This is a genomic window from Aeromonas sp. s1(2024), assembly GCF_040908005.1.
Lineage (GTDB): Bacteria > Pseudomonadota > Gammaproteobacteria > Enterobacterales > Aeromonadaceae > Aeromonas > Aeromonas caviae.
The window spans coordinates 1-56,268 of the sequence record NZ_JBFOCW010000007.1; the positions used below are offsets into that span (position 1 = coordinate 1).

Genomic DNA, 56,268 nt, shown 5'->3' on the forward strand with positions numbered 1-56,268 from the left:
GGAGAGCAGGAAGGGCTCAATCCCCATGTCCCGCATCCGGGTGATGGCGCCGATGGCGGTGTTGGTGTGCAGGGTCGACATCACCAGGTGACCGGCCGCGGGCGGCCCTCTTGAAGGAAACAAAGATGTATACCGAAACCATCAACAAGTGCGCCGCCAACGCGGCCCGCATCAACCGCTTCGAGCGCAGCGACAAGCTCGGCTTCTGGCTCAGCTCCGCCATGGCGGGGGCCTATGTGGGCCTTGGCATCATCCTCATCTTCACCCTCGGCAATCTGGTGGATCCCGCCATCCGGCCGCTGGTGATGGGGGCCACCTTCGGCATCGCCCTGACCTTAGTTGTCATCGCCGGCTCCGAGCTGTTTACCGGCCACACCATGTTCCTCACCTTCGGGGTGAAGACCGGCAAAATCACCATGGCCGACCTGCTGCGTATCCTGCCGCAGACCTGGGCGGGCAACCTGATTGGCTCCATCCTGGTGGCGCTGATCTACTCCTACGGCGGCAGCCTGCTGCCGGACGCGGGCAGTCTGGCCCACAAGGTGGCGCTGGCCAAGACCCAGGCACCGGCGCTGACCCTGTTTATGAAGGGGATCCTCTGCAACTGGCTGGTCTGCCTCGCCATCTGGATGGCGCTGCGCACCGAGGGTGCCGCCAAGTTCATCGCCATCTGGTGGTGCCTGCTCGCCTTCATCGCCTCCGGCTACGAGCACTCGGTCGCCAACATGACCCTGTTCGCCCTCTCCTGGTTTGGCGCCCACTCGGAGGCCTACACCCTGAGCGGCATCGGCCACAACCTGCTGTGGGTGACCCTGGGCAACACCGTCTCCGGTGCCCTCTTCATGGGCCTCGGCTACTGGTATGCCACCCCCAAGGCTGAGCGCCCGGTCGCGGTGAGCGACGCCACCACCACTGCCAGCCAGACCCAAACCGCCTGATCAGGAGGCCCCATGGACTACTTGCCCATCTTTTGCCGACTCGACAACAAACCCGTGCTGCTGGTCGGCGGCGGCGAGGTAGCACAGCGCAAGGCGCGCCTGCTGCTGGATGCCGGTGCCCACCTCACCGTGGTCGCGCCCGAGCTCGACCCCGAGCTGACGGAGCTGGCTGCCAACGGCAGCATCGAGTGGCTCGCCGGTGAATTTGCATCGGAACAACTGGCGGGCAAGTGGCTGGTGGTAGCCGCCACCGATCGGCGCGAGGTGAATGCCCTGGTCTACCAGAGCGCCAATATGGCGCGGATCTTTGCCAACGTGGTGGATGACCCGAAACGCTCCAGCTTCATCATGCCGTCGATCATCGATCGCTCGCCCCTGATGGTGGCCATCTCCTCCGGTGGCAAGGCGCCGGTGCTGGCCCGCTTGCTGCGGGAAAAACTCGAGGCCCTGCTGCCGCAACATCTGGGGGCCGTGGCGACCTTCGCCGGCAGCTTGCGGGATCGGGTCAAGGCCCGCTTCGCCTCCATGGGCGAGCGGCGTCGCTTCTGGGAGCGGCTGCTCGGAGCCGACCGGCTCGGTCAGGCGCTGGCCCGCGGTGATAGTGCCTCTGCCAATCAGCTGGCCGACAGCCTGTTTGCCGACGAGAGCCAGAGCGCTGGCGAAGTGGTGCTGGTGGGAGCCGGCCCCGGCGATCCGGGCCTGCTCACCCTGCACGCCCTGCGCCAGATGCAGCAGGCGGACGTGGTGGTCTATGACCGACTGGTCTCCGACGAGGTGATGGCGCTGGTGCGCCGCGATGCCAAGCGCATCTTCGTCGGCAAGCAGGCGGGAAACCACTGCGTGCCGCAGGAGGGGATCAACCAGCTCTTGCTGGAGGAGGCAAAGAAGGGGCAACGGATAGTGCGGCTGAAGGGGGGCGACCCCTTCATCTTCGGCCGTGGCGGCGAGGAGCTGGAGACGCTGGTCGGCACTGGCATCGGTTTTCAGGTGGTACCCGGCATCACCGCGGCCAGCGGCTGCGCGGCCTACGCCGGTATTCCGCTGACCCACCGCGATCACGCCCAGAGCGTCCGTTTCGTCACCGCCCACGGCAAGGGGGGCGCCCGGGATCTCGACTGGCCGCTGCTGGCCAAGGACAAACAGACGCTGGTGTTCTATATGGGACTCTCCTCCTGCGCCACCATCCGCGAACAGTTGCTGACCCACGGCAAGGGGGGCGACACCCCGGTGGCGCTGATCGAGCGTGGCACCCAGCCAAGCCAGCGGGTCATTCGCGGTACCCTCGATCAGTTGCCCGCGCTGGCGGTGGGCGTCGAGAGCCCGGCCCTCATCATGGTGGGATCTGTTGTGACCCTGGCGGACCAGCTTGCCTGGTTCGGGCAAGGAGGCGCCGCCGACGCGGCCCTGGCCTCGGCCTGATCGCTGCATCTATTCCAACGCCACCCTCGGGTGGCGTTTCTTTTTCTGCATTTACTGTCATAACCTCTTGTTTTGAGTCTGGTATCCTATGGGGACTGTCCGCCGGATCACCGAATTCAGGAATTCTGCTTCATGTCCCTCCCCCCCAAGAACAGCGCCAAACAGCGTGAACACGACAGAGCCCGCATCCTCACGCTGCTGCTGGCCGATGACGCCCTCACCGAGAGCCTGCTCGACCCGCAAGGGGAGCAGGACGCAGAGCTGCGGGACCAGACCAGCGAGCTGACCCGGCTGGTCAACAGCCTGCCCGCCGCCGATATCGCCGATGCGCTGGAGTCCCTGCCGCCGGACGAGCGCCACGTGCTGTGGCAGCAAGTGGATGCAGACAAGCACGGCCAGATCCTGGTGGAAGCGTCGGAGACGGTGTGGGACAGCCTCATCAGCGGCATGAGCGACAAAGAACTCCTGCACGCCCTGAGCACCCTCGACATCGACGACCAGATCTACCTGGGCCAGCACCTGCCCCGCAACCTGATGGGGCGGCTGCTCACCTCCATGGCGCCGGTGGACAGGGACAAGGTGCGGGAGGTGATCCGCTACGGCAAGCACACGGTCGGCGCCATGATGGACTTCGAGCTCATCACGGTGCGGCCCGACGTGACCCTGGCCACCGTCCAGCGCTATCTGCGCCTGCGCGGCCAGATCCCCGAGAACACCGACAAGCTGTTTGTCACCGATCGGCGCAACCGGCTGCAGGGGGAGCTACCCCTCACCGCCGTGCTGCTGCACAAGCCCGAGACCCTGGTGAGCGACGCGATGGAGAAGGATCCGGTCACCTTCGATCCGGAAGACAACGACGAGGCCGCCGCCCGCACCTTCGAGCGGGACGACCTGGTCTCCGCCGCCGTGGTGGATGCCAGGGGCAAGCTGATGGGCCGGCTCACCGTCGCCGAGGTGGTGGATCTGGTCTATGAAGAGAGCGACACCGATCTGCGCCGGATGGGGGGGATCAGCGAGGAAGAAGACGTGTTCGCCCCCGTCTCCAAGGCGGTCAAGACCCGCTGGGCCTGGCTCGCCATCAACCTCTGCACCGCCTTCGTGGCATCGCGGGTGATCGGCCTGTTCGAGCACACCATCTCCCAGCTGGTGGCACTGGCGGCCCTGATGCCCATCGTCGCCGGGATCGGCGGCAACACCGGCAACCAGACCATCACCATGATAGTGCGGGCGCTGGCGCTGCAGCACATCCAGACAGGCAACGTCTCCTTCCTGCTGTGGCGCGAGCTGGGGGTGGCCCTGATCAACGGCCTGGTGTGGGGCGGCATCATGGGCATCGCCACCTTCCTGCTCTATCAGGATGCGGCGCTGGGGGGCGTGATGACGCTCGCCATGATCCTCAACCTGCTGGTGGCGGCCCTGATGGGGGTCATCATCCCCATGACCATGAGCCGGCTGGGGCGCGACCCGGCGGTGGGGGCCAGCGTGATGATCACCGCCATCACCGACACCGGCGGCTTCTTCATCTTCCTGGGGCTGGCGACCCTGTTCCTGCTCTAGGGCCCGAGGCTGACCGTCTGCGGCTCCTGCCATGACGCGGGGCCGCTTTCGCGCAAAAACGGCATTTCCCGCCACTGGGCAAGGAATAGTCGTTGAAATGCCAACCCCACTCCTTATACTGGATCCACCTGTTTCCAGCGGTGGATCTGACACAATGGAATACAACACTTCAGAACTGTGCGACATCTATCAGGACATGGTGGATGTACTCGAACCCATGCTCTGCTCCTTCGGCGGCCGCGCCTCTTTCGGCGGCGTCATCACCACAGTCAAATGCTTCGAATCGAACGGTCTTATCCGTGAACTGGTCAAGGAGAACGGCGTTGGTCGCGTGCTGTTGATCGACGGTGGCGGCTCCATGCGTCGTGCCCTGATCGACAGCGAGATCGCCACCACGGCAGCGGAAAATGAGTGGGAAGGGATCGTCTGCTACGGTTGCGTCCGTGAGGTCGATATCCTGGAAGATCTCGACATCGGCATTCAGGCCCTGGCGGCCATTCCGGTGGGCGCCGACAGCAAGGATATCGGGGAAACCGATCTGCCGGTCAACTTCGGCGGCGTCACCTTCCTGCCGGATGACCACCTCTATGCCGATACCACAGGGGTGATCCTCTCCCCCGATGCCCTCGACATCGAGTAAATAACGCTGAGTGAAAATGGGAGCCCTGGCTCCCATTTTTTATGCCCGCTGATGGCGGAAAAGACGCAAAAAAAAGAGGGCCAGTAAACTACTGGCCCCTTAACTGGAAGCAATGTGAGCAATGTCGTGCCTTCACAAGAAGTCCATCACGTTGGAACAAATGAAGTCTTTCCCGGAAAACAAGGTAACAATAATCATTCTCATTTAACTGTGCAAGCCTTATTTGCGAAGATCGCAAAAAAATTGACCACCCATGGGGGTGGTCAATCTCATCAGGCTTGTCGCGTAGCAGCTTGCAGGTCAGCCAATCCGGCCTCCCCCACCAGCTTGCGGCTGAGATAGCGCAGCAGCACACCGTAAAGCGGCACAAACAACCCCAGACTTATCAGCAACTTGAATACGTAATCCACGGTCGCGATCTCGACCCAGTGCTCGGCCATGAAGGGATCCGTGCTGCGCCAGAAGGCGATGCTGAAGAAGGCGATGGTATCCACCAGATTGCCGAACAGGGTGGAGGCCGCCGGTGCCACCCACCAGGCTTTCAGCAGGCGCAGGCGGTTGAACACCACCACATCCATGAACTGGCCCACCAGATAGGCCATAAAGCTGGCTAACGCGATCCGGGCAACAAAGAGATTGAACTCTGCCAGATTGCCCACCCCCTGGAAGCTCCCTTCGAAGAAGAGCACCGAGAGCACGTAGGACACGGTCAATGCCGGCAGCATCACGGTCTGGATGATCTTGCGCGCCAGGCCGGCGCCGAAGATCCGCACCGTCAGATCGGTGGCCAGGAAAATGAACGGGAAGCTGAAGGCACCCCAGGTGGTGTGGAAGCCAAAGATGGTGATCGGCAGCTGCACCAGGTAGTTGCTGCTGGCAATGATCAGGATGTGGAACAACGAGAGACGCATCAGTGCCGTCTGGTACTGAGCCGGAGTCAGGTTCATATTGTGACCTTTTTGGTTAATGGGGTTAGGGAACCCATATCGCCACCATGGCGATAATCAAGGGGCGAGATTATACGCCCCAAAATTGATAGTTCAATCTTTATGCGGTTATCTCAAGGGATTGACTCGCATCGCACGCCAAGCTCACTCCCGGGACTGCCGAGCCAGCCAGAGCAGCGCCTCCGCGTCGTCCGGCTGCACCGCCGCCAGCCAGCAGCCGCTGTAATGCTCGTACTCGAGCCGAAAGCGGCTGCCTTCAAACTCCAGCAGCCAGCTGTGGCGATCCGCCCCCCACTCCCGCTCGAGGGCCGCCAGCTCCCACTCCTGCAACAGGGCCTCGGCCAAGGTCGGGAAGCTGTCCCAGTCAAGGCCCGGGCAGGTCAGCATCACCACCCCGGCTTCCCTGTCTGTCTGCGTGATACGCCAGTTCATCTGTGGTTCCTCAACTGCTGCACGAGAGCTCGCCCCCGCAATACCAGCCCGGATGCGGAGTGGCGAGATCCTCGTATGCCGGTTGCTCATCATAGGGATGCTGCAGGGCCGCAAACAGCCGCTCGAACGGCGCCATGTCGCCCTGCTCTGCCGCCTCGATCACCTGCTGGGCCAGGGCGTTGCGCAGCACATACTTGGGATTGACTGCATCCATCTGCCCCTTGCGCACGCCATCCTCGCTCCCTTCCCGGGCGAGGCGTGCCCGATAGACCTCAAGCCACCCCTGCCAGACGGCAGGATCCGGCAACAGGGCCAGCAGGCTGGCGGGCCACGCTCCCTCTCGCGTCACCTCACCGAGACGTCGCAGGAAGAGGTGGTAATCCACCTTGTGCGCCGCCAGCAGCCGGAACAACTCGCGGAACAGCGCCGGATCCTCCTCTTCCCACACCGCCAGCCCCAGCTTGGCGCGCATCAGCTCGGAGTAGTGCAACATCAGCTGGTGCTCGTACTGGGCCAGGGCCGACGCGAGCGCGTCGCCATCCACATGGCCGGCCAGCGCCTGTGCCAGCTTCTGCAGGTTCCAGTATCCGACCGCAGGCTGCTGATCCAGCGCATAGCGACCATCCGGATCCGAGTGGTTGCAGACGAAGTCCGGCACATAGGCCTCGATGAAACCGTAGGGGCCGTAATCCAGGGTCAGCCCGAGCAGGGACATGTTGTCGGTGTTCATCACCCCGTGACAGAACCCCGCCGCCTGCCACTTGGCGATGAGCCGCGCGGTGCGGCGCACTACTTCGGCAAACAGCTCGGCGCCATCGGCCAGCTCGGGGAAGTGGTAACGCCGCACATAGTCGATGAGGGCGGGGATCTTCTCCCCCTGCCCGCTCCAGGCGAAATACTCGAAATGACCGAAGCGCAGATGGCTCGGCGCGGTGCGCAGCACGGTCGCCCCGCTCTCCACCTGCTCCCGGTAGACAGGCTCGTCACTGCCCAGCAGCACCAGAGCCCGGGTGGTGGGAATGCCGAGGGCATGCAGCGCCTCGGAAGCCAGGTACTCGCGAATGCTGGATCGCAGCACGGCACGGCCGTCGCCGAAGCGGGAGAATGGCGTCTTGCCCGCCCCTTTGAGGTGCAGGTCCCAGCGGCTGGCATCAGGCGCCAGCTGCTCCCCCAGCAGCAGAGCGCGGCCATCCCCGAGGCGCGGGCTGTAACCACCGAACTGGTGGCCCGCATAGACCTGGGCCACCGGCTGCATGCCCGGCAGGGGCTGCCCCTGGCCGCAACAAGCGAGCCACTGCGCCTCGCTCACCTCCCCGAGCCCCAGCTCACCAAGCAGCGCACGGTTCAGATGCAGCAATCTGGGGCCATGCAGCGGCTGCGGGGCAACGGGCTCGCAAGCCCAAGGGAGTTCGGTGGCAAAAGTGTTGATCAACTTCATGGTGATGGAGGTTGTCCCTGCGTATGCTCGTGTCACTCTTTATACCGCCGTCGGCTCGTCGAGGCTAACAGGCGATCACGATTATTCATTTCAAGGAGAAGACGATGCCAAAGTGGGTCTATACCCTGCCCCTGCTGGCGCTTGCCTGGGGCCATCAGGCCAAGGCGGCCGACATAGACGCAGGCAAGGCCAAATCCGTGGTCTGTGCCGCCTGTCATGGCGCGGATGGCAAGGCGAGCGTCCCGACCTACCCCCACCTCGCGGGCCAGAACCAGGCCTATTTGCTCAAGCAGATGAAAGCGTTCAAGGAGGGTTCCCGTACCGAGCCGCTGATGGTTCCCTTCATGGCGATGCTGACCGAGGCGGACATGGAGAATCTGGCAGCCTATTACGCCAGCCTGAAATAATGCATGGCGCCGACCAACGGGCGCCTTTCCACTGTTTGTTGTGCCAGCCTACTTGTTGTGCCAGCCTACCGGCCTGGGCCTGCAGCGGTCGATGACAAGGTCTACCTGGGCCGACCCTACCGGCGGCAGTAGTCGATGATCAGGTCCATAAAGGCCTCACCGAAGCGCTCCAGCTTGCGGTGACCGACACCGTTGACCGCCAGCATTTCCTCCTCGGTCATCGGCATGAGCTGTGCCATCTCAACCAGGGTGGCGTCGTTGAACACCACATAGGGCGGCACCTCTTCATCCTCGGCGATCTGCTTGCGCAGGGCGCGCAGCTCCTTGAACAGCCGCTTGTCATAGTTGGCGTTGTCGAGCAGGCCGTTGCGCTTCTCCTTGCGACTGGAGATGGGCTGCAGGCGGGGGACTGCCAGTTCAAGCTTCATCTCGCCACGCAGCACGGGTCGAGCCGCTTCGGTCAGCTGCAACACCAGATTGCGGGTGATGTTCTGGGTCAGCAACCCCTTGTGGATCAGCTGGCGGATGACGCTCATCCAGTATTCGTGGCTCTGATCCTTGCCGATGCCGTAGGTCGACAGCTTGTCGTGACCGTGATCCTTGATGCGCTGGTTCAGCGATCCGCGCAGCACCTCCACCACATAACCCACCCCGAAATTCTGTCCCACCCGCCAGACGCAGGAGAGCGCTTTCTGGGCATCTTCGGTGCCGTCATAACTCTGGGGCGGATCGAGGCAGATGTCGCAGTTGCCGCACGGCTTGTCGTTGTACTCGCCGAAGTAGTTGAGCAGCACCTGACGGCGGCAGGTCTGCGCCTCGGCGAAGGCCGCCATCACGTTGAGCTTGTACTGCTCCACCTGCAACTGCTGGGGGTTTTCGATGTTGTCGAGCAGCCGGCGCACCCGGCCGATATCGGCAGGATCGTAGAGCAGCAGCGCCTCGGCCGGGGTGCCGTCACGCCCGGCGCGGCCGGTTTCCTGATAGTAGGATTCGATGTTCTTCGGGATGTCGTAGTGCACCACGAAGCGCACGTTGGGCTTGTCGATGCCCATGCCGAACGCCACCGTCGCCACCACGATCTCGATGTCATCCTTGAGGAAGGCCTCCTGGGTCTGCTGACGCAGCTCCAGCGGCAGACCGGCATGATAGGGTGCCGCCTTGCAGCCGTGACGGGATAGCCGCTCGGCCACCTCCTCCACCCGATTGCGGCTGGAGCAGTAGACGATGCCGCAGTTGCCCTTCTGGCTCTGCACGTAGCGCAGCAGCTGCTCCGCTGCCTTGAACTTCTCCACCAGGCTGTAGCGGATATTGGGCCGATCGAAGCTGGCGGTGTGGATGAAGGGATCGTTCAGTTCCAGCCGGTGCAGCATGTCGCTGCGGGTCGCCTCGTCGGCGGTGGCGGTGAGCGCCACCACGGGCACCTGGGGGAACCACTGCTTGAGCCGTCCCAGCGCCGCGTATTCCGGCCGAAAATCGTGCCCCCACTGGGAGACGCAGTGGGCCTCGTCGATGGCGAACAGGCCGAGGGGCAGCTCCGCCAACCGGTCCATGAACTCGTGCTGCAGCAAACGCTCGGGGGAAACATAAACCAGCTTGATCTCGCCCCGGCGCATGGCGGCAAAGTTCTGGATCATCTCCTCCCGGCTCAGGGCCGAGTTGATGTAGACCGCCGCCACGCCGTTGGCGCGCAGGGTGTCGACCTGATCCTTCATCAGCGAGATGAGGGGGGAGACCACTACCCCGAGCCCGGGGCGCAGCAACGCCGGGATCTGGTAGCAGAGCGACTTGCCGCCACCGGTGGGCTTGAGCACCAGCGCATCGCGCCCCGCCACGATCTGCTCGATGATTTCGAGCTGGCCCGGCCGAAATTGCTGATAGCCGAACACCGCCTGCAGCAGGGCAAGGGGATTCTCTGGCTGGGGGTCAGGCAGGGTTTCGGCAATGGCGGTCATGGGCTCTCCTTTGGGGTCGCCATTCTAAAGCAGCCGCCGCCCACAATAAACCTGCCATTGCGACTGTTAAGGAAGTGTTGCAGACTGGCTGGAGTTTTTACTCGGCTTTGATGACAGGGCGGACTCAAGGAATGAAACAGATGCTCAAGAAGATGGCGCTCAGTGGCATAGCCAACCTGTTCGCCGAAAAAATGCCCTTCAACAAGCTGATCGGCATGCAAGTCACCCACTACGACTTCGACAAGGTGGAGCTGCGCATCAAGATGGAACAGAAGCTCATCGGCAACCCTTTCCACAACATACTGCACGGCGGCGTCACCGCCAGCCTGCTCGATGTGGCGGGCGGCATGATAGTCGCCGCCTCCTGCATCGACGAGTTGGAGGACTTCTCCCCCAGCTATCTCAAGGAGCGCTTCTCGCGACTTGGCACCATCGATCTGCGGGTGGACTATCTTCGTCCCGGTCGCGGCAACGAGTTCATCGCCACCGCCCACATCATCCGGGCAGGCAGCAAGGTCGCAGTCGCCCGCATGGAGCTGCACAACGAAGAGGGCACTCACATCGCCTTCGGCACGGGGACCTACCTCGTCGGCTAATGGTTTTTATTGCATAAAAAGTGCGCTTCTAAGCTGATTTTAATCATTAGAATTCTTACCCCCTCCTCCGCTCAGGGTCCATACTGAAAGTCGGGATTCTGTGCAGAGGGAGGATTGCAGACGATGAGCGCGATACTGGCTACCCAACCATCCAGAGCCTTGCTGACACGACTTGAGGCCATGCGCGAAGAAGTGCAGACCCCAGAGTGCCGTCACTGGTTGGAACAGGAGCTGGAGGGGTATTCTCTCTGTTCACCCCTGCCCTGGTATCGCATCATTGCCTGTCGGCAACGCGGTCACTTCCTGAATCTGAAGACGGGAAAATATCTGACTTGCCATATCGGCAGCCAAACGCTAAGCCAACGCGACCTGGCCCAAGTTCAGTTCATCTATGCCCGTGAACCCGCCGCCCACTATTTACTGCGTCACGATTCCCATATCGAGCCCTGGCCGGAATCGCTGCTGGAAGCGTATCGAGAGCAGCTGATCCCTGGTCATCTCTGCCTGCAAGCCTGGCATGAGCCCGTGTCTTCGCTGCGTTCACAACTGATGGAGGGAATAGCACATTTCATTAGTGAGTACCCCAAGCATGCGGCCCTGCAAACCCAACACGGTTTCAAGGCATTGCGGCATCAACACTGGCATATCTGAATGAGCGCCTGGGGCGCAAGGAGGGCACCATCGACAAGACCCACAACGAGATTGTCACAATCTAGAGTGCCGGAGTCAGGATCAGACTCCACCAGTGGGGCCACCGAGCGGTGGCCCTTTTAGTTGGGCAAATGAGGAAGATCGGAGCAGCAGCTGCAGCAATCGACAATGGAAATGTCAGCTTTGCTTCAACAGACCAAATGCGAAAAGGCCGCTCATTGAGCGGCCTTTTCAAATGTGGTCGGTGTGAGAGGATTCGAACCTCCGACCCCTTCGTCCCGAACGAAGTGCGCTACCAAGCTGCGCTACACACCGATGTCTGCGGGGCGAGAATTTACCGAAAGCCCCGACCCGACACAAGCCTTTTTTTGCATTCACTCTAAAAAAATGGCTTTACGCTCAATAATTCAGCGAGTAGCAGGAAAAATCGCCCACAAGGTATCTTTCCGCCTGCCTTCAGTCCTGTCGAGGCAACCTGAACTCGGTCGGCCCCAGCAAACGCCGGCTCCAATCCGCCACCACTCCATGTTCCAGCCAATGAGCCGCATGCTGGCGCCAGTTGGGAGAGAGCGCCGGGTTCTCCAGCAGCAGTTGCAGCTCTTCCTCGTTGCGGGCCTGGTTGAACAGGATGTCGGCGGTGCGCTTCACCGTCAGCTCAGGGTAGGGTCTGTCCACCAGTGTCAGCTCCCCCTGCGGATCCACCCTTCCCTCTTCCAGCACCCGCAGCAGCCAGCCACAGCGACCACTCAGCTGCATCACCTGGGAGAGCTGGCCATAGCCAAAGCGCTGGTTGAGCTTGAAACAGGGGGATCTGGGCTGGCTTATCTGGATCAGCGCCTCTCCAAGTCGATAGACATCGCCGATGCAAGCCTGCACCTCCGTCAGCCCCGAACCAGAGAGATTCTCGCCAAAGGCGGCAGGCTGCCAGGGTGTGCGCGGTACAGGCAGTCCCAGCGCGGTTTGCCAGGTTTTCCACCAGGCGTAGTGCTCCGCAGGGTAATGGTGCAGGGCCCGATCCGGGCCGCCATGATGGCGTCCGTCGCTCTGCTCATCCCCGCGAAGGCCGAGGAAATCGCACCACAGAGGGGCGTCGGCAGGCTGCTTGTGGATGGCACTGATGAGGCCGGGGGCCTGCTCTGGGTTCAGTTCGGCACTCTGGCCGATGAAGAGGGAGATCCGCATTCCATTCTCCTGACGGATGGGGGAATGCGGATCTTATCACGGGGCAGGTCAGGCAACTGCCTGCATCTGGGTGGTCATGGCGATTTCGGCACGGCGGCGTTTCTCCGCCCGGGCCATCAGATACCAGCTACCGAAGGTGAACAGGGATACCGACAGCAGGATCAGGCTCGCGATGGCGTTGATCTCGGGCTTCACGCCGAGGCGCACCGCCGAGAACACTTCCATCGGCAAGGTGGTCGAACCCGGGCCGGAGACGAAGCTCGCCAGCACCAGATCATCCAGCGACAGGGCGAACGACATCATGCCACCCGCCGCCAGCGACGGGGCGATCATCGGGATGGTGATCAGGAAGAACACCTTCCAGGGCTTGGCACCCAGGTCCATGGCCGCCTCCTCGATGGAGAGATCCAGCTCCCGCAGCCGCGCCGACACCACGATCGCCACATAGGCGGTACAGAAGGTGGTATGTGCTATCCAGATGGTCAGCATGCCCCGCTCCGCGGGCCAACCCACCAGCTGGGCCATGGCCACGAACAACAGCAGCAGGGAGAGACCGGTGATCACCTCGGGCATCACCAGCGGCGCCGTCACCATGCCGCCGAACAGGGTCCGGCCACGGAAGTGAGGGATCCGGGTCAGCACGAAGGCCGCCACCGTCCCCAGCGCCACCGCCGCGATGGCGGTGTAGAAGGCGATCTCCAGGGAGCGGAACACGGACCCGATCAACTGTTTGTTGTCGAGCAGGCCGAAGTACCACTTGAGCGACCAGCCTCCCCACACCGTCACCAGCTTGGAGGCGTTGAAGGAGTAGATGACCATGATGATCATGGGCAGGTAGATGAACAGCAGCCCCAGCCACAGCATCAGCTTGGCAAAACCGAAACGTCTCATGCCTTGCCCTCCAGCTCTTTGGCCTGGTTGCGGTTGAACAGGATGATGGGAATGATCAGCACCGCCAGCATCACCACCGCCAGGGCGGAGGCCACCGGCCAGTCACGGTTGTTGAAGAACTCCTGCCACAACACCTTGCCGATCATCAGGGTCTCCGGGCCACCCAGCATCTCGGGGATGACGAACTCGCCCACCACCGGGATGAAGACCAGCATGCAACCGGCGATGATGCCGTTCTTGGAGAGTGGCACCGTGATCTGCCAGAACCGGGTCAGGTTGCGGGCACCCAGATCGGAGGCCGCCTCCAGCAGGCTCTGGTCGTGCTTGACCAGGTTGGCATAAAGCGGCAGCACCATGAACGGCAGGTAGGAGTAAACGATGCCGATATAGACCGCCAGGTTGGTATTGAGGATCTGCAGCGGTTCGTCGATCACCCCGATGCCCAGCAGGACACTGTTGAGCAGGCCGTTGTTGCTGAGGATCCCCATCCAGGCGTATACCCGGATCAGGATCGCCGTCCAGGTCGGCATCATGATGAGCAGCAGCAGAACGGTCTGGGTCTCCTTGTTGGCCCGCGAAATGGCGTAAGCCATGGGATAACCGATCAACAGGCAGAGCAGGGTGCTGACCAGGGCTATCTTGAGGGACCCCAGATAAGCCGCGATATAGAGCTCATCCTCCTGCAGCAGCAGGTAGTTGCCCAGGTTGAGCAGTATGGTGAGCTGATTGTCTGCCCAGCTCACCACGTCCGTGTAGGGCGGGATGGCCACGTCCGCTTCGGCGAAGCTGATCTTCACGACGATGATGAAGGGCAGCAGGAAGAAGAGGAACAGCCAGAAGAAGGGGATACCGATGACCAGCTGCCGCCCTCCCACCTGTTTGAGTCGTCTCAATGCCTTCATGATTGCAGCACCACGCCGCTGTCATCTTCCCAGTAGAGGAACACCTGGTCATCCCAGGTCGGCCGTTTGCCGTGGCGTTCGGCATTGGCGATGAAAGCCTGAACGATTTTGCCCGAGGGCAACTGGATGTGATACACGGAATGGCCGCCCAGATAGGCGATGTCATAAACCTCGCCCTTGGTCCAGTTGAAGTCCGGATGCTCGATCTCTTCCGGCTTTTGCAGGCTCATCAGCAGTTTTTCCGGACGCAGGGCATAGGTGACCTTCTTGTTCTCCGCCCGGGAGCTGATGCCGTGACCCACATAGATGGGCTGCTCCAGATCCGCACAGGCGATGATGGCGTGGTCCTGCTCATCCTCCACCAGCAGGCCGTCAAACAGGTTGACGTTGCCGATGAACTCGCACACCAGCCGACTGGCCGGGGTCTCGTAGATGTCCATCGGGCTGCCGATCTGCTCGATGCAACCGAGGTGCATGATGGCGATCCGCTCGGCCATGGTCATGGCTTCTTCCTGATCGTGGGTCACCATGACGCAGGTCACGCCCACCCGCTCGATGATCTCGACCAGCTCGAGCTGCATGGTGGAGCGCAGCTTCTTGTCGAGCGCCCCCATGGGCTCATCCAGCAGCAGCAGCTTGGGACGCTTGGCCAGGGAACGAGCCAGCGCCACCCGCTGACGCTGACCACCGGAGAGCTGGTGCGGCTTGCGGCGGGCGTACTGGGTCATCTGCACCAGCTTGAGCATCTCTTCCACCCGGGCATCGATCTCCGCCTTGGGCAGGCCATCCTGCTTGAGGCCGAAGGCGATGTTCTGGGCCACCGTCATGTGGGGGAACAGGGCATAGGACTGGAACATCATGTTGATGGGGCGTTCATAGGGCGGCATGTCGGTAATGTCGACGCCGTCGAGGAACAGCCGTCCTTCCGTGGGTCGCTCGAACCCGGCCAGCATCCGCAGCAAGGTGGACTTGCCGGAGCCGGACCCACCCAGCAGGGCGAAGATCTCGCCCTTGTGGATGTTGAGAGACACGTTGTCGACCGCCAGCGTTTCGTCGAACTGCTTGCTTACCCTGTCTATTTTGACCAGCACTTCTTTACGCTGCTGGCTGCCCTCGAGGGCTTTCTTGTAGGCACTGGAGGCTATCGCCATTACCAAACTCCCAAAGGTGATTCCGGCCTGGGCCGATCCATCAATACAATCTGGCGCCCCGGGATGGGCGCCAAGGTTAGGTTCCGGATTTGATCTTGGTCCAACTCCGGGTGATCAGGCGCTGCACCGAGCGGGGATGTGCTTCCTGCACATACAGACGCTCAAGCACCGCCTGGGGGGGATAGACAGACTCGTCCTCGCGCACGGCCTTGTCCATGAACTCTCCCGCCTTGATGTTCGGGTTCGCGTAACCCACATAGTCGCTCACCTTGGCGATGACCTGCGGTTCGAGAATGTAGTTGATCAAGGCGTGAGCCTCTTTCACGTTGGTGGCATCGGCCGGGATCGCCATCATGTCGAACCAGAGATTGCCACCCTCCTTGGGGATGCTGTAGGCAATATTGATCCCCTTGCCCGCCTCCTCGGCCCGGGACGCCGCCTGCAGGATGTCGCCGGAGAAACCCGCCGCCACGCAGATGTTGCCGTTGGCGAGGTCACCGATGTACTTGGAGGAGTGGAAGTAGGCCACGTAGGGGCGCACCTTGAGCAGCTGCTCTTCGGCCCGCTTGATATCCGCCGGCTCATGGCTGTTGGGGTTGAGCCCCAAGTAGTTGAGGGCAGCCGGGATCATCTCGTCCGCCGAATCGAGGAAGGCCACGCCGCACTGGGAGAGCTTCTTCATGTTTTCCGGCTCGAAGATGGTCGCCCAGGAGTCAATCTTGTCGACACCCAGCACTTCCTTGATCTTGTCGACGTTGTAGCCGATGCCGTTGGTGCCCCAGAGGTAGGGCACGGCGTACTGATGGCCCGGATCCACCTTCTCGAGCTGCTTGAGCAGCATGGGGTCCAGGTTGCTCAGGTTTGGCAGCAGGGTGAGGTCCAGCTTCTGGAAGGCCCCCGCCTTGATCTGCTTGGCCAGGAAATTGTTGGAGGGCACGACCAGATCGTAGCCGGTGCGTCCGGTCAGCAGCTTGCCTTCCAGCGTCTCGTTGGAGTCAAACACGTCGTAGACGGTCTTGATCCCGGTCTTCTGCTGAAAGTCACTGAGGGTGGTCTCGCCGATATAATCGGACCAGTTGTAAAAATGAACCACAGGGGCTGCCTGGGTCAGATTTGCAAACCCCAGGGTCAGGGCCAGCGTTGCCATCTTGGTCATGTGCACTTATCAGTCCTCATTTGTGTGATTTTGCCAGTCGCGCATCCATACGCGCCGTCCAACCTGTCGGGTGGTCACCACCCTCCCGGCCGAACTGCGGACCGGGAGGGGTACTCGTCACTCTTACTTGCCTGACTTGATCTTGGTCCAGCTGCGGGTCATCAGACGCTGCACCTTGGCCGGCAGATCCGGGAAGGTGTAGATCTTCTTGAGGGTATCCGGCGTCGGGTAGATACCCGGGTCGGTACGGATCGCCTCGTCCACCAGCGGCGTGGCCGCCTTGTTGCCGTTCGGGAACTGCACCACGTTGGTGATGTTCGCGATCACGTCCGGCTTCATCAGGTAATTGATGAAGGTGTGGGCCGCCTCGACGTTCTTGGCATCCGCCGGGATGGCGATCATGTCGAAGAAGCTGCCTGCCCCCTCTTTCGGAATGGTGTAAGTCAGGCTGACACCGTTCTTGGCCTCGGCGGCACGCGCCTTGGACTGCTGCAGGTCACCGGAGTAACCCACTGCCACGCACAGGTTGCCGTTGGCCAGATCCGAAATGTACTTGGAGGAGTGGAAGTAAGCGGTATAGGGACGGATGGAGAGGAACAACGCCTCTGCCTTCTTCAGCTCGTCCGGCTTCTGGCTGTCCGGCTTGAAGCCCAGGTATTGCAGGGCGGCCGGCAGCATTTCGGTCGGCGAGTCGAGGAAGGAGACACCGCACTCCTTCAGCTTGGCCATGTTCTCCGGCTTGAACACCAGATCCCAGGAGTCCACCGGGGCATCGGCCCCCAGCACGGCCTTCACCTTCTCGGCGTTGTAGGCATAGCCGATGGTGCCCCACAGGTAAGGGATGGAGTATTGGTTGCCCGGATCGCTCGGTTCGAGCGCCTTGAGCAGGTCGACGTCCAGGTTCTGCCAGTTGGAGAGTTTGGACTTGTCCAGCTTCTGGAAGACACCTGCCTTGATCTGCTTGGCCAGGAAGGGGTTGGACGGTACGACGATGTCATAGCCCGACTTGCCTGCCAGCAACTTGGCTTCCAGCACTTCGTTGCTGTCGAACACGTCGTAGACCACCTTAATGCCCGTCTCCTTCTGGAAGTTTTCCAGCGTATCCGGCGCGATGTAGTCGCTCCAGTTGTAGACGTGCAGCACCTTCTCGTCGGCCATCGCCCCGGTACTCATCATGACCAGCGCCACGGAAGCAGCCATCATTCCCTTTTTAAAAGACATAGTCCTTGTCTCCTAAGCAAATTGTATGCGTAAGCCAACCTGCCCGGTTCCCGCCTATTCCCGCAGCTTTGCAGCCGTCAGGTCCAGACTGAGCCTGGCCAGTTTGACCAATTCATCCACCTGTTCCTCGGTGATCACCAAGGGGGGCGATATGATCATGGTATCGCCGACAGCCCTCATCACCAAGCCATTGTTAAAACAGAACTCCCGACAGGTCATCCCGGCATGGAGCTCGGCCGGGAAGCGACGTTTCGTCTGCTTGTCCTGCACTATTTCCAGCGCGGCGACCAGGCCTTTTCCACGGGTTTCCCCCACCAGCGGATGGTCCGCCAGCTCAGCCCAGCGGCGCTGCAAATAGGGGCCGATACTATCATGAACTCGCTTAACTATGCTCTCCCTTTGCATAAGCTGGATGTTGGCAATGGCCACGGCGCAGGCGACCGGATGGCCGGAATAGGTGAAGCCATGGTTGAACTCCCCCCCCTCTTCCACCAGCACCCTGGCAACCCTGTCCCCCACCATCACGGCGCCCATCGGCAGATAGCCGGAGGTAATGCCCTTGGCCAGGCACATGAGGTCGGGTTTGATGCCAAAACCTTCACTGGCAAACCAGTGACCGGTGCGGCCAAAGCCGCAGATCACCTCGTCGGCGATAAGCAGGATGCCGTACTGGTCGCAGATGCGCTGGATCTCGGGCCAGTAGCTCTCGGGGGGAATGATGACCCCCCCCGCACCCTGGATAGGCTCGCCGATGAAGGCGGCCACCTTGTCCACCCCCAGTGCCAGGATCTTCTCTTCCAGCTGGCGGGCACGGGCCAGACCGAACTCGTGGGCGCTCATGCCCTCTCCCTCACCGAAGTGATAGGGCTGGTCGATGTGGACTATGCCCGGAATGGGCAAGCCGCCCTGGGCGTGCATCCCCTTCATGCCCCCCAGACTGGCCCCCGCCACGGTGGAGCCGTGATAGGCATTGTGGCGGCTGATGATCACCTGCTTGTCAGGTTGTCCCTTGCTGGCCCAGTAGTGGCGCACCATGCGCAGCACGGTGTCGTTGCACTCGGAACCCGAGCCGGTGAAGAAGACGTGGTTGAGGTGGGAAGGCGTGATCTCGGCGAGCAGGGTGGCCAGCTCGGCAGCAGGGGGGTGGCTGGTCTGGAAGAAGAGGTTGTAGTAGGGCAGTTGCTGCATCTGGCGGGTGGCGGCATCCACCAGCTCCTGACGGCCGTAGCCCATGTTGACGCACCACAGACCCGCCATCCCGTCCAGAATGCGCTTGCCTTCGGAGTCTTCCAGATAGACGCCTTCGGCCTTGGTGATGATGCGACTGCCCTTCTTGTTCAGGGCCTGAAAATCGGTAAACGGATGCAGATGATGGCTGGCTTCCAGTTGCTGCCACTCACGGGTGGTGTGCTGCATTGCTTGCTCCTCGGTTCCTTCGATTCGGCGAATCTTGTCGCCATTCATGAGGGCACGGGTGGCCTGCCCGGTCACTGCCATTCACGGGGCTGGCACTCTCTTGCCTGCTCGATGCCTTTCCATGGGGCGAACATCGTCGCCAGTTGATTGCAGGTGACGCCCCTCTCCATTGCGAGAGCGGGCCTCACCTATACTCGGTGCCTTCCGGGTCGCGGGCGCCGCCGCGAGACGGGCCTTCGGCACCTTGCTTGCGATATGACGGGGAGAGGCCTCGCCTCCCCCGGGGACAGATCAGACGTTCAGCAACAGGAATTCCCGTTCCCAGCGGCTGATCACGCCGAAGTAGGTCTCGTACTCCTTGCGCTTGACGGCCACGAAGGCGCGGATGAAGCGCTCCCCCAGCATGTCCTTGATGGGTTCACACTGCTCCAGGTGGCTCAGCGATTCCTCCAGCGAGCGGGGCAGGCTGTAGGGCAGGTCATAAGCACTCGCCTTCATCTCCTGCATGGGTTCGAGCTTCTCCAGCATGCCGAGGTAGCCGCAGGCCAGGGTGGCGGCCAGGGCCAGATACGGGTTGGCATCGGCCCCGGCGAAGCGGTTCTCGACCCGACGTGCGCTCGGTTCGGAGAAGGGGACCCGCAGGCCGCAGGTGCGGTTTTCCACACCCCACTGCACGTTGCGCGGCGCACTCTCGCCAAAGGTGAGGCGGCGGTAGGAGTTGACGTTCGGCGCCAGCAGGGCGGTCACTGCCGGGGTGTATTTCTGCAGGCCGGCGATGAAATGCATGAACAGATCGGAGTTGCCCCCTTCGCTGGTACCAAACAGGTTGTTGCCATCCATGTCTTCCAGGCTCTGGTGGATGTGCATGGCGGAACCCGGTTCGTTGCTCATGGGCTTGGCCATGAAGGTGGCATAGATGCCGTGGCGATGAGCGGCCTCGCGCATGGTGCGCTTGAACAGAAACACCTGGTCGGCGAGATCGATGGCATCCCCGTGCAGGAAGTTGATCTCCATCTGGGCGGCGCCGGATTCATGGATCAGGGTGTCCACCTCAAGCTCCTGGGCCTCGCAGTAGTCGTACATGTCCTCGAAGATGGGGTCGAATTCGTTCACCGCATCGATGCTGAACGACTGGCGGGCCGTTTCCGGGCGGCCGTTGCGGCCCACCGGCGGCACCAACGGATAGTCGGGATCTTCGTTGCGGGTCACCAGGTAGAACTCCAGCTCCGGCGCCACCACCGGCTTCCAGCCCTGCTTCTCGTAGAATGACAGAACCCGGCGCAGCACGGAGCGGGGAGCGATGTCGATGAGCTTGCCGTTGACGTCAAAGCAGTCGTGGATCACCTGGGCGGTGGGCTCCAGCGCCCAGGGTACGAAACGAATGGTGTTGGGATCGGGATAGAGCTGCATGTCCCGCTCCAGCGGGTCTATCATGCTGTCGTCATCCGGGTACTCGCCGGTCACCGTCTGGGTGAAGATGACCTCGGGCAGCCGCATGCCCCCTTCGCGCAGAAACTTGTTGGCTGGAATGATCTTGCCTCGGGCATTGCCGGTGAAATCCGGAAACAGGCACTCCACTTCCGTGATGCGATTGCTCTCCATCCAGCCCTTGATACTGTCCATGTTAAACCCCGACTTTACGGTTGCCATTGTCAAGGGTGTCTAATATAAGGAACACCCTTGTTAAGAAAATGTAATCGACCACACCATAAAAGCCCGTGATAAAGGCCTTTGTCAAGCAGCGGTGTTTAAAAAACTATAAACAACGGCCTGTATAATGACCAGCTCGGCACCAAATACTAAACACTTTGTGTCACGATCAGCCCACTGCAAGCTCGATGCCAACGGCGGCGGGATCTCGTTCGATACTCAGTCAGACCCTGTCGGAGAAGGCCCATTTCTTTGCAAGGGCGCACACTCCTTATCCAATTTCCTTTGCATGTCTGCATTTTTTTGGTACAAGGCCCGCCCTGATTTGCACTCTCCTGCATGGATTTGGTGCAAAACGGGATACAAGGGCTTGGTCTGACGACAGACAGCCCCCATCAATGGGTAACATTGGGAAACTGACTGGTAGCAAACCGTATGTGTGATTTCATGACAGAAGACCAACTGACCTTCTACAAAGGCCAGATCGAGCGACAAATCCTTGAGCTCGAAGAACGTCTCAACTCCCAGGCCAGCCAGGCTATCGCCACCGATACCAACGAGATGGCGGATGAAATTGACCGTGCCAGTGTCGAGGAGGCCCGTCGCCTGGAGCTGAACCGCATCGAGCACGACAAGTTGCACCTGCGCAAGCTGAAAGGGGCGTTGAAGCGGATCAATGAAGGGGATTTCGGCTATTGCGAATCCTGTGGCGACGAGATCTCTCTCAAGCGGCTGCAGGCCCGTCCCGAGTCCCGCTTCTGTGTTGAATGCCAGAGCACCAAGGAATTCAACGACACTCACGTGTTCCGTCGCGTCGCCTGATGCGGCGAACAAGCCCGGCCTCGGTACGAGCCGGGCACAGGGCAGGCCATGCCCGAAGATGACGCGGCCGGGTGATCCCCGGCCCCTTTCACAGCAAGAGCGTGACAACTTCTGTTAGACTCCGGGCAAGTCCCGGATCCTACAGGAGATCAAAGCGTGAAATGGCTCATCAGGCTGTGCTTGTGCCTGCCATTGCTGGCACAAGCACAGACGCTCACCGTCAAGGTCCCCAGCCGACCGATCAACGATCTCGACAACGAATACCAGCTCAAGCTGCTGGAACTGGCGCTCAACCACGCCGGGCAGCCCTACAAGCTGGAGCGGGTCGACCTCAATCTCAACCAGTACAGCCTCCAGCAGGCGCTTGCCAAGGGCAAGGTCATCAATGTGTTCTGGATGGGTACCTCCAGCGCGCTGGAATCCTCCCTCACCGCAGTGCCAATCCCGCTGTTTCGTGGCCTGGAAGGGCTGCGCCTCTCCTTCATTCACGCCGATGCCCAGGAGCGGTTCAACCAGATCAACACCCTGGCAGACCTCAAGAAACTGAAAGCCGCACAGGGGGTGGGCTGGGCCGACAACAAGATCCTGGAACTGGCAGGCATTCCCACCTATGCCGGGCGCTACAGCAACCTGTTTCGCCTGATGAATGACGGCGACAAGCTGGACTTCTTCCCCCGTGGTCTGGTGGAAATCTTCGCCGAACGCAGCGAGCTGGCGGCACAATATCCCAACCTGGTGATCGATCAGCACCTGCTGATCCGCTACCCCTTCGCCGAGTTCTTCTTCGTCAGCCCGGAGTCGCCGAAGCTGGCCAAGGCGATCCAGACCGGCCTCGAGCGTGCCTATGCCGACGGCAGCTTCATGGCGTTCTTTCGGGAGAACCCCAAGATCCGCGAGGCCCTGGCCAGCGCGAATCTGGAGCAGAGAGTCACCATCGCCCTGCCCAATCCCGACATGACCCCCTTGCTCAAAAGCATTCCGGCCCAATATTGGGAATATCCACCGTCGCAGGAGTAAACGGACACGATATCCGGCGTTGAGAATATCCACCGCTGCGAGCATAAACGGACACGGTATCCCGGCGTTGGGAATATCCGCCGCCGGGAGCGTGATCAGCCGCGGGTCATCCCATCCGGTGGGCGCAGCCCGCCGCAGACGCACAGGAACGCGAGGTCGCCCGGCCTCAATACGCGCACCAGGGAGGTGCCATGAAACGACTGGATGACTGGTTTCGCGACTACGGCCAGAGCCATCAACACCCCGTCAATGTGGCCATCCACAAGGTGGCGGTGCCAGGCATCTACCTCTGCATCCTGGCACTGCTCTGGTGCCTGCCCGCTGGTCCCCTGCCAGCGTCCCTCAACTGGGCGGAGCTGGCGGCCATCCCGGTGCTGGTCTTCTACCTGCGGCTGTCGTTGACGATCTTTACGGGGATGACGGCCCTGACCGCCCTGGGGCTGGCCTTCTGCCACGTCTGGCAGGGGCCGCTGCTGTGGCCTGCCCTTATCGGGTTCGTGCTGTTCTGGATAGCCCAGTTCGTCGGTCACCATATCGAGGGGAAACGCCCCTCCTTTCTCACCGACCTGCAATTTCTGCTGGTAGGCCCCGCCTGGGTGCTGGCCAGCCTCTATCGTCGTTTGGGCATCCCTTTCTGAGGGAGGCCAACAGGAGAGACCATGAGACATCTTCAGACCCTTGCTCGCACCCTGCCCCTGCTGCTGGGGGCACTGATGGCCGGCCCGGTGCTGGCCGACAAGGCCGATCCCGTCGGCGAGGTGAGCACCGCCTTCAAGCTGCTCGGCCCCAACCACAAGATCCTGGTGGAGGCGTTCGACGACCCTAAAATCGCCGGTGTCGCCTGCTATCTGGCCCGCCCCAAGACCGGCGGCGTCAAGGGCGGACTCGGGCTGGCGGAAGATCCCTCCCACGCCTCCCTCTCATGCCACCAGATCGGCCCCATCACCCTGCCCGCCAAGCTGAAGGCGGGGGAAGAGGTGTTCGACGTCAGCACCTCGCTGGTGTTCAAGGAGCAGAAGGTGGTGCGTTTTTACGACGAGAAGCGCAATGCCCTTGTCTATCTGACTTACAGCACCAAGTTGGTGGATGGTTCGTACAAGAGTGCAGTGAGTGCCGTCCCCATCATGCCCTGGGGTTGAAACAGCACCACTTATCCCGTGATGACGGCCACTATTTGTTGTAATTTAACCACATCATTATCTACGGAGAGCGCACCATGAGAGTCGCCGTTTTCAGTACCAAGAGCTACGACAAGGAACATTTCCACCAGGCCAACGCCCAGTACGGTTTCGATCTGGAGTTCTTCGACGTGCGGCTGGAGGCCAAGACGGCCCGTCTCGCCCACGGCTTCCCCGTGGTCTGCCTGTTCGTCAACGATGATGCCGACCGCGAAGTGCTGACCGAGCTGGCGCAGTACGGCACCAGGGTCATCGCCCTGCGCTGCGCCGGTTACAACAACGTGGATCTGGCCGCCGCCAAGGAGCTGGGACTCAAGGTGGTGCGGGTGCCTGCCTACTCCCCCGAGGCCGTTGCCGAACATGCGGTGGGCCTGATGATGACCCTCAACCGCCGCATCCATAAGGCGTATCAGCGCACCCGGGACGCCAACTTCTCCCTGGAGGGGCTGGTGGGCTTCAACATGCATGGCCGTACCGCCGGCATCATAGGCACCGGCAAGATCGGCATCGCCACCTTGCGCATCCTCAAGGGGTTCGGCATGCGCCTGCTGGTGAGCGACCCCTATCCGAACCAGGCGGCCATCGATCTGGGCGCCGAGTACGTGGATCTCGACACCCTGTTCCGTCAGTCCGATGTCATCAGCCTGCACTGCCCCCTGTTCAAGGAGAACTATCACCTGCTGAACAAGGAGGCCTTCGCCAAGATGAAGGACGGGGTGATGATCATCAACACCAGCCGGGGCGGCCTGCTCGACTCCAACGCCGCCATCGAGGCCCTCAAGACTGCCCGCATCGGCGCCCTGGGGCTGGACGTCTATGAGGAGGAGGAAGACCTCTTCTTCGAGGACAAGTCCAACGAGGTGATCACCGACGACGTCTTCCGCCGCCTGTCTGCCTGTCACAACGTGCTGTTCACCGGTCACCAGGCCTTCCTGACCCGGGAGGCGCTGCACGCCATCGCCGACACCACCCTCAGCAACATCCAGGCCATCGAGAGCCAGGGCCGCTCAGACAACGAAGTGGAGTGATCCCTGAGACGTTGTCGCCACGCCATTGATCCCGCCGCCGGGTTGTGAGACCCGGCGGCATCGGGTAGGCTACCAGCCCTTTTTTGTACAGGAGTCTGGCCAGCATGTTCATCGGATTTGATTACGGTACCTCCAACTGTGCCGTCGCCGTGATGGAACAGGGCAGCCCCAGGCTGCTGACCCTCTCCGGTTCCCATTACCTTCCCTCCACCCTGCACGCCCCCCACCGGGACGCCATCGCCGGCCTCCTGGCCGAAGGCCTGGCCCCCGTCCAGCAGAGCGAATACCTCAAGCTGCGCGGTCCCGTGGTGACCCGGGCCCAGGCGGTGCGCCGCCAGATGCGCGAAGAGGGACTCATCGACGAGCTGAGCTTCGGCGGTGCGGCGCTGGCGCGCTATCTGGAAGAGCCGGACGAGGGCTACTACATCAAGTCCCCCAAATCCTTTCTCGGGGCCTATGGCCTCAAGGCTCCCCAAATCGCCCTGTTCGAGGACATTGTCTGCGCCATGATGTTGCACGTGCGCCGGGAGGCGGAGCAGCAGACGGGCAGCACCATCCGCCAGGCGGTGATCGGCCGACCGGTCAACTTCCAGGGACTGGCGGGGGAAGAGAGCAACCGCCAGGCCATCGCCATCCTGAGGGAGGCGGCACGCCTCGCCGGGTTCGAGCGGGTGAAGTTCCTCTATGAGCCGGTGGCCGCCGGCTTCGAGTTCGAAGCGCGCCTCACCGAGGATGCGGTGGTGCTGGTGGTGGATATCGGGGGCGGGACCACCGACTGCTCCGTACTGCGCATGGGCCCGAGCCACCGTGACCAGCTGGATCGCAGCGGCGATCTGCTCGGTCACAGCGGCCAGCGCATCGGGGGCAACGACTTCGACATCCGCCTGACCGTGGAGGGCATGATGCCGCTGCTCGGCATGCACGAGACCCTCAAGACCGGCAAGCCACTGCCCCATCCCCTGTTCTGGGACGCCGCCGCCATCAATGACGTCAGTGCCCAGAGCCGTTTCTACAGCCTGGATACCGCACGTCAGTTGCAGGATCTCCAGCTCGACAGCCAGCCGGGCAGCAAGCTCCCGCGCCTCGCCAGCCTGCGGGCCCACAAGCTGAGCCATCAACTGGTGTGGCGCGCCGAGCAGGGCAAAATCGCCCTCTCCGACCACGAGCATAATCACCAGACCCTGAACGAGCTGGAAAAAGGGCTGGAGGCGGCACTCACCCGCCCCCAGCTGGCCAGTGCTTCCGCCCCCTTGCTGGAGAAGATTGGCGAGCTGATGGACGAGGCTATCCTGGCGGCAGGCGTGCAGCCTGACCGGGTCTTCGTCACCGGCGGCAGTGCCCGCTCCCCCCTCATCAAGGCCTTCATCCAGCAGAAACTGCCCAAGGTACCGCTGGAGGGGGGTGATGACTTCGGTTCGGTGGCCTCGGGCCTCGCCCGCTATGCCGAGCGCCTGTTTGCGGACTGAGACGGCCAGGGGAGCCATGGGCAACCGGTAGACAGGTTCGCTCGGGGCGGGTGTTGCCATTTGCCGACACCCCCTCTTCCCCCGGGGCGACAGAAGCGGTCGGGCTCCTCCCCCCTCGCCCTGCCGCCTGGGCCCGGGGACAGGTATGCTTGTCATACCCACCACCGGAGCCCCTTCAATGCCCAGATACCTGCTACTGTTGCTCGCCCTGCTTCTGCTCAGCGCCTGCAGCAGTGCTCCCCGCTTTGCCTCGCAAGACCTGCAACACCATCACTGGGTGCTCGATCGGCTGGATGGCCAGGCCATCGCCAGCCGCCGCAGCAATCCCCCCGACATCGAGATCGGTGAGCACTTCACCGTCAACGGCATCGCCGGTTGCAACCGCTACTTCGGCCAGGGTCACCTCAAGGGGAACAAGCTCTGGGTCACCAGCCTCGGCAGCACCGCCATGGCCTGTCCCCCCGAACTCGATCTGATAGAGCAGGCCGTGCTCGCCACACTGACGGAGGGGGCCACACTGAGCGGTTCCACCCAGACCCTGATCCTCCAGGGAAAACGGCACCGTTTGGAATACAGACTGCAAGACTGGGTGTACTAGGGCTCACAAAACCGCTCGCCAGCAGGAACAACTGGCCAGGCTGTGGCACAATATGAGGCATTGTTAGCAATGGAGGCTGCCTCAGCCATGTCGATGGATCGCCTGTTTGGCAAGATCAAGCAACTGCCCACAATTCCGAAACTGCTGCACGAGCTGATGCAGAGTTTCAACGACGAGAATGCCCGCATCGACGAGATCGCGGCCAAGATCGCCATGGACCAGGTGATCAGCGTCAAGGTACTGCGGATGGCCAACTCCGCCGCCCTGCGCCGTGGCAATGAAATCACCTCCATCGAACAGGCGGTGATCCGCCTCGGTTTCAACCGCCTGCGCTCCGTGGTGGTCGCCTCCGGCATCATCAGCAGCTTCAAGGCCCCCCCCGGCTTTGACAAGCTCCACTTCTGGACCCAGACCTTCCAGGTCGCCACCATTGCCCGCACCCTGGCACAGCAGACCACCTCGGTGGATCCCGAGACCGCCTTCACCTGCGCCCTCATTCACAACATTGGCGAGCTGCTGATCCAGAGCACCCTGCCGGAAGAGGCGGGGCTCATCAATCTGGCCATCGAGAAAGGCAGCAGCCGGGTCGATGCCCAGCGGGAGATGCTGGGTTACGACTATGCCCAGCTCGGCGCAGAGCTGGCGCGGCGCTGGAACCTGTCGCCCGCCTTCGTGGATGCCATCGCCCAGCAGCTCGACCCCCTCTCCCACGATCCGGTCAGCAAGGAGGCCGTGCTCATCCGGCTCGCCGTCTTCGTCTCCTTCGCCTGGCAGGCCGGCGTACCGGCCCAGGCCATCATCGCCCGTTTCCCCAGAACCCTGGCTGACCAGCTGGGGCTGGATCCCGCCAGCCTGGCGGATCAGCTGGAGCAGCTGCACGAACAGGGCAACGCCCTGGCCGATTTGCTGACCCAGTAGATGTACAACGGCCGATCAGCAGGAGCCGGATCCCCGTCTCATTCTGGCGGAACAGCTCGAACACCTGCACGAGCAGGGCAACGCCCTTGCCGATTTGCTGACCCAATAGCGTCACGGCAGACCGCCCAGCCAAGCCGGAAGCACCGTCTCATTCTGGCCGGTCGTCACATACACACGCCCATGGACGGGATAAGATGGCCTGCGCCCATCCCCCATTCCTGAGCCTCTCTGACACAGTAGATACCATGACCCATCCCTTCCTGTTTCACCCCCAGGCGGCACCCTGGTTCAAAGAGAGTGCCGACACCCTGCAGCTCACCCTGTTCAGCGAGCTGGACGCCCCCATCCGCGAGGTGTGGCTGCGCCACGAGCCGGACAACGAGGAGTATCTGGTCGCCATGACGCCGGTCGCCACCCGGGACAGGCTTCAGGTCTGGCAGGTCGAACTGCCGCTGGCCAGGGGGCAGGAGATCCACCTCTACTGCTTCAAGTGCCTCACCGACGAGGAGCAGTGGTGGCTGCACGGGGCAGGCGTCAGTGCCGCCATGCCGCCGCGGGAGCAGCATTTCCGCTTCAACAGCCATCACCAGCCCCCGGCCTGGGTGCAGGATCAGGTGTTCTACCAGATCTTCCCCGACCGATTCTGCAACGGCGACCCGTCGCTGAGCGTCAAGCATCACGAGTACGAGTACAGGGGCAAGGCGGTCATCAGCAAGGCCTGGGGCGAGCCGGTCAGCCGCCACGAAGAGGGGCACGGCGCCTGTGAATTCTACGGCGGGGATCTGGCGGGCATCGACGCCAAGCTGCACTACCTGCAATCCCTGGGGGTGACGGCGCTCTACCTCAACCCCATCTTCGATTCGCCGAGCAACCACAAGTACGACACCCAGGACTACTTCAAGGTGGATGCGCACCTCGGTACCAATGCCCAGTTTGCCGAGCTGACCCGCAACCTGCACCAGCGCGGCATGAGGATCATCCTGGATGCGGTGGTCAACCACACCTCCACCGAGCACCCCTGGTTCTGCCCACCGCTGGGCGCCCAGAGCAACCCGGACTCCCCCTGGCGCAGCTTCTACACCTTCGATCAGGAAGGGGATTATGTTAGCTGGAAAGGGATCCGCAGCCTGCCCAAGCTGGATTTCTCAAGTGAACAGGTGCAGGACGCCGTTTATCGGGCAGACAACGCCATTCTGCGCTACTGGATGCGCGCCCCCTACCAGATCGATGGCTGGCGCTTTGACGTCATCCACATGCTGGGGGAGCGAGGCACTGCCGAGGGCAATCGCGGCCACGTGCGCGCCATTCGCGGTGCGGTGAAGCAGGAGAATCCGGACGCCTACGTCCTCGGCGAGCACTTCTTCGAGGCGAGCCAGTGGCTGCAGGGGGATCAGGAGGACGGCGCCATGAACTACTACGGCTTCGCCCACCCCATCCGCGCCTTCCTGGCGGGGCAGGACATCGCCTATCACCCCATCAAGATCAGCGCCACCGAGCTGGATCACTGGCTCAAGCTGGCGCGGGCCCATATTCCGTTCAAGAACCAGCTGGCCCAGTTCAACCTGCTTGACAGCCACGACACCGCCCGCTTCCTGCACCTGCTGGGGGAAGACAAGCAGCGGATGCGACTCGCCGCCACCCTGCTCATCACCTACATCGGCGTGCCCTCCATCTACTACGGCGACGAGGTGGGGCTCTCCGGCGGCAACGACCCGGACTGCCGCCGCTGCTTCCCCTGGGATACCACCGACTGGGATCACGTGCTGCACGACCACTATCGCCGCCTGATCCAGCTGCGCCGCCAGCGCCCGGCCCTGCGTCGGGGAGACATCCAGACCCTCTACGCCGGCCCTCACAGCTATGTGTTCGCCCGTACCCTGCAAAGCGATCAGGTGGTGGTCGCCTGCAACCGCCACCCCACGGAGCCGCGCACCATCAGCCTGCCCCTGTGGCAGACCGCCAGCCCCGCCAGCCGCTTCACCGATGCCTTCAACGGCGACAAGTTCGAGGTAGTGCAGGGGGAGGTGCAGCTCACCATCCCGGCCAACTCGGCCAGGGTACTGCTGTCGAGCTAGGGATCGCGGCAATAGAAAACCGGCGCTCGGGGCGCCGGTTTTTTTATGCCTGCATCCCCCGAAGTGACGGATGCTGCCTCATCGCTGTTTTTCGATCCAATAACCCTACGCCGCCATGTGTGATGCGACGAATACATCAAACATCATCTCTTCATCAGTAGTTGATGCTGACATAGGGGACTTCGGTCACATCCCACGCCTGCTTGAGGTAGACGGTGAGCACGAAGAAGAAGTTGGCCAGCAGGTTGGCGAAGCGATAGAGGATAGGATCGAAGCGCACGCCGCTCTCTTCCAGGCGTACCAGCAGACGCACCACCTTCTTGCTGCCACAGCGGCACAGGTGCAGGGTGGGAATGGGCTGGGGCCCCTGGGGCAGCACGAAGCCGGTCACTCGGCCGCGACTCGCCTCGTTGTAGTGATCGTACCGTCCCTTCAGCCAGTCCAGATCCTCCTCGAAGATGCCGAGCCGTCCCCGCACCGAGCCGTTGAGGTTGTAGATGAGCCGCTGCAGGGTCGCCAGATCCGCCATCACGGGCCGGGTATCCTCATCCGGCATCAGATGAGAGAGCACGGCCCCCACCTGGCAGCAGAGCTCGTCGGTGGCGATCTCGTAGTCGCACTGGAACTGGGTTTCGAAGATGAAGGGGTAGCAGAGCTCGCGCTTGTCTCTTGGCTTCTTGGGGTTCATGGCATCGCCGGGCTGGGGAAAAGGGCAGTGTGCCAGCCCGGGGACGGGCTGGCAAACACCCCGCCCCCGCCGGCATCACGGGGGCGTCGCCAGACTAGCCGGTCGCCATCTGCTGGCCAAGCAGCCTCATGGCTTCCAGCATCCGCTGGTTGAAGCCCATGAAGCCTGCCCCCTGGGTCGCCCCGTCCTGACCCCGCGCCGCCAGCACGGTGGGCGTCAGCGCCTCTTGCTGGGAAGGGGGCAGCAGGGCGTCGGCCTGCTGCTGCAACCGGCTGAGCCTCGGCAGGTAGTCCGCCAGGGGCTTGAGGCTCTCCTGCAGGGAACTGGCCCCCTGGTAGGTCTGACTCAACTTGGCCGATTGCTTGAGCTTGAGGGAGTAGGAGACCAGCTGGCTGTCATCCAGTTGCAGCCCGTTCAGCCCGTCAGCCAGAGTCTTGCCGTCGCCCCCCTTGAAGAACTGCCCGGCCAGCTCGTCCAGCCCCTTGACCAGGGTGCCGATGGCATCCATCTCGGCACTGTCGAGATCCCCCTCCAGGGAGAAGTCGAAGCTCTGGCTCGACTTGAGGCTGAACTGGCTGCCGCCCCCATCGCTCTGGGACTTGAACTGCCAGCTGTCGCTGAAGCGCAACATCACCTTGTCCCCATCCCGGGTCTCGATCTCGAGGAGGGCCTGCTGGCGGCTGGCCATCCTGGCATCCCCCAGATCCGTCGTCGACACCTTGCCGAAGAACTCCTTCTCGAACTCGTCTAGCCCCTTCTGGATCAGCTTGTAGCTCTGATCCATGCCGGTCTTGATGTCCTCGTTGTCCGCCCAGTCACCGAGCTGCTTCCTGGCGTCACCGAAGCCCTTGTCCACCCCCTTGCGGGCCTGCTCCATCATCTTGGTCAGGTCGTCGTCGGACTTGCCGTCCGCACGGGCCGCGCCTATCCGCCCGGTGACGAACTGCAGCACGTTGTCCGCCACCGACTGGAAATCGAACAGGGTCTCCGGGGTGATCTCCTGGGGTTCCTGCACCTTGGGTGCCTTGTAGCCCTGGCCGTTGATCTCCAGCGCAAATTGCAGCGCCTGCTGGATCAGCACCTGGGCCCATTTCGGGGGCTTGTTCAGGGAGACCTCATCCCCCTTGTCCGCCGTTTTCGACTCCGTCTGTTGAGGCGATTTGGGAGCAATGCCCACTCCCTTGGGTTGGGCTGCGCCCATGCCATCAATTTGCATCATTACTCTCCCGCCTATAGTGGTGGATCGGTTATCGGCCCGACTGGCCACTTCTTGACCACAAAAAACTTGGACAATCCGCAACGGCCTTTTAAAATCCCCACCCTTTGGTTGGCTGCGGCCTTCCCCCGGTCTTTCCCCGGCTCAGCCCGGTGCATGCGAGGTATCCATGACTCAATCCCAGCCATCTTCCGCCGACGCCCAGGGCAGACGGACTCCTGCCGACTACCAGGCCCAGCTCGACGAGAAGCGCGATCGCCTCACCCAGCTGTTCGCCCCCTTCAATCCGCCCGCGCTGGAGCTGCACGCCTCTCCCGCCCAGCACTACCGGATGCGCGCCGAGTTCCGCATCTGGCACGAGGGGGACGACCTCTTCCACTGCATGTATGCACCGGCCACCAAGGAGATTATCCGGGTCGACAGCTTCCCCACCGCCAGCCTGCTCATCAACCGGCTGATGCCTGTGCTGCTGGCCGGGCTGCGCCCGCACCCCGTGCTGCGCAAGAAGCTGTTCCAGATCGACTATCTCTCCACCCAGTCCGGCCAGATCTGCGTCAGCCTGCTCTACCACCGCAAGCTGGAAGCCGAGTGGCAGCAGGCCGCCGAGGCGCTGCAGGCCGACCTGCGTGCCAAGGGGTTCGAGCTGCAACTGATTGGCCGCGCCCACAAGCAGAAGATCTGCCTGGGGGATGACTTCGTCATCGAACGCCTGACCGTGCAGGGGCGCGAGCTGGTCTACAAGCAGGTGGAAAACAGCTTCACCCAGCCCAACGCCGCCATCAACGAACAGATGCTGGGCTGGGCCCTGGACGTGACCAAGGGGAGCGAGGGGGACCTGCTGGAGCTCTACTGCGGCAACGGCAACTTCTCCATCGCTCTGGCGCAGAACTTTCGCAAGGTGCTGGCCACCGAGATCGCCAAGCCGAGCGTGGACTCCGCCCAGTTCAACATCGCCGCCAACGGTGTCGACAACCTGATCATCCTGCGCATGTCGGCGGAGGAGTTCACCATGGCGATGCGCGGCGAGCGGGAGTTCAACCGCCTCAAGGGGGTCGATCTCGGCGCCTACCAGTGCAACACCATCTTCGTCGACCCGCCCCGGGCCGGTCTGGACGACGCCACCGTCAAGCTGGTGCAGGATTACGACAATATCCTCTACATCTCCTGCAACCCCGAGACCCTGCAGGCCAACATGGCCGTGCTCGGTGAAACCCACGAGATCGCCCGCTTCGCCCTGTTCGACCAGTTCCCCTGGACCCACCACATGGAAGCCGGGGTGTACCTGAAGCGCAAGGGCGGCTGATCCGGGCGGTTCCCCGGCTGCTCCATGGCAGCCGGAGCCGCTTTGGCCACTGAAGGGCGCGGATCCTGCCTCATCGCGCTGCCCCGACCCGCCATGGGACAAGTGGGGCGGCCCGATGCCAACCGCTTCATCCTGCCCCCCCATCCCCCCGGGAGAAGGGGCAAAAACCCCCGCATTGATTAGTTATCCCGGTGCAGAGCGCGGACGCAGCCGTTATGCTGGCGACACGCCCACTCACGCCATGACCGGGGAATCACGCCACCATGCCACGCGTTCTGTTTGTTGAAGACGATCCCGAGATAGGCCAGCTCATCAGCAGCTGGCTCGGTCGCCACGACATCGAGGTGCTGCTGGAGACCCGGGGTGACCGGGCACTCGACAGGGCCCTGGCCGAGCAGCCGGATCTGGTGCTGCTCGACATCATGCTGCCGGGGCAGGATGGCCTCTCCCTGTGCCGGGATCTGCGCCCGCGCTTTGCCGGCCCCATCGTCATGCTCACCTCTCTCGACAGCGACATGAACCAGATCCTGAGCCTGGAGCTGGGGGCCAACGACTACATTCTCAAGACCACGCCCCCCCCGGTGCTGCTGGCCCGGCTACGAGTCCAGTTCCGCCAGCAGGGGCAGAGCCAGCAGGCCGTGGTCCCCGCCGCCCCGCCCCAGCGCCTGCAGTTCGGCCGCCTCCAGATAGACGGCCCGGGTCGGGACGTGCGCCTCGATGGGGAGAGCATTCCCCTCTCCACCGCCGATTTCGACCTCCTGTGGGAGCTGGCCTGCCACGCGGGCCAGATCCTGGGGCGGGAGGCGCTGTTTCGCAGCCTGCGGGGGCGCGACTACGACGGCCAGGATCGCAGCATGGACGTGGCCATCTCCCGTCTGCGCCGCCGGCTCGGGGATGACAGCAACAACCCGACCCGCATCAAGACGGTGCGCCAAAAGGGTTATCTACTCGTACCCCAGGCTTGGGAATGAGCTGGTGTCTCACACGCCTGCACACCAGAAGCCAGGGAATGACAGCAACAACTCGATCTGGATCAAGACGGTGCGCCAGAAGGGTTACCTGCTGGTGCCCCAGGCCTGGGAATAAGCCCCGCCGAATGACCTTGATGCACTCAGCCTTCTCCCCTTGCGGGAGAAGGGTTGGGGATGAGGGGCAACAAGGCAATGTCCAGACGCAATCCAGGCAAGAGGAGATCCCCCATGCGACGCCTGTTTATCCAGTTCTATCTGTTGCTGATAGGCTGCTTCACCCTCGCCATTCTGCTCATCGGGCTGGTCTATCAGGTCAGTGCAGAGCGGGCGGGGGACCGTTATCTGGAGCGGATGATGCAAGGCTCCCTCGGCCTGCTCACTGGCGAGCTGGCCCGGCTGCCGCCGGAACACTGGGCCACCCGCACCGGCGAGCAGAGCCGCCAGCTCAATCTGCCGCTGCAGATCGGCGTCCTCGCCAACCAGCCCCTGGCCAGCGAGGATCAGGCCTTCCTCGAGGCGGGAAACATCGTCATCGTCGAGGAGGATGACACCTTCCTGCAGCGCATCCCGAACACCGACAAGGTGCTGATCGTCGGCCCCGTCCCCTACCTCTCCTACCTGCACGAGCTGCACTGGGTGGACGTGGGGCTGCTGCTGCTCATCGGCCTTTCCCTCGGCCTGCCCATCCTGCTCTGGCTTCGCCCACACTGGCGCGGCCTGCAACAGCTCGAACAGACCGCCCGCCGGGTCGGCGACGGGGATCTCTCCTGTCGCACCGGTTTGCCGCCCGGCAGCAGCCTGGGCCGGGTCGGCCGCACCTTCGACCAGATGGCGGAGCAGTTGCAGGCCATGCTGGCCAGTCGCAAGCAGTTGACCGACGCCATCGCCCACGAGCTGCGCTCCCCCCTGGTGCGGCTGCGCTATCGCCTCGCCATGCTGGCCGAGCCTCCCTCACCCGAGGAGCAGCAGGGACTGGAGCGGGACCTCGGCGCCCTCGATGCCCTCATTGAGGAGATGCTGACCTATGCCAGGCTCGATCGCCCCGAACTGCCGCTGCAATGCAGCGATCTAGAGCTCGGCAGCTGGGCCGGCAGCCGCCTGGCCGACTGGCAGGCCCTGCGACCGGACAAGCAGCTCGACTTCGTGCGCCCGGCCATGGCTCTGCCCTGGCGCGGCGACACCCGATTGCTGGACCGGGCGCTGGAAAACCTCATCGGCAACGCCCTGCGCCATGCCACCAGCCAGGCAAGCCTCTGCATAGCGCGACAGGGGGACGACTATCTGCTGGAGGTGGCCGACGATGGCCCCGGCATCGATCCCGCGCTGGCCCCGCAAATCTTCGAGCCCTTCGTGCGCCTGGATCAGAGCCGGGACAGACGCACCGGCGGCGCCGGGTTGGGGCTGGCCATCGTGCGCAGCATCGCCCACCACCACGGCGGCGAGGTACAACTGCTGCCAAGCAGCAGCGGTGCCCGTTTCTGCCTGACTCTGCCCGTACATTTGGATACAAACCGTCACCAGTCGCTCACTGAACCGCAGGTCGAACAGCCCTAGGATGAAGTCATGGAGAAACGCTCCATGTCATCAAACCGAACGAGGAACTGGAATATGAACAAGCTGATCCCCCTGACTCTGGCCGCTGTCTTCGCCCTGACCTCCGGCTTCACCATGGCCGCCACCCCGACCAAGGCCGCCGCTCCCCACGCCACCCAGACCAAGGTCGTGAAAAAACATCACAAGGCAGCCCACGCCAAGGCGCCGGCCGTCAAGGTTGCCCCCAAGACCAAGTAAGCCGCCCGCTTCCGCCATGAAAAAGGGGCCCCCTACAGGGGCCCCTTCTGTTTTTTTGCGCGCTTGCCGTGACTCAACCCAGCATGTAATCCCCTGGCAGTTCGATGCGGGCCACCCCGGAGGCAACCGCCGCCAGCGCCACGGCACGGGCAACCCGCGGCAGCAGGCGGGCATCCATGGGCTTGGGAATGACGTAATCCTTGCCGAAGGCGAGTTCACTCACGCCAGCGGCGGTCAGCACCTCGGCGGGCACCGGCTCCTTGGCCAGAGCCCGGATAGCCTCCACTGCCGCGATCTTCATGGCATCGTTGATGCGGCTGGCACGGGCGTCGAGGGCGCCGCGGAAGATGAAGGGGAAGCAGAGCACGTTGTTGATCTGGTTCGGGTAGTCCGAGCGGCCGGTACCCATGATGAGATCCCCGCGCACTGCGTGAGCCAGGGCAGGCTTGATCTCGGGGTCCGGGTTGGAACAGGCGAAGATCACCGGGTTGGGGGCCATCAGGGCCACCGCCTCGGCAGGCAGTACGTCCGGGCCGGAGACGCCGACGAAGACGTCAGCCCCGTCGATGACATCCATCAGGGTGCGCAGGGGGGTGTCGTTGGCGAAACGCTGCTTGTACTGGTTGAGATCGGTGCGGCCGCTGTGGATCACACCCTGGCGGTCCAGCATGAAGATGTTGTGCGGCGCAGCCCCGCACTTGATCAGCAGATCCATGCAGGCGGTGGCGGCGGCGCCGGCGCCCATGCAGACGATGCGGCTGGTGCCAATCTCCTTGCCCTGCACTTCCAGCGCGTTGAGCAGCCCGGCGGCGGTGACGATGGCGGTACCGTGCTGGTCATCGTGGAACACCGGGATGTCGCAGCGAGCGATCAGCGCCTCTTCAATTTCGAAGCACTCGGGGGCCTTGATGTCTTCCAGGTTGATGCCGCCGAAGGTGTCGGCGATGGCGGCCACCGTATCGATGAACTGGGCGCTGGTCTCGTGCTTCACCTCGATGTCGATGGCGTCGATGCCGGCAAAGCGCTTGAACAGCAGGGCCTTGCCCTCCATCACCGGCTTGGAGGCCAGCGGGCCCAGATTGCCCAGCCCCAGGATGGCGGTGCCGTTGGAGATGACGGCCACCAGGTTGCCCTTGCCGGTGTAACGGTAGGCATCGGCCGGATTGGCGGCGATCTCGCGTACCGGTTCGGCAACGCCCGGGCTGTAGGCCAGCGCCAGATCGCGAGCGGTCTCGGCGGGCTTGGTGAGGGCGATGGCGATTTTGCCCGGAACGGGTTGGGCGTGGTAGTCGAGTGCCTGTTGGCGGAGATCGTGCTGCTGATCGGACATGGGGGACCCCGATACGGAAATGAATGAGTGATGCGTTGGCTCGCCAGCGGGCGAGGGCTGAGGATCATAAAGAAATCCCCCGCCCTTTCACAGCATAAAATATCGCTGGATAGCAATGACAGGCTAATCAGTAGCATGTCATGCCACCCGAAACTACCCAATTAGTTATAGATTCGATTTCAATCCATGACTGGAATGCCGGCTTTTGCCTCTGCCTGCCGGGCGATGGCCTCCGTCATCCCCTGGAAGATGAAGAGGTGAAACGGCAGCATGGCAAGCCAGTAGGCCAGCCCCCAGGCCCCCTGCGGATGCCAGTGGGCCGTCACCCTAAGCCGGGTCAGGCCGGACTCCAGGGGCTGGATGTTGAACTCCAGCCGACCGACGCCGGGGGCCTTCATGTTGAACAGCAGATCCAGCCTGCGTCCTTCATCCACCCCGAGGATCTGCCAGGAGTCCAGCATGTCCCCCTTCACGAAGCGATCCGGGTTGGTGCGTCCCCGGGTCCGGGCCGGGCCGCCGATCAGGTGATCCATCCATTCGCGCACCACCCACAGCTCGTTCATGTAGAAGTAGCGCTGCTCACCCCCCAGTTGCTGCAACACCTGCCACACCACCTCGGGGGCGGCGAGGCAATCCGCCTCCCCGCTGGCGGTGCGGTCGTAGAAGCCATACTCGGGATGACGCCAGCGCAGACCAAGGGGCGTCTCCTCCCCGTGCTGCTCGGCACCGAGCCTCTGCTCCAGCGCCAGGCTCTCCGCCAGCGCCTCATCGAAGCTGAGCAGATGCTGGGGCAGCAGGGCGCGCAAGGGGCCGTCATCCGCCGGGATGTCGTGCTTGAGCCCCCCCACCAGCGCCTTGGCGATGGGCTGGGGAACCGAGGTGGCGAACTGCAGCCACCAGGCGGAGAGCCGGGGGCTCAAAAAGGGGATCGGAATGATGGGGCAGCGTTTGCCGATATGGGCGGCGAATTTCTGGAGCTGCTGCTGGTAGCTGAGCAGCTCGGGGCCCGCCGCATTGAAGATCTCGCCATCCACCCCGTCGGCTTCCACCAGCCCGCCCAGATAGTGCAAGAGGTTGGAGAGGGCGATGGGGGGCGTGCGGGAGCGCACCCACTTGGGCGTCACCATCATGGGCAGGTTGTACACCAGATCCCGCATCACCTCGAACGCCGCCGAGCCGGGGCCTATGATGATGCCGGCACGCAACTCTACCGTGGGCACCCCTGCGCTGCGAAACAGCTCGCCACAGTAGCGCCGGGAGTTGAGGTGGCGACTGTTGCAGGGCTCGGGCTGGATGGCCCCGAGATAGACGATGCGGCGCACCCCGGCAGCACGGGCGGCGGCGGCGAAGTTCTTCACTCCCTGCTGCTCCAGCCGGTGAAAACCGGCCCCCGCCCCCATGGCGTGTACCAGATAGAAGACGGTGTCGACCCCCGCCAGCGCAGGGGGCAGGGTGGCCGGCTTGAGGCTGTCGGCGAGGCGAAACGCCACCCCCTCCGGCAGACGGCAGGGACGACGGGCCCCGGCGATGACCCTGTACCCCAGACCCTGCAGATGGGGCACCAGGTAGGATCCTATGTACCCGGCAGCTCCCATCACCAGACATGTGCGCATCGGCTCTTCTCCCTTGGTTGAGCCAACACCATAGGGCAAAGCGGTGAATTACAGAATGGCGGCCAATAAAAAAGGCACCCGATGGGCGCCTTTTTCAGAATTCTTCAGAAGCAAGATTACTTCTTGGAGGTCAAGCCACCGAAACGCTTGTTGAACTTGTCTACGCGGCCGCCGCTAGAAACTTCTTTCTGCTTGCCGGTGTAGAACGGGTGGCACTCGGAGCACACGTCCAGGTTCAGATCTTTACCGATGGTAGAGAAGGTGTTGATGACGTTACCGCAAGAGCACTTGGCGGTGATGGCTACGTAGTCAGGATGGATACCAGCTTTCATGGACAACCTCAATTATCAGGCCGTGTCGCCATCCGATCTCTTGTCGGACACCACACGATTGTTGAACACAGTTTCAAAGGCTGCGAATAATATAGGAAACGCCTGAGATCAGGCAAGTGGCTTCGCAGAAAAAATAGGCAACCCCTGGTGAATTCTTCCCAAACGCTGGATCTGGTTCGTGTGGCTGTGCCGGTGCCGTTACGCCGTCATTTCGACTATCTCTCTCCCCTGCCCTTGCCTGCCCCCGGTTGCCGGGTCGAGATCCCGTTCGGCCCGCAGACCCTGGTCGGTCTGGTGGTGGATCACCCGACCGAGAGCCTGGTCCCCCGCAACAAATTAAAGCCCTTGAAGAGGGTGCTCGACAGCGCCCCCGTGCTGGGGCCCGACATTCTGGCGCTGATGGCCTGGAGCGCCGGTTACTACCAGCACCCGCTGGGGGAGGTACTGCCCCACGCCCTGCCGGTGCTGGTGCGCAAGGGGGAGCCCGCCGCCTATCGGGAGCTGGAGTTCTGGTTTGCCACCGATGCGGGCATGGCCATCGACCTCAACGAGCTCAAGCGGGCGGCCAAGCAGCAGCAGGCCCTCGCCTTGCTGCGCAAGGGGCCGCAGACCCCCTCCGCCCTCAAACAGGAGGAGATCCAGAGCGCAGCCCTCACCGCGCTGGAGAAGAAGGGACTGCTGGAGAAGCGCTCGCTGGAGCCGAGCCATGATGGCGATTGGGCCACCCGCTTCGAGCCGGGTGAGGGGCTGCGCCTCAACGGCGAGCAGGCGCTGGCGGTGGCCGCCGTCACCAGCCAGAGCAACAAGTTCGGAGCCTTCCTGCTGGACGGCATCACGGGCTCCGGCAAGACCGAGGTTTACCTCAGCATCCTCGAGCCCCTGCTCAAGGCGGGCAAGCAGGCGCTGGTGATGGTGCCGGAAATCGGCCTCACCCCCCAGACCATCAACCGCTTTCGCCGCCGCTTCAACGTGCCCGTGGTGGCGATGAACTCCGCCATGAACGACAGGGAGCGGCTCGATGCCTGGCTCGCCTGCCGTGACGGTGGTGCCGCCATTCTGATCGGCACCCGATCCGCGGTGTTCACGCCGTTCAAGGACCTCGGCATCATCATCATCGACGAGGAGCACGACGGCTCCTTCAAGCAACAGGACGGCTTTCGCTACCACGCCCGGGATCTGGCGGTGATGCGGGCCCATCGCGCCGGCATTCCCATCCTGCTTGGATCTGCCACCCCGTCGCTGGAGACATTGCACAACGCCCGTAGCGGCAAGTATCACCACCTCAGCCTGACCCGGCGCGCCGGCAACGCCCAGACCGCTCGCCAGGTGATCCTGGATATCAAGAACGTGCGACTGCAGGCGGGGCTCTCCCCCCAGCTGGAGCAGCTGATGGCCGAACACCTGGCGGCGGGCAACCAGGTGATGCTGTTTCTCAACCGCCGGGGCTATGCGCCGGCACTCATCTGCCACCAGTGCGGCTGGAGTGCCGCCTGCGAGCGCTGTGACGCCTGGTACACCTGGCACCAGGCCGGGCGGCGGCTGCACTGCCACCACTGCGACAGCGTGCGCCCGCTGCCCCACCACTGTCCCGAGTGTGGCAGCAGCGAGCTCATCGGCTCCGGGGTCGGCACCGAACAGCTGGAGCAACTGCTTGGCACCGTGTTCCCCCAATATCCGGTGGTGCGCATCGACCGGGACAACACCCGCCGCAAGGGGGAGCTGGAGACGCACCTCGGCGACATCAAGGCGGGCAAGTACAAGATCCTGATCGGCACCCAGATGCTGGCCAAGGGCCACCACTTCCCGGACGTGACGCTAGTGGGCCTGCTGGATGTGGATGGCGCCCTGTTCAGCGCCGATTTTCGCGCTGCCGAGAAACTGGCCCAGCTCTACACCCAGGTGGCGGGCCGTGCCGGTCGCGCCAGCAAGCCCGGGCTGGTGGTGTTGCAGAGCCACCATCCCGAGCATGCCCTGCTGCAGGATCTGACCCAGAACGGTTACGGCCACTTCGCCGACACGGCGCTGAAAGAGCGCCGCCTGCTGGGGCTGCCACCGTTCAGCCATCAGGGACTGTTCCGGGCCGAGGCCAACGGCCGCGACGAGGTGCAGCTGTTCCTCAGTCGTCTCGCCGATACCCTGCGCAGCGCTCGCTATCCCCAGGTGCTGGTGTTGGGGCCCATCAGCGGCTTCATGGAGCGCAAGGCGGGCAAGTTTCGCATGCAGCTGCTGGTACAGGGGCCCAGCCGGGCGCCACTGGCCCAGTTGCTCGACTGGGCGGTGAAGGAGCTGGAGGGGTGGCCCGAGACCAAGCGGGTGCGCTGGAGTCTGGATATCGACCCCACGGAACTGAACTAGCGCGGCTCATGTTATCTCCCAGATAGATAGTGCTAACAGATGTGTAATATAGGAACACAAGGTGAATACATGGCTGTAGCTATATTTTAGTTATTTAAAAATCATGCATCAGCATTTAAAAAAATATAATTGGCATAAGAATGCAATATATTTCGCCTATTATCACCCATAACACAAAGATAACCACACGAGACCTGTCCGAATGGGGGGTTAAACAACCGATGCTTATAGCAATATAATCATGGAAGGATAAAAATAAACTTGGAGTCAAGATTGAAAATTAAAAAAGCATCATTGATACCTGTTTTGTTAACTATAAATGCCTATGCCATACCTATGGACATTTATCTTCAAGAAGATAGCCAATTAGATGGAGTGGTTGAGAACGCCAGCTTAGAAAATATCTCATTATCTAGGGAGCAATCCATATTTTCAGGAGCGGCAAACGAGAGCATATATGTAGGTGAATATCTTCACAATGATGCCATAATTAAATTTACCAAAGGTAATGCACAAGACACAACATATTATATTGGACATAAGACATCCGGTTCAGAGTATCAAGGTACCTGGTATCAAGCTGGTGGCGCCGCTGGTGACTTTACCCTAAGTACAGACTCCAATACTGCACCAGATTGCTCTGGTGCCAGTGAAACAGGCTGGCATAGTGGGATATATTGCAACATGGATGTAGATGGTGGAAATTGGCAACTCGTGGCAGTAAGAATGCCATCGACTGCTAGAATAGCTGTTAAAAGCATCTCCTCTCTTACCTTTAGTCAATATTTATCCCCGGAACAATGGGAGCCTCTGATGAACCGATCTTCAGAAATATTGTTCTATCAGCCAGATACTAAACAGTGGGGAACAATGACAGTAGCTGCTGCAAGTAATAACGAACTATGCAGCCCATTAAATTCTGACCTCAGCAAAGACGTCTTAGTCCATGCTGAGGTAAAAGGGTGCAATATCACTGGACTTGACTACACCCTGGTTGGTCATAGGGATGCCTATCGTCAGGCTTGGTTGGATAAACGAGGCCCTAAAATATGGGAAAGAACCTCCGCATGGAACCCATCGACTAGCAGTGCCCAATTAATGGTATTTGTTCGGTAGTTATCTTTAAGAGCCCCGTTATGGGGCTCTTAAGTGTTCCTTTAAGATATGATCATTATTCTGACTGTACACTCACCCCGGTCAGGCGCACCTCGACCCGGCGATCCGGGGCCAGGCAGGCGATCATCTGCGCCTTGGCGCCATCCGGGCAGCTGCCCCCGGTCACGGGCGAAGACTCTCCCCGCCCTTCGGCACGCACCTTGTCGGCAAACAATCCCTTGGCGATGAGATAATCCGCCACCGTGCGGGCACGCTGTTCGGAGAGGGACTGGTTGTAGGCCTCCGAGCCGATGCGGTCGGTATGACCGATCACCGTCGCCACCCCGTCTTTCGGATTGGCCGCCAGGATCTGGGCAAACAGGTTGTCGAGGGCCTGGCTGGCGGCCGGCTTCAGGGTCGCCTTGTTGAATTCGAACAGCACATCGGAATCCAGGCTGAACTGTTTCTCCACCAGCACGGGGGCCGGGGCGGGCGCAGGTTCGGGCGCAGGCGTTGGTGCCACCGGCTCGTCGCCGATCTGGCCGAAGCGATAGAGCATGCCGACCGACAGCAGGCCGTTGTCCATCTCGATGCCTGACTCGTCGAGGGAAGTCTTGCCCAGGGGCGTGGTGTACTGGTATTCGAGGCGGGCGGCCCAATCCTTGTCGATGGCGTATTCGACCCCCAGCGCCCCGACAAAGGCGGCACCATGATATTTGTTGCCCTCATGGGATTCGGAGAGGCTGCTGGTGCCATCGCTGGCCCTGACGTTGAGTGAGCTCTCGGTCCAGGCATAGGCCCCCCCGAGACGGCCGTAGATATCCAGTGCCGAGGTTGCAGGCAGGATGATCTTCATGGTGGCCTGCACCATCTGGGCCTTGGCCTCGCCATCGAGTGCGAAATCAACCCCGTTGCCCGAGTAGTGCTTGTCCACCTGATACTTGCCGAGCCAGTCATAGCCGAGCTCAATCGCCACGTTTCTGTTCACCTGATAACCGGCAAACAGCCCCAGACCGAGATCATCGCTGTTCTCGTTCACCTTGGTCGCATCGAACAGCTCTTCGACCTGGGCGTTGTAATCCACCCCGTAATAATTTGACCAGCCGGCCTTGCCGCCGACATACCAGGTGTTGTCCTGGGCGGCAGCCTGCACCGTCCCTGTTGCCATCAAAGCGCCGATCAGGACGGCGAGCATAGATCTGTTCATGGATGAGCCCCTGCAATGAATTGTTATGACGCGGCTGCGTCTCTCTTCCCTGACGGGGCCCTGAACCCAAGCCCCGCATTCAGATTATCCCATCTGCAACCAGCCTCAAACGACCAGGGACTCAGGAGTGTGATATTGGCGACATTATCAGCCACCGTGCCCCCAATCATGGGGGCCGGCGCGTTGCCCATAAAAAAACGAAGAGCCGGGCTCTTCGTTTTTCATCTGGCAAGGTGATGGCTCCCCGCTCACTGACTGCCCTGGCTCGCCAGGAACAGGCGGTAGGCGGGATCCTCGCTCACCTCTTTCCAGCCGTAGCCAATCTCGTGCAGGTAGTCGTGGAAAGCCGCCACGTCCTCGTCCGGCAGCTCGAAGGCGCAGAGCACCCGTCCGTAGTCGGCGCCGTGGTTGCGGTAGTGGAACAGGCTGATGTTCCAGCGACAGCCCAGGGTCTCGAGGAAGCGCATCAGGGCCCCCGGCTGCTCAGGGAACTTGAAGCTGTAGAGACGCTCACCGAGGGGCCGGGCCGGGCGGCCGCCAATCATGTAGCGCACGTGGTTCTTGGCCAGCTCGCTCTCGGTCATGTTGACCACCGGATAGCCGTTGCCGCCGAGCTGATCGATGATCTGGCCCAGCTCCTCGTCACCGCCGGTGAGGCGCACCGAAACGAACAGCGACGCCTGCTCGGCATCCGCATAGCGGTAGTTGAACTCGGTCACCATGCGCGGCCCCAGCTGACGACAGAAGTCGAGGAAGGCACCTTTGCGCTCGGGGATGGTCACCGCCAGCATGCCCTCGCGCTTCTCACCGATCTCGCAGCGCTCGGAGACGTAGCGCAGGCTGTGGAAGTTCACGTTGGCGCCGGACAGAATGGCCGCCATCCGCCCCCCTTTCACCTGCTCTCGCTCGCTGTACGCTTTGAGGCCTGCCAGGGACAAGGCCCCCGACGGCTCGGCGATGGCGCGGCAGTCATCGAAGATGTCTTTCAGTGCGGCGCAGATCTGGTCGTTGGAGACGGTCACCACCTCGTCCAGATACTGGTTGCACAGGCGGAAGGTCTCCTCGCCGATGCGCTTGACCGCCACCCCGTCTGCAAACAGGGAGACCCGCTCCAGATTGACCGGCTCGCCGGCCGCCAGCGCCGCCTTGAGGCAGGCGGACCCCTCCGCCTCCACCCCGATCACCTTCACATCCGGCAGCAGCAGCTTGATGTAGACCGCCACCCCGGCGGCCAGGCCGCCGCCGCCCACCGGCACGAAGACGTGGGTGAGGTGGGTATCCTGCTCCAGCAGCTCCTTGCCGATGGTGCCCTGGCCCGCGATCACCTCGACGTCGTCGAACGGCGGGATCAGGGTGTAGCCCTCCAACTCGGCGAGTCGGCGGCTCTCGCCGTAGGCCTCATCGAAGCTGTTGCCAAACAGCATGACGTTGCCGCCCTGACGGCGCACCGCGTCGATCTTGATGTCCGGCGTGGTCTTGGGCATCACGATGATCGCCTTGATGCCGAGCTTGGCGGCCGACAGGGCGACCCCCTGGGCGTGGTTGCCGGCAGAGGCGGCGATGACGCCGCGTTCTTTCTGCTCCTGGGTCAGGGTGGCGATCTTGTGGTAGGCGCCGCGCAGCTTGAAGGAGTGAACCGGTTGCAGATCCTCCCGCTTCAGGCTGACGTGATTGCCAAGCCGCTCGGAGAGTTTCTTCAGGGTTTGCAAAGGGGTGACCCGCGCCGCCTCGTAGACGGGGGAGAGCAGTACCTTGCGTAGATAATCCGCCGCAGAGACCATGGTTTATACCCCCGTCTCGTGGCGAAGGGCGCGCAATGCGCCCATATCATGACAGTTCATCCTCTCACTCCCCCAGCAGGGTGCGGTCACGCACCGCGCCCTTGTCGGCGCTGGTGGCGAACATGGCGTAGGCACGCAGGGCAAAGGAGACCTCGCGCTGACGATCGACCGGCTTCCAGCCACGGGCAGAGACGGCGGCGCGGCGAGTGGCCAGCACGCTGTCGGCCACCTCCAGCACCATGCTGCGGGCCGGGATGTCGATGTTGATGATGTCGCCATCCTCCACCAGACCGATAGTGCCGCCAGAGGCCGCCTCCGGGGAGACATGACCGATGGAGAGACCCGAGGTACCGCCGGAGAAGCGACCGTCAGTGATGAGGGCACACGCCTTGCCCAATCCCATGGACTTGAGATAGGTGGTGGGATAGAGCATCTCCTGCATGCCGGGGCCCCCTTTCGGGCCCTCGTAGCGGATCACCACCACTTCACCGGCTTTCACCGTGCCGTCCAGAATGCCGCTCACCGCGCTCTCCTGGCTCTCGAATACCCGGGCCGGGCCGCGGAAGGTGAGGTTCTCCTCGTCCACCCCGGCGGTCTTGACGATGGCCCCGTTGAGGGCGAGGTTGCCAGCGAGGACCGCCAGGCCACCTTCCTGGCTGTAGGCGTGATCGAAGGAGCGGATGCACCCCTCGGCGCGGTCCAGATCCAGCTCGGGCCAGCGGCAATCCTGACTGAACGCCTTGGTGGTACGGATGCCCGCAGGACCTGCACGGTAGAAGTCGTGAACCCCCTTGTCATTGCTGCGGCTGACGTCATATTCGGCCAGCAGCTCCACCAGGGAAGTGCCCAGCACGTTGCGAGCGTCGCCGTGCACCAGGCCCGCCTTCTCCAGCTGGCCCAGGATGGCGACCACGCCGCCGGCGCGGTGCACGTCTTCCATGTGGTATTTCTGGGTGGAGGGCGCCACCTTGCACAGCTGGGGCACCTTGCGGGACATGCGGTCGATGTCGGCCATGGTGAAGTCGACGCCCGCCTCCTGGGCCGCCGCCAGCAGGTGCAGCACGGTGTTGGTGGAGCCGCCCATGGCGATGTCCAGCGCCATGGCGTTCTCGAACGCCGCCTTGGTGGCGATATTGCGCGGCAGGGCGCTCTCGTCATCCTGCTGGTAGTAGCGGTTGGCCAGCGCCACGATGCGCTGACCCGCCAGCTTGAACAGCTGCTCGCGATCGGCGTGGGTCGCCAGCAGGGAGCCGTTGCCCGGCTGGGAGAGGCCCAGGGCCTCGGTCAGGCAGTTCATGGAGTTGGCGGTGAACATACCGGAGCAGGAGCCGCAGGTGGGGCAGGCGCTGCGTTCGATCTGGTCACTCTGGGCATCGGAGACCTTGGGATCGGCACCCTGGATCATGGCGTCCACCAGATCCAGCTTGATGATCTGGTCGGAGAGCTTGGTCTTGCCCGCTTCCATGGGGCCGCCGGAGACGAAGATCACCGGGATGTTGATGCGCAGGGCAGCCATCAGCATCCCCGGGGTGATCTTGTCGCAGTTGGAGATGCAGACCATGGCGTCGGCGCAGTGGGCGTTGACCATGTACTCCACCGAGTCGGCGATGAGTTCGCGGGACGGCAGGGAATAGAGCATGCCGCCGTGGCCCATGGCGATGCCGTCATCCACGGCGATGGTGTTGAACTCCTTGGCGACCCCGCCGGCGGCCTCGATCTCCCGGGCGACCAGCTGGCCGAGATCCTTGAGGTGGACGTGACCCGGCACGAACTGGGTGAAGGAGTTGACCACGGCGATGATGGGCTTGCCGAAATCCTGATCGGTCATGCCGGTGGCACGCCAGAGGGCGCGGGCCCCGGCCATGTTACGTCCGTGGGTGGTGGTGGCGGATCTCAACTTCGGCATTGTCTCTACTCCCTGAATGCCCCTGGGGCGCATTGTCTTTCAACATGAATGTGTGATTCGCGGATCGGGAATCGATCCTGGTGAGGGCACCGCCGGGCGCCCTCACCGGAAGCGACTCGGGGAGGCGTATGGCCTCCCCGCGCTTGTCAGTCCGCCACCGGGGTCAACCAGCCCCACTTGTCCTCGGTCTGGCCGTTGAACAGGCCGAAGAAGGCGTTCTGCAACTGTTCGGTCACCGGACCACGGCAACCGGCGCCCACCTGCATCCGATCCACGGAGCGCACCGGCGTCACCTCGGCCGCGGTGCCGGTCATGAAGATCTCGTCCGCCACATAGAGCGCCTCGCGTGGCAGCGCCTGCTCGCGCACCTCATATCCCAAGTCACGTGCGAGGGTCATGATGGTGTCGCGGGTGATGCCGGGCAGGATGGCGGCGGTGGCGGGCGGGGTGAACAGCACGCCGTTTTTCACCAGGAAGAGGTTCTCCCCCGCCCCTTCGCTCAGGTAGCCGTTCACGTCCAGCGCCAGCCCCTCGGCGAAGCCGTTGCGCTTGGCCTCGCGGCTGATGAGCTGGGAAGAGAGATAGTTGCCCCCCGCCTTGGCACCGGTCGGGATGGTGTTGGGAGCGAGCCGGTTCCAGGAGGTGACGCACACATCCACTCCGTTTTTCAACCCCTCTTCACCGAGGTAGGCGCCCCAGGGCAGGGCCGCGACCATGAGGTCGGCCTTGGCATCCAGCGGCGGATGCAGCCCCAGCCCCACGTTGCCGACAAAGGCCAGCGGGCGCAGGTAGCCGCTCTTCAGGCCGTTCTCGCGCACCACGGTGCGGCAGGCTTCATTCACCTCAGACTCGCTGTAGGGGACGTCCATCCAGTAGATCTTGGCGGAGTCGAACAGGCGGCGGGTGTGCTCCTGCAGGCGGAAGATGCAGGTCCCCTTGGGAGTGTCATAGGCCCGCACCCCCTCGAACACCGAGGAGCCGTAGTGCAGGGCATGGCTCATGACATGCACCTGGGCATCCTGCCAGGGGACCAGCTTGCCGTTGAACCAGATGTATTGGGGGTGGGCGGCGGATTGGGAAGGCTGTGACATTGGCTTGGCTCCTTAAGCTCTGATCCGGGGTTGCTGTTCCAGTGCATCGACCCGGGAGACATCCACCAGCTTCACCAGCTGGCTCCACAACTGCTGGATGGGACGTACCGATTCGACAGTAACCGTGATCCGCAGCTGTTGGCAATCCTGCTCCATGTTGAGGGCGCAGAGATTGAAACCGCGGTGACGGACCACCCGCAGCACCCGTTCCATCACTTCGGCTCTGGGTTGGGCATGGATTTCCAGGGTGCTGGTATTGAGCTGGTTCATGGGCGTTGCTCCATCATCTTGTGGTTGGCGACTCCTGGCGGAACCAGGGGCCAGACATTTTCTTCCTCTGAAATAGCCACATGCAGCAGATAGGCACTCTCGCTCGCCAGCAGGCGATCCAGTGCCGGACCTATCTCTTCCTTGCATGTGATGGTCTCGCCGGGAATGCCGAAGGCGGCAGCCAGGGCGACGAAATCGGGGTTGTCGGACAGATTGGTCTCGCTGTAGCGACCGTCGAAGAACAGCTCCTGCCATTGGCGCACCATGCCGAGGCGCTGGTTGTCCAGCAGCACCATCTTCACCTTGAGCCGGGCCCGGCGGATGGTGCCGAGCTCCTGCACGTTCATCATGAAGGAGCCGTCCCCGCTCACCAGCACCACCTCGTCATCGGGGCGCGACATCTTGGCGCCGATGGCGGCGGGCAGGCCGAAGCCCATGGTGCCGAGGCCGGCACTGGAGAGGTGGTTGCGCGGGCTGGTGAAACGCATGTGCTGGGCCACCCACATCTGGTGCTGACCCACGTCGCAGGCCACCACGCTGGTGTCAGGCAGCTGGCTTGAAAGCTCTTTGAGCAGGGCCGGGGCGTAGATGGCCTGACCCGGATGGTCGTAGCGGAAGGCGTATTCCCGAGCCATGGTGGCGCAGTGCTCGCGCCAGGGGTCGAGGGTCAGCGTCATCGCCAGGGCGGGCAGCACACGCTTGAGATCCGTGGTGATCCCCACATCGGCGGCGCGGCGCTTGCCGAACTCGGCGGCGTCCACATCCAGGTGGATCACCTTGGCTTCGGGGGCAAATTCCTCCAGCTTGCCGGTCACCCGATCATCGAAACGGGCGCCTACCACCACCAGCAGATCGCACTGCTGTACCGCCAGGTTGGCGGCCTTGGTACCGTGCATGCCGAGCATGCCCAGATAAACGGGGCTGTCGGGGTCGAGGGCACCTATCCCCTTGAGGGTGGTGACCGCCGGCATCCCCGTGGTGGCGGCAAAGTCGCGCAGCTGCTGCTCGGCATTGGCCATGCCCACCCCGCCGCCGACGTAGAGTACCGGACGCTCAGCTCCGGCCAGCAGGGTACGGGCGACCGTCAGTTCGGCCGGATTCAGGGGGTCGGGTTCCTCCACGGCAAACAGCGGGCTTTGAGAGGGAACGGCGGCCAGTTGCACATCCTTGGGCAGGTCGATGAGCACGGGGCCCGGACGCCCTTCGGTGGCGATGGCGAAGGCTTCGGCAATGACCCGTCCCAGATCCGCCGGGTCAGTCACCATGAAGGAGTGCTTGGTGCAGGAAAGGGACATGCCGAGCACGTCCACTTCCTGAAAGGCATCGGTACCGACGGCGGCGCAGGGCACCTGGCCGCTGATGGCCACCAGCGGTACCGAATCGAGCAGTGCCTCCGCGAGGCCGGTGACCAGGTTGGTGGCGCCGGGGCCAGAGGTGGCGATGCAGACCCCCACCTGACCGGAAGCGCGGGCATAACCCACCGCAGCCATGGCGGCACCCTGCTCGTGGCGGCAGAGCTGATGGGCCAGGCCACCGTCATACAGGGCGTCATAGACCGGCATGATGGCCCCGCCCGGGTAACCAAACACCTGGGTCACACCCTGTTTTTTGAGAGCCTGTACCAAAAACTGCGCGCCGTTCATGTGGAAAATCCTGTCCTTTGGTCGAAAAAAAACCCCCGGGCCGTGAGGCTCGGGGGTCGCTTGTTTCGTTCTGTCCGGTGGTGGGTCTATCCCTTGTTCCGTGCAGCCAAACGAGCCCCGAGCGGTGAGATAATAATCACCACTAGGACCACAATAATGCTGACGAAACGGGAGGCCATGTTCATAGTTACAACCGGAAATCCTGTGAAATGGGAGCGGAGCTTGCCGCGAATGGCTATTAGAACTAGCACGGTGATTTTTATTGGGCAAGCACTTTTTACCTGACAAGACTCTGATTTTAACTGCTCTGAAACCTGACAACTGGAACAAAAAACTAATAAAAAACGGTTAACCAGCATATACATCAAACCAAGGACGGTATTTATGTCATTAGCTGTTGTTTATAGCCGTGCCAGCCTGGGGATAGCGGCGCCACAAGTCACGGTGGAGGTGCACCTCTCCAACGGCCTGCCCGCCTTCAACATGGTGGGGTTGCCGGAAACCTCGGTGAAGGAGTCGCGGGATCGGGTGCGCAGCGCCCTGCTCAACGGCAATTTCGAATTTCCGGCCAAGCACATCACCGTCAACCTGGCACCTGCGGATCTGCCCAAGGAGGGGGGCCGCTTCGACCTGGCCATCGCCATCGGCATTCTCGCCGCATCCAAGCAGATACCCGCAAAATACCTGCTAGACCACGAATTTTTAGGGGAATTGGCCCTGACGGGCGAGATCCGCCCCGTGCTTGGGGTGCTCCCCTCGGTGCTCGCCTGCCGCGACGCGGGGCGCACCCTGCTGGTCCCACGGGAGAACGGTCCGGAGGCTTCCCTCATACAGGATGCCGAGGTGCGCACCGCCCACCAGCTGCTGGCGGTCACCGCCTGGCTGGCGGGCCAGTACGAACTACCGCTGCCGGAACCCCAGAGCGCGGAGACCCTGCCCGACGTGCCGGATCTACAGGACGTGATCGGTCAGTCCCAGGCGAAGCGGGCGCTGGAGATCGCCGCAGCTGGCAGCCACAACCTGTTGTTCATCGGCCCCCCCGGCACCGGCAAGAGCATGTTGGCCAGCCGTCTGCCCGGCATTCTGCCACCGCTGAGCGAACAGGAGGCGCAGCAGACCGCCGCCATTCACTCCATCGGCGGCCTCACCCCCCGCGCCGGCCACTGGCACCACAGGCCGTATCGCACGCCCCATCACAGCGCCTCGGCGGTGGCGCTGGTGGGCGGGGGTACCCATCCCAGGCCTGGCGAAATTTCCCTCGCCCACAACGGGGTACTGTTTCTGGATGAATTGCCGGAGTTCGAGCGCAAGGTGCTCGACTCCCTGCGCGAGCCGCTGGAAACCGGGCACATTACCATCAGTCGCGCCGCCCGCCAGGTGGATTTTCCCGCCCGCTTCCAGCTGGTGGGTGCCATGAATCCCAGCCCCTGCGGCCATTATGGCGACGGCCAGACCCGCTCCAGCCCGGATCAGATCCTGCGCTATCTGGGCAAGCTCTCCGGCCCCTTTCTCGATCGGTTCGATCTGACGGTAGAGGTCCCGCTCTTGCCCAGGGGGAGCCTGACCGGCAAGGTGGAGCGGGGGGAATCGAGCCAGCAGATACGCGAACGGGTGCTGGGGGCGCGAGAGCGCATGCTGAGTCGCAGCGGAAAACTCAACAACCTGCTGGATAGTCGTGAAATCGAAGATGTTTGCAGATTATCGCCACAGGATGCCGAGTTTCTGGAAGGTGCCATCCAGAAGCTGGGGCTCAGCATCCGGGCCTGGCACCGCATCCTGCGGGTATCGCGCACCATCGCCGATCTGGCGGGGCACGCCACCATCGAGAGAGCGCATCTGATCGAGGCGCTCGGCTATCGCGCCATGGATCGGCTGCTCTCGCGCCTGCGCAGCGGCCAGTAAGCAACGCAGCCAACCCCGCCACCGGGATGCCTTCCATGGTCTAGTCGTGCCTCGGCTGATATTATGGTCACTGATCTGACCACTTGGTTGCCATCCACCGACACGAAAATGGATTCCACCATGCCCAACAAGCTGATAGAGCGACTGCGCGGCAGCCTCTCGACCCTGCTCTATTTCATCAACACCCTGTTCTGGTTTGCTCCCGTCCTGCTGCTTGGCCTCATCAAGCTGCTGCTGCCCATCAAGGGGTGGCGCACCCTCTGCAACGCGCTGCTGGATGGCTGCGCCGGCTGTTGGATTGGTTTCAACAACCTGATCCAGAAAACCATCATCAGAACCCCTTTCGAGGTGGTCGGAGTGGACAAAGGGCGCCGGAATGAGTGGTATATGGTGATTGCCAACCATCAATCCTGGGTCGACATACTGGTACTGCAGCGGATTTTTAATCAGAAAATCCCCTTCCTGAAGTTTTTCCTCAAGAAAGAACTGATTTGGGTACCTTTTCTCGGTCTGGCCTGGTGGGCGCTCGACTTCCCCTTCATGCGACGTTATTCCCGTAAATTCCTGGAAAAACACCCGCATCTGAAGGGAAAAGACATAGAGACCACGCGAAAGGCCTGTGCCAAATTCCGCCACATTCCGGTGAGCGTGATGAATTTCGTCGAGGGCACCCGCTTCACCGCCAGCAAGCACGACAAACAGGGCGCCCCCTATCGTCACCTGCTGCCCCCGAGGGCGGGTGGCGTCGCCTTCACCCTGGCGGCCATGGGCGATCAACTGCACAAACTGGTGGATGTGACCATCGCCTATCCGGGCGGCATCCCCAGCTACTGGGACTTCATGTGCGGTCGAGTGAGGGAGATCAAGGTTCGGGTCCGCTTTCTGCCGATCGAACGCAATCTGGTGGGGGATTACTTCAATGACCCCGAGTTCCAACAAGAGTTTCAGCAGTGGCTGAACGGGATCTGGTGCGAGAAGGATCAGACCCTGGGCCAGTTACTGGCGGACAAGACGCAGTAAGACACTCATGCTAAGCCTGCTCCCCGGCCCCCTGGTGCTGCTCATCAGCGCCGGCCTGACCATACTGTTTACCGCCCTGTGCGCCAGCCTGATCCTGCTGGTGTCCCTGGCCAAGCTGCTGCTCCCCGTGCCGGCCTTCGGTCGTGCCTGCAGTCGCCTCAACAACCGTTTCATGCGCCTGTGGCTCGGCTGCAACGCCCTGGTGATCCGCCTCACCACCCGCATCGACTGGCAGGTGGAGGACGACACCCGGCTACGCAAGGATGGCTGGTATCTCATCATCAGCAACCACCTGAGCTGGACCGACATCGTCGTGCTGGGCCATCTCTTCCGCGACCGGCTGCCGGTGCCCAAGTTCTTCATGAAGCACGAGCTCATCTACATCCCGCTGCTGGGGCTCGCCTGCTGGGGGCTGGACATGCCCTTTATGCGCCGCTATTCGAGAGAATTTCTGCTGCGCAATCCGCACCTGAGGGGCAAGGACATCGAGACCACCCGCAACGCCTGCGAGAAGTTTCGCCACATCCCCACCACCGTCATCAACTTCGTGGAGGGGACCCGCTTCACCGAACAGAAACGCGACGCCTCCCGCTCCCGCTTCCGCCACCTGATGCCCCCCAAGGCGGCGGGGCTCGCCTTCACCCTGGCGGCCATGGGCGATCAGTTCGACAGCCTGATCAACGTCACCATCAGCTACCCGGACAACACCGAGACCCCCTTCAAGGACTTCCTGATGGGGCGGATGAAGCGCATCCAGGTGCGGATCGAGGAGCTGCCGGTGGACGAGCAACTGGTGGGGGATTACTTCAACGACAAGCAGTTCAAGCGCGGCTTCCAGGAGTGGCTGAACCAGCGCTGGCAGGAGAAGGACGCAATACTGGAGGGCTGGCAGCGGGCTCAGGCGCCCGTCCCATTGACCGCCAAGGAGAGCGCCGACGCCAGTTCGGGCAGCTGATCCTCGCTGAACACGGCGATGCCGTGGCGGCGCAGCAGGGCGGTGGTCTTGCCCTCGCCCGCCACCGAGACCCCTTCGAAGCGGCCGTTGTAGATACGGCCGCTGCCGCAAGAGGGGCTCCCCTCTTTCAGCAGGGCGAAGCGAATGCCCTGCTGCTGGCAGAGCGCCAGCGCCAGGGCGGCGCCGCGATCGAACTCGGTCGTCACATCCAGCCCGCTTTCGGTGACTACAGACTCACCCTGCCGCTCGGCGGGTGGTCGCGGGGTCGGCAGCCCCCCCGCCACCTCGGGACAGAAGGCCAGCACCCGCCCCTCGGCACCCAACTCGGCCAGCCAGTCGCTGACGATGCCCTTGCTACGGCCGTCGTAACGCACTGGCTGACCCAGCAAACACGCGCTCACCAGCACCCTGGGTACGCAGACATCCATCATGCTTCCGCTCCATTCATCACCTGGTCGAACATCACGCAGCAGGGGTTCTCCAGCCGGTAGAGGATGGCGGGCCGCTGTTTGCCGGTGCGCTTGCGGCCGGTGTCCGTCAGGATGTCGGCCCGGTGGATCCGCTTGCGAAACGCCGCCGTGTTCATGGGGGTCTGCAGGATGATTTCGAAGGCACGCTGCACCTCGGAGAGGGTGAACTCCGCCCCCAGCAGGTGCAGCGGCAAGGTGCTGTAACGGCTCTTGATGCGCAGCCGCTCCAGCCCCATGGCGATGAGCTGGGGATGGTCGAAGGCGAGTTGCAGGTCGGGCAGATCGTCCAGAGGGTGCCAGCAGCCGCGCACGGCGCCGGCCTCGGGCTCCGCCAGGCACAAGTAGACGAGGGTGGTGGACCAGCCCCGGGGATCCCGCTCCAGATTGCCGAGGGTGCAGACCTGCTCGCTGTAGCACTGCGCCAGCCCCCACTGCGCCAGCAGGCGGTGGCGGGCGGCATCCAGATCCCGATCCCGGGTCTCGTCGATGCGCAGGGCCGGCAGCTGCCAGCAGTGGGCAAAGGGGGGGCGATCCCGGGTTTCGAGGAGCAGTTCGAGCCGCTCCTCGCGCAACCGCAGCACCACCATATCCAGACTCATTCTCGGCATCCTGGTCGACCTGCTCGCCTTCTAATAATGTTTGGTAGATAATATCACAAGAATATTATGTGCAGGAGTCACCCATGGGAACCATCGCCAGCCTGGATATTGATGCGCAGAAGGGGTTTACTCCGCTCTGTCCGAACGAGCTGCCCGTCGCAGGCGGGGATGACATAGTGGCGGCGCTCAACGCCCAGGCCGCCCTCGCCACCCTGCGAGTCGGCAGCAAGGACGCTCACCCCGCGAACGCTGCCTGGGTCGTGAGCGAGCCGGCCGCCATGCTGCAACCGCTGGATCTGCCCAACGCCGACCTCACCTGGCCGGCCCATTGCGTGCCGGGCACCCCTGGCTTCGAGCTGCTCGACGGCCTGCCCGCCCCCATCGACTACGACTTCTTCGTCTGGAAGGGGGTCGAGCCGGATCTGCACCCCTATGGCGCCTGCTACCACGACCTCGCCGAGCGTCGCAGCACCGGGCTCATCGAGTTCCTGCAGGCCCGCGGCGTCGCGACCGTGCTGGTCGGCGGCCTCGCCACCGACTACTGCGTCAAGACCAGCGTGCTGCAACTGCGCCGCGCCGGCTTACGGGTCATCGTCCACCTCGATGCCTGCCGCGGCATCTCCCCCGAGACGATCGCCCAGGCCCGCGCCCAGATGCTCGAGGCTGGCGCCGAGCTGGCCCAGACCCTGGCCGATGTACAACGCCTGCTGGACGCCTGATATGCCCCCGATCCTCAACAGCCTGCTCGATACAGATGCTTACAAGCTGCATATGCAGCAGGCGGTGTTCCATCGCTACCCGGATGCCGAGGTGGTGGCCGAATTCCACAGCCGCAACGAAGAGGATCTGCTGCCCATGATGGGCGAGATCGAGGAGCAGCTGCGCCTCGCCGGCTCCCTGCGGCTGACCCGACCCGAGCTCGATTTTCTGGCCGAGCGCCCCTTCTTCACCCCGGATTATCTGGATCACCTGCGCCGCAAGCCGCTGGATGCCTCCCTGCTCAAGGTGTTCGAGCAGGATGGCCGCATCAATGTGCGGGTCGAAGGGCCCTGGCAGGACGTGATCCTGTGGGAGATCCCGGT

Annotated in this window: 52 protein-coding genes, 1 tRNA gene and 2 pseudogenes (1 of these 55 only partly in view); 28 read left to right on the plus strand and 27 right to left on the minus strand. The window is 62.7% G+C overall.

The annotated features are described in order from the left end of the window. Positions 1 to 93, minus strand: a pseudogene (locus AB5Y70_RS01925) (ATPase, T2SS/T4P/T4SS family); the annotation flags it as partial. Positions 94 to 125: 32 nt separating this feature from the next. Here AB5Y70_RS01925 and nirC point away from each other — a divergent pair. From nirC to rraA, 4 genes are all read left to right on the plus strand, one after another. Then, the gene (nirC, locus tag AB5Y70_RS01930) at positions 126 to 938 is read left to right on the plus strand and encodes a nitrite transporter NirC (protein ID WP_049636064.1); all 813 of its coding nucleotides are present in this window, start codon (positions 126 to 128) and stop codon (positions 936 to 938) included. A gap of 12 nt (positions 939 to 950) precedes the next feature. After that, a complete protein-coding gene (gene cysG, locus AB5Y70_RS01935) occupies positions 951 to 2,357 on the plus strand; it encodes a siroheme synthase CysG (protein WP_049636065.1) in 1,407 nt (468 codons plus the stop codon). A 132-nt stretch (positions 2,358 to 2,489) separates the two neighbouring features. Further along, on the plus strand, positions 2,490 to 3,914 hold the full coding sequence (gene mgtE / locus AB5Y70_RS01940; protein ID WP_045522860.1) for a magnesium transporter: 1,425 nt from the start codon (positions 2,490 to 2,492) through the stop codon (positions 3,912 to 3,914). A gap of 154 nt (positions 3,915 to 4,068) precedes the next feature. Then, positions 4,069 to 4,554, plus strand: a complete 486-nt coding sequence (gene rraA, locus AB5Y70_RS01945) for a ribonuclease E activity regulator RraA (RefSeq protein ID WP_010676045.1) — start codon at positions 4,069 to 4,071, stop codon at positions 4,552 to 4,554. A gap of 272 nt (positions 4,555 to 4,826) precedes the next feature. On the opposite strand, the gene AB5Y70_RS01950 is transcribed toward rraA, so the two are convergent. The 3 genes from AB5Y70_RS01950 to AB5Y70_RS01960 all read right to left on the minus strand — a co-directional run bounded on the left by AB5Y70_RS01950 (position 4,827) and on the right by AB5Y70_RS01960 (position 7,371). Then, positions 4,827 to 5,501, minus strand: a complete 675-nt coding sequence (locus tag AB5Y70_RS01950) for a 7-cyano-7-deazaguanine/7-aminomethyl-7-deazaguanine transporter (RefSeq protein ID WP_103261660.1) — start codon at positions 5,499 to 5,501, stop codon at positions 4,827 to 4,829. Positions 5,502 to 5,645: 144 nt separating this feature from the next. Next, positions 5,646 to 5,933, minus strand: coding sequence for a DUF3630 family protein (locus AB5Y70_RS01955; RefSeq protein WP_041211964.1), 288 nt, complete (start codon positions 5,931 to 5,933; stop codon positions 5,646 to 5,648). Positions 5,934 to 5,943: 10 nt separating this feature from the next. Then, positions 5,944 to 7,371 carry a YdiU family protein gene (locus AB5Y70_RS01960; RefSeq protein ID WP_049636067.1) on the minus strand — a complete coding sequence of 476 codons (1,428 nt, stop codon included), beginning with the start codon at positions 7,369 to 7,371 and terminating at the stop codon, positions 5,944 to 5,946. A gap of 104 nt (positions 7,372 to 7,475) precedes the next feature. Between AB5Y70_RS01960 and AB5Y70_RS01965 the strand changes: the two genes are divergently transcribed. Next, the gene (locus AB5Y70_RS01965) at positions 7,476 to 7,778 is read left to right on the plus strand and encodes a cytochrome c (RefSeq protein WP_043153448.1); all 303 of its coding nucleotides are present in this window, start codon (positions 7,476 to 7,478) and stop codon (positions 7,776 to 7,778) included. Between the two features lie 116 nt (positions 7,779 to 7,894). Here the strand turns inward: AB5Y70_RS01965 and recQ are convergent, their stop codons facing one another. Beyond that, a complete protein-coding gene (gene recQ / locus AB5Y70_RS01970; RefSeq protein WP_049636068.1) occupies positions 7,895 to 9,730 on the minus strand; it encodes an ATP-dependent DNA helicase RecQ in 1,836 nt (611 codons plus the stop codon). A 131-nt stretch (positions 9,731 to 9,861) separates the two neighbouring features. Between recQ and AB5Y70_RS01975 the strand changes: the two genes are divergently transcribed. Then, the gene (locus AB5Y70_RS01975; RefSeq protein ID WP_039039661.1) at positions 9,862 to 10,326 is read left to right on the plus strand and encodes a thioesterase family protein; all 465 of its coding nucleotides are present in this window, start codon (positions 9,862 to 9,864) and stop codon (positions 10,324 to 10,326) included. A gap of 123 nt (positions 10,327 to 10,449) precedes the next feature. Further along, the gene (locus AB5Y70_RS01980; protein ID WP_010676052.1) at positions 10,450 to 10,977 is read left to right on the plus strand and encodes a hypothetical protein; all 528 of its coding nucleotides are present in this window, start codon (positions 10,450 to 10,452) and stop codon (positions 10,975 to 10,977) included. 238 nt (positions 10,978 to 11,215) lie between these two features. Here AB5Y70_RS01980 and AB5Y70_RS01985 read toward each other — a convergent pair. The 9 genes from AB5Y70_RS01985 to AB5Y70_RS02025 form a co-directional block, all read right to left on the minus strand. Continuing rightward, positions 11,216 to 11,292 (minus strand) — tRNA-Pro (locus AB5Y70_RS01985). Positions 11,293 to 11,433: 141 nt separating this feature from the next. After that, positions 11,434 to 12,159: an MOSC domain-containing protein gene (locus AB5Y70_RS01990; protein ID WP_049636069.1), complete on the minus strand. Its 726-nt coding sequence runs from the start codon at positions 12,157 to 12,159 to the stop codon at positions 11,434 to 11,436. Positions 12,160 to 12,207: 48 nt separating this feature from the next. After that, positions 12,208 to 13,050: an ABC transporter permease subunit gene (locus AB5Y70_RS01995; protein ID WP_010676054.1), complete on the minus strand. Its 843-nt coding sequence runs from the start codon at positions 13,048 to 13,050 to the stop codon at positions 12,208 to 12,210. Then, a complete protein-coding gene (locus AB5Y70_RS02000) occupies positions 13,047 to 13,952 on the minus strand; it encodes an ABC transporter permease subunit (RefSeq protein ID WP_010676055.1) in 906 nt (301 codons plus the stop codon). The genes AB5Y70_RS01995 and AB5Y70_RS02000 overlap by 4 nt, the downstream gene beginning before the upstream one ends. Further along, positions 13,949 to 15,103, minus strand: coding sequence for a polyamine ABC transporter ATP-binding protein (potA, locus tag AB5Y70_RS02005; protein ID WP_010676056.1), 1,155 nt, complete (start codon positions 15,101 to 15,103; stop codon positions 13,949 to 13,951). Before potA ends, AB5Y70_RS02000 begins: the two co-directional genes overlap by 4 nt. A gap of 76 nt (positions 15,104 to 15,179) precedes the next feature. Next, positions 15,180 to 16,265 carry a polyamine ABC transporter substrate-binding protein gene (locus tag AB5Y70_RS02010; protein WP_043153440.1) on the minus strand — a complete coding sequence of 362 codons (1,086 nt, stop codon included), beginning with the start codon at positions 16,263 to 16,265 and terminating at the stop codon, positions 15,180 to 15,182. A 117-nt stretch (positions 16,266 to 16,382) separates the two neighbouring features. Then, a complete protein-coding gene (locus AB5Y70_RS02015; protein WP_029314872.1) occupies positions 16,383 to 17,480 on the minus strand; it encodes a polyamine ABC transporter substrate-binding protein in 1,098 nt (365 codons plus the stop codon). A gap of 54 nt (positions 17,481 to 17,534) precedes the next feature. After that, entirely contained in the window at positions 17,535 to 18,896 is a 1,362-nt protein-coding gene (locus tag AB5Y70_RS02020; protein WP_010676059.1) for an aspartate aminotransferase family protein, read from the minus strand. A gap of 291 nt (positions 18,897 to 19,187) precedes the next feature. Next, positions 19,188 to 20,519, minus strand: a complete 1,332-nt coding sequence (locus AB5Y70_RS02025; RefSeq protein WP_010676060.1) for a glutamine synthetase family protein — start codon at positions 20,517 to 20,519, stop codon at positions 19,188 to 19,190. A 462-nt stretch (positions 20,520 to 20,981) separates the two neighbouring features. On the opposite strand from AB5Y70_RS02025, the gene AB5Y70_RS02030 reads away from it, so the two are divergent. From AB5Y70_RS02030 to malZ, 9 genes are all read left to right on the plus strand, one after another. Continuing rightward, on the plus strand, positions 20,982 to 21,368 hold the full coding sequence (locus AB5Y70_RS02030) for a TraR/DksA C4-type zinc finger protein (protein WP_010676061.1): 387 nt from the start codon (positions 20,982 to 20,984) through the stop codon (positions 21,366 to 21,368). Positions 21,369 to 21,524: 156 nt separating this feature from the next. Continuing rightward, positions 21,525 to 22,385: a hypothetical protein gene (locus AB5Y70_RS02035; protein WP_010676062.1), complete on the plus strand. Its 861-nt coding sequence runs from the start codon at positions 21,525 to 21,527 to the stop codon at positions 22,383 to 22,385. 191 nt (positions 22,386 to 22,576) lie between these two features. Then, positions 22,577 to 23,023: a DUF962 domain-containing protein gene (locus tag AB5Y70_RS02040; RefSeq protein WP_043153437.1), complete on the plus strand. Its 447-nt coding sequence runs from the start codon at positions 22,577 to 22,579 to the stop codon at positions 23,021 to 23,023. A 21-nt stretch (positions 23,024 to 23,044) separates the two neighbouring features. After that, positions 23,045 to 23,524: a CreA family protein gene (locus tag AB5Y70_RS02045; RefSeq protein WP_041214236.1), complete on the plus strand. Its 480-nt coding sequence runs from the start codon at positions 23,045 to 23,047 to the stop codon at positions 23,522 to 23,524. A 77-nt stretch (positions 23,525 to 23,601) separates the two neighbouring features. Further along, entirely contained in the window at positions 23,602 to 24,591 is a 990-nt protein-coding gene (locus AB5Y70_RS02050) for a 2-hydroxyacid dehydrogenase (RefSeq protein WP_042864752.1), read from the plus strand. Between the two features lie 104 nt (positions 24,592 to 24,695). Next, positions 24,696 to 26,057, plus strand: coding sequence for a molecular chaperone (gene yegD, locus AB5Y70_RS02055; RefSeq protein ID WP_049636070.1), 1,362 nt, complete (start codon positions 24,696 to 24,698; stop codon positions 26,055 to 26,057). A 178-nt stretch (positions 26,058 to 26,235) separates the two neighbouring features. Further along, positions 26,236 to 26,655, plus strand: a complete 420-nt coding sequence (locus AB5Y70_RS02060) for an META domain-containing protein (RefSeq protein WP_010676067.1) — start codon at positions 26,236 to 26,238, stop codon at positions 26,653 to 26,655. A 69-nt stretch (positions 26,656 to 26,724) separates the two neighbouring features. After that, entirely contained in the window at positions 26,725 to 27,573 is an 849-nt protein-coding gene (locus tag AB5Y70_RS02065) for an HDOD domain-containing protein (RefSeq protein WP_039039670.1), read from the plus strand. Positions 27,574 to 27,818: 245 nt separating this feature from the next. Then, positions 27,819 to 29,648 (plus strand): maltodextrin glucosidase, encoded by a 1,830-nt coding sequence (malZ, locus tag AB5Y70_RS02070; protein ID WP_029314873.1) that lies wholly within the window; start codon positions 27,819 to 27,821, stop codon positions 29,646 to 29,648. A gap of 154 nt (positions 29,649 to 29,802) precedes the next feature. On the opposite strand, the gene AB5Y70_RS02075 is transcribed toward malZ, so the two are convergent. After that, complete coding sequence (locus AB5Y70_RS02075) at positions 29,803 to 30,336, minus strand: ATP--cob(I)alamin adenosyltransferase (protein WP_042016441.1); 534 nt, start codon at positions 30,334 to 30,336, stop codon at positions 29,803 to 29,805. Positions 30,337 to 30,430: 94 nt separating this feature from the next. Continuing rightward, the gene (locus AB5Y70_RS02080; protein ID WP_049636071.1) at positions 30,431 to 31,552 is read right to left on the minus strand and encodes a DUF5610 domain-containing protein; all 1,122 of its coding nucleotides are present in this window, start codon (positions 31,550 to 31,552) and stop codon (positions 30,431 to 30,433) included. Between the two features lie 169 nt (positions 31,553 to 31,721). On the opposite strand from AB5Y70_RS02080, the gene trmA reads away from it, so the two are divergent. From trmA to AB5Y70_RS02105, 5 genes and pseudogenes are all read left to right on the plus strand, one after another. After that, positions 31,722 to 32,855 carry a tRNA (uridine(54)-C5)-methyltransferase TrmA gene (trmA, locus tag AB5Y70_RS02085; protein WP_041214233.1) on the plus strand — a complete coding sequence of 378 codons (1,134 nt, stop codon included), beginning with the start codon at positions 31,722 to 31,724 and terminating at the stop codon, positions 32,853 to 32,855. Between the two features lie 263 nt (positions 32,856 to 33,118). Beyond that, positions 33,119 to 33,826, plus strand: a complete 708-nt coding sequence (gene rstA / locus AB5Y70_RS02090; RefSeq protein ID WP_010676073.1) for a two-component system response regulator RstA — start codon at positions 33,119 to 33,121, stop codon at positions 33,824 to 33,826. Positions 33,827 to 33,851: 25 nt separating this feature from the next. Further along, a pseudogene (locus AB5Y70_RS02095) lies at positions 33,852 to 33,941 on the plus strand (two-component system response regulator RstA); the annotation flags it as partial. Positions 33,942 to 34,054: 113 nt separating this feature from the next. Further along, the gene (gene rstB / locus AB5Y70_RS02100; protein WP_049636072.1) at positions 34,055 to 35,380 is read left to right on the plus strand and encodes a two-component system sensor histidine kinase RstB; all 1,326 of its coding nucleotides are present in this window, start codon (positions 34,055 to 34,057) and stop codon (positions 35,378 to 35,380) included. Between the two features lie 54 nt (positions 35,381 to 35,434). Beyond that, a complete protein-coding gene (locus AB5Y70_RS02105) occupies positions 35,435 to 35,617 on the plus strand; it encodes a hypothetical protein (RefSeq protein WP_010676075.1) in 183 nt (60 codons plus the stop codon). Between the two features lie 73 nt (positions 35,618 to 35,690). Here AB5Y70_RS02105 and AB5Y70_RS02110 read toward each other — a convergent pair whose 3' ends face one another. The 3 genes from AB5Y70_RS02110 to rpmE form a co-directional block, all read right to left on the minus strand. Beyond that, a complete protein-coding gene (locus AB5Y70_RS02110) occupies positions 35,691 to 36,947 on the minus strand; it encodes a malic enzyme-like NAD(P)-binding protein (protein ID WP_049636073.1) in 1,257 nt (418 codons plus the stop codon). Positions 36,948 to 37,126: 179 nt separating this feature from the next. Then, positions 37,127 to 38,560, minus strand: coding sequence for a DUF2867 domain-containing protein (locus AB5Y70_RS02115; RefSeq protein WP_049636074.1), 1,434 nt, complete (start codon positions 38,558 to 38,560; stop codon positions 37,127 to 37,129). A gap of 116 nt (positions 38,561 to 38,676) precedes the next feature. Further along, positions 38,677 to 38,892: a 50S ribosomal protein L31 gene (gene rpmE / locus AB5Y70_RS02120; RefSeq protein ID WP_010676078.1), complete on the minus strand. Its 216-nt coding sequence runs from the start codon at positions 38,890 to 38,892 to the stop codon at positions 38,677 to 38,679. Between the two features lie 147 nt (positions 38,893 to 39,039). Here rpmE and priA point away from each other — a divergent pair, with 147 nt between their 5' ends. Next, positions 39,040 to 41,247 carry a primosomal protein N' gene (gene priA / locus AB5Y70_RS02125; protein ID WP_080988560.1) on the plus strand — a complete coding sequence of 736 codons (2,208 nt, stop codon included), beginning with the start codon at positions 39,040 to 39,042 and terminating at the stop codon, positions 41,245 to 41,247. A gap of 273 nt (positions 41,248 to 41,520) precedes the next feature. Further along, on the plus strand, positions 41,521 to 42,363 hold the full coding sequence (locus AB5Y70_RS02130) for a hypothetical protein (RefSeq protein ID WP_125117530.1): 843 nt from the start codon (positions 41,521 to 41,523) through the stop codon (positions 42,361 to 42,363). Positions 42,364 to 42,418: 55 nt separating this feature from the next. On the opposite strand, the gene ompA is transcribed toward AB5Y70_RS02130, so the two are convergent. From ompA to ilvG, 6 genes are all read right to left on the minus strand, one after another. Then, positions 42,419 to 43,549, minus strand: coding sequence for a porin OmpA (gene ompA / locus AB5Y70_RS02135; protein ID WP_049636075.1), 1,131 nt, complete (start codon positions 43,547 to 43,549; stop codon positions 42,419 to 42,421). Between the two features lie 248 nt (positions 43,550 to 43,797). Further along, on the minus strand, positions 43,798 to 45,330 hold the full coding sequence (gene ilvA, locus AB5Y70_RS02140; protein WP_049636076.1) for a threonine ammonia-lyase, biosynthetic: 1,533 nt from the start codon (positions 45,328 to 45,330) through the stop codon (positions 43,798 to 43,800). A gap of 64 nt (positions 45,331 to 45,394) precedes the next feature. Then, a complete protein-coding gene (gene ilvD / locus AB5Y70_RS02145; RefSeq protein WP_368175913.1) occupies positions 45,395 to 47,236 on the minus strand; it encodes a dihydroxy-acid dehydratase in 1,842 nt (613 codons plus the stop codon). Positions 47,237 to 47,382: 146 nt separating this feature from the next. Next, positions 47,383 to 48,327 carry a branched-chain amino acid transaminase gene (locus tag AB5Y70_RS02150; RefSeq protein WP_368175914.1) on the minus strand — a complete coding sequence of 315 codons (945 nt, stop codon included), beginning with the start codon at positions 48,325 to 48,327 and terminating at the stop codon, positions 47,383 to 47,385. A 12-nt stretch (positions 48,328 to 48,339) separates the two neighbouring features. Continuing rightward, the gene (ilvM, locus tag AB5Y70_RS02155) at positions 48,340 to 48,597 is read right to left on the minus strand and encodes an acetolactate synthase 2 small subunit (RefSeq protein ID WP_049636078.1); all 258 of its coding nucleotides are present in this window, start codon (positions 48,595 to 48,597) and stop codon (positions 48,340 to 48,342) included. Further along, the gene (gene ilvG, locus AB5Y70_RS02160; protein ID WP_041211990.1) at positions 48,594 to 50,240 is read right to left on the minus strand and encodes an acetolactate synthase 2 catalytic subunit; all 1,647 of its coding nucleotides are present in this window, start codon (positions 50,238 to 50,240) and stop codon (positions 48,594 to 48,596) included. Before ilvG ends, ilvM begins: the two co-directional genes overlap by 4 nt. Before the next feature lie 384 nt (positions 50,241 to 50,624). Here ilvG and AB5Y70_RS02165 point away from each other — a divergent pair, with 384 nt between their 5' ends. From AB5Y70_RS02165 to AB5Y70_RS02175, 3 genes are all read left to right on the plus strand, one after another. Continuing rightward, positions 50,625 to 52,142, plus strand: coding sequence for a YifB family Mg chelatase-like AAA ATPase (locus tag AB5Y70_RS02165; RefSeq protein WP_368175915.1), 1,518 nt, complete (start codon positions 50,625 to 50,627; stop codon positions 52,140 to 52,142). A gap of 120 nt (positions 52,143 to 52,262) precedes the next feature. Beyond that, positions 52,263 to 53,162, plus strand: a complete 900-nt coding sequence (locus AB5Y70_RS02170) for an acyltransferase (RefSeq protein ID WP_368175916.1) — start codon at positions 52,263 to 52,265, stop codon at positions 53,160 to 53,162. Between the two features lie 7 nt (positions 53,163 to 53,169). Beyond that, positions 53,170 to 54,117, plus strand: a complete 948-nt coding sequence (locus AB5Y70_RS02175; protein WP_368175917.1) for an acyltransferase — start codon at positions 53,170 to 53,172, stop codon at positions 54,115 to 54,117. On the opposite strand, the gene AB5Y70_RS02180 is transcribed toward AB5Y70_RS02175, so the two are convergent. Further along, complete coding sequence (locus AB5Y70_RS02180; RefSeq protein ID WP_368175920.1) at positions 54,060 to 54,545, minus strand: DUF523 domain-containing protein; 486 nt, start codon at positions 54,543 to 54,545, stop codon at positions 54,060 to 54,062. The two genes, AB5Y70_RS02175 and AB5Y70_RS02180, sit on opposite strands and share 58 nt — an antisense overlap. Beyond that, positions 54,545 to 55,195 (minus strand): DNA mismatch repair protein MutT, encoded by a 651-nt coding sequence (locus tag AB5Y70_RS02185; protein WP_043764255.1) that lies wholly within the window; start codon positions 55,193 to 55,195, stop codon positions 54,545 to 54,547. Before AB5Y70_RS02185 ends, AB5Y70_RS02180 begins: the two co-directional genes overlap by 1 nt. A gap of 74 nt (positions 55,196 to 55,269) precedes the next feature. On the opposite strand from AB5Y70_RS02185, the gene AB5Y70_RS02190 reads away from it, so the two are divergent. Together AB5Y70_RS02190 and pncB are read left to right on the plus strand one after the other, a co-directional pair. Further along, a complete protein-coding gene (locus tag AB5Y70_RS02190; protein WP_368175918.1) occupies positions 55,270 to 55,905 on the plus strand; it encodes a nicotinamidase in 636 nt (211 codons plus the stop codon). A gap of 1 nt (position 55,906) precedes the next feature. After that, positions 55,907 to 56,268, plus strand: partial view of a nicotinate phosphoribosyltransferase gene (pncB, locus tag AB5Y70_RS02195; protein ID WP_368175919.1) — the beginning only. It continues 817 nt past the right edge of the window; 362 of the gene's 1,179 nt are visible here — the first part of the coding sequence; its start codon is at positions 55,907 to 55,909; the stop codon falls past the right edge of the window.

Bases quoted from the DNA above. Each gene is read 5' to 3' on its own strand.
- trmA (WP_041214233.1), top strand. From the start codon at position 31,722: ATGACTCAATCCCAGCCATCTTCCGCCGACGCCCAGGGCAGACGGACT.
- AB5Y70_RS02115 (WP_049636074.1), bottom strand. From the start codon at position 38,560: ATGCGCACATGTCTGGTGATGGGAGCTGCCGGGTACATAGGATCCTAC.
- AB5Y70_RS02000 (WP_010676055.1), bottom strand. From the start codon at position 13,952: ATGAAGGCATTGAGACGACTCAAACAGGTGGGAGGGCGGCAGCTGGTC.
- AB5Y70_RS01975 (WP_039039661.1), top strand. From the start codon at position 9,862: ATGAAACAGATGCTCAAGAAGATGGCGCTCAGTGGCATAGCCAACCTG.
- rstA (WP_010676073.1), top strand. From the start codon at position 33,119: ATGCCACGCGTTCTGTTTGTTGAAGACGATCCCGAGATAGGCCAGCTC.
- AB5Y70_RS02050 (WP_042864752.1), top strand. From the start codon at position 23,602: ATGAGAGTCGCCGTTTTCAGTACCAAGAGCTACGACAAGGAACATTTC.
- AB5Y70_RS01980 (WP_010676052.1), top strand. From the start codon at position 10,450: ATGAGCGCGATACTGGCTACCCAACCATCCAGAGCCTTGCTGACACGA.
- ilvD (WP_368175913.1), bottom strand. From the start codon at position 47,236: ATGCCGAAGTTGAGATCCGCCACCACCACCCACGGACGTAACATGGCC.
- AB5Y70_RS02080 (WP_049636071.1), bottom strand. From the start codon at position 31,552: ATGCAAATTGATGGCATGGGCGCAGCCCAACCCAAGGGAGTGGGCATT.
- recQ (WP_049636068.1), bottom strand. From the start codon at position 9,730: ATGACCGCCATTGCCGAAACCCTGCCTGACCCCCAGCCAGAGAATCCC.
- AB5Y70_RS02065 (WP_039039670.1), top strand. From the start codon at position 26,725: ATGGAGGCTGCCTCAGCCATGTCGATGGATCGCCTGTTTGGCAAGATC.
- AB5Y70_RS02185 (WP_043764255.1), bottom strand. From the start codon at position 55,195: ATGCCGAGAATGAGTCTGGATATGGTGGTGCTGCGGTTGCGCGAGGAG.
- AB5Y70_RS01990 (WP_049636069.1), bottom strand. From the start codon at position 12,159: ATGCGGATCTCCCTCTTCATCGGCCAGAGTGCCGAACTGAACCCAGAG.
- potA (WP_010676056.1), bottom strand. From the start codon at position 15,103: ATGGCGATAGCCTCCAGTGCCTACAAGAAAGCCCTCGAGGGCAGCCAG.
- ilvM (WP_049636078.1), bottom strand. From the start codon at position 48,597: ATGAACCAGCTCAATACCAGCACCCTGGAAATCCATGCCCAACCCAGA.
- cysG (WP_049636065.1), top strand. From the start codon at position 951: ATGGACTACTTGCCCATCTTTTGCCGACTCGACAACAAACCCGTGCTG.
- yegD (WP_049636070.1), top strand. From the start codon at position 24,696: ATGTTCATCGGATTTGATTACGGTACCTCCAACTGTGCCGTCGCCGTG.
- AB5Y70_RS02190 (WP_368175918.1), top strand. From the start codon at position 55,270: ATGGGAACCATCGCCAGCCTGGATATTGATGCGCAGAAGGGGTTTACT.
- AB5Y70_RS01965 (WP_043153448.1), top strand. From the start codon at position 7,476: ATGCCAAAGTGGGTCTATACCCTGCCCCTGCTGGCGCTTGCCTGGGGC.
- AB5Y70_RS02105 (WP_010676075.1), top strand. From the start codon at position 35,435: ATGAACAAGCTGATCCCCCTGACTCTGGCCGCTGTCTTCGCCCTGACC.
- AB5Y70_RS01955 (WP_041211964.1), bottom strand. From the start codon at position 5,933: ATGAACTGGCGTATCACGCAGACAGACAGGGAAGCCGGGGTGGTGATG.
- AB5Y70_RS02015 (WP_029314872.1), bottom strand. From the start codon at position 17,480: ATGTCTTTTAAAAAGGGAATGATGGCTGCTTCCGTGGCGCTGGTCATG.
- AB5Y70_RS02170 (WP_368175916.1), top strand. From the start codon at position 52,263: ATGCCCAACAAGCTGATAGAGCGACTGCGCGGCAGCCTCTCGACCCTG.
- rraA (WP_010676045.1), top strand. From the start codon at position 4,069: ATGGAATACAACACTTCAGAACTGTGCGACATCTATCAGGACATGGTG.
- AB5Y70_RS02020 (WP_010676059.1), bottom strand. From the start codon at position 18,896: ATGCAGCACACCACCCGTGAGTGGCAGCAACTGGAAGCCAGCCATCAT.
- malZ (WP_029314873.1), top strand. From the start codon at position 27,819: ATGACCCATCCCTTCCTGTTTCACCCCCAGGCGGCACCCTGGTTCAAA.
- ompA (WP_049636075.1), bottom strand. From the start codon at position 43,549: ATGAACAGATCTATGCTCGCCGTCCTGATCGGCGCTTTGATGGCAACA.
- AB5Y70_RS02040 (WP_043153437.1), top strand. From the start codon at position 22,577: ATGAAACGACTGGATGACTGGTTTCGCGACTACGGCCAGAGCCATCAA.
- AB5Y70_RS02110 (WP_049636073.1), bottom strand. From the start codon at position 36,947: ATGTCCGATCAGCAGCACGATCTCCGCCAACAGGCACTCGACTACCAC.
- AB5Y70_RS02025 (WP_010676060.1), bottom strand. From the start codon at position 20,519: ATGGACAGTATCAAGGGCTGGATGGAGAGCAATCGCATCACGGAAGTG.
- rstB (WP_049636072.1), top strand. From the start codon at position 34,055: ATGCGACGCCTGTTTATCCAGTTCTATCTGTTGCTGATAGGCTGCTTC.
- AB5Y70_RS02150 (WP_368175914.1), bottom strand. From the start codon at position 48,327: ATGTCACAGCCTTCCCAATCCGCCGCCCACCCCCAATACATCTGGTTC.
- ilvG (WP_041211990.1), bottom strand. From the start codon at position 50,240: ATGAACGGCGCGCAGTTTTTGGTACAGGCTCTCAAAAAACAGGGTGTG.
- AB5Y70_RS01950 (WP_103261660.1), bottom strand. From the start codon at position 5,501: ATGAACCTGACTCCGGCTCAGTACCAGACGGCACTGATGCGTCTCTCG.
- AB5Y70_RS01960 (WP_049636067.1), bottom strand. From the start codon at position 7,371: ATGAAGTTGATCAACACTTTTGCCACCGAACTCCCTTGGGCTTGCGAG.
- AB5Y70_RS02180 (WP_368175920.1), bottom strand. From the start codon at position 54,545: ATGGATGTCTGCGTACCCAGGGTGCTGGTGAGCGCGTGTTTGCTGGGT.
- nirC (WP_049636064.1), top strand. From the start codon at position 126: ATGTATACCGAAACCATCAACAAGTGCGCCGCCAACGCGGCCCGCATC.
- AB5Y70_RS02175 (WP_368175917.1), top strand. From the start codon at position 53,170: ATGCTAAGCCTGCTCCCCGGCCCCCTGGTGCTGCTCATCAGCGCCGGC.
- AB5Y70_RS02075 (WP_042016441.1), bottom strand. From the start codon at position 30,336: ATGAACCCCAAGAAGCCAAGAGACAAGCGCGAGCTCTGCTACCCCTTC.
- rpmE (WP_010676078.1), bottom strand. From the start codon at position 38,892: ATGAAAGCTGGTATCCATCCTGACTACGTAGCCATCACCGCCAAGTGC.
- mgtE (WP_045522860.1), top strand. From the start codon at position 2,490: ATGTCCCTCCCCCCCAAGAACAGCGCCAAACAGCGTGAACACGACAGA.
- AB5Y70_RS02045 (WP_041214236.1), top strand. From the start codon at position 23,045: ATGAGACATCTTCAGACCCTTGCTCGCACCCTGCCCCTGCTGCTGGGG.
- AB5Y70_RS02165 (WP_368175915.1), top strand. From the start codon at position 50,625: ATGTCATTAGCTGTTGTTTATAGCCGTGCCAGCCTGGGGATAGCGGCG.
- ilvA (WP_049636076.1), bottom strand. From the start codon at position 45,330: ATGGTCTCTGCGGCGGATTATCTACGCAAGGTACTGCTCTCCCCCGTC.
- AB5Y70_RS01995 (WP_010676054.1), bottom strand. From the start codon at position 13,050: ATGAGACGTTTCGGTTTTGCCAAGCTGATGCTGTGGCTGGGGCTGCTG.
- AB5Y70_RS02030 (WP_010676061.1), top strand. From the start codon at position 20,982: ATGTGTGATTTCATGACAGAAGACCAACTGACCTTCTACAAAGGCCAG.
- AB5Y70_RS02060 (WP_010676067.1), top strand. From the start codon at position 26,236: ATGCCCAGATACCTGCTACTGTTGCTCGCCCTGCTTCTGCTCAGCGCC.